Below are 57,671 nucleotides of genomic sequence, written 5' to 3'. Positions count from 1 at the left end.
GTGTCAGGGTCGTAATTTTCATCGTTAGTTAGCACTTCATCATGTTCTTTATATTGGTGCTTTCTCGTGTCACTTCTGTTATCTCCACCTTTTTTATTGGGTGTCTGCGGATTTTGATTCTGATTTTTCATAGCTATAAAATTTTAAATTTTGAATAAAATTATTTAATAAGCTATTACTGTTTTTACAAGATTATCTTTAAAGATTACAGAATTTAAAATACTGATTTTAAATAGTTTCAATAACGCTTTCCTGCGTTCTTCGTGATTTAGGAGTAGTTTCAAGTCGGTTCAAATCATCTTCGGCACCGTAGCCTACAGCCATTGCAAATAGTGGCTTATAAGTAGTCATGTTAAGAATAGTTTGGTATTTATCAGGTTCAATTCCTTCCATTGGTGTTGCGTCCAGACCTAATGCAGCACTAGCGGTTAAACCAACTCCTAATGCAATATATACCTGATTTGACAACCATACTTTTAAATTAGATTCGGGCATACTGGCTTTTATCTGGTTATACCAATCGACTCTAAATTGTGGAAATTCGTTTTCTACTACGGTTTGAAATGCATCTAAATCATCGGCTACACTAAATACAACTATAAGTTGTGCCTGGTTAACTCTTTCCTGATTGTGTTTAGAAGCTGTAGCAAGTTGTGCTTTTATTTCAGTATTTTGAACAAAAGTAAACTTCCAGGGCTGAATATTAATTGAAGAAGGAGTAAGACGTAAAATTTCTTTTAAATCTTCAATTTTTTCCTGTGGTATTATTTTATTCGGGTTGTACTTTTTAGCAGTATATCTTTTTTGTATTAACTCTAAAATATTCATGACTTTTATTTTTAAGTGTTTTTTAGTAACGCAAAGTTATACTATACTTGCTTTATATTTTAATCCCGGAACATTATTGTGAATTTTGCACCTTCATTTATTTTACTTTCTACTTCGATCGTTCCGCCTAAATTAGTAATGTGATTGTAAATCAGGTATAAACCAATGCCATTGCTGTCATTGTGATGATGAAATTTTTGATGTAAGCCAAATATTTTATCGCGTACTTTATCCATGTCAAAACCTAAGCCGTTATCAGAATAGATAAGCTGACTCTTTCCGTTTACTTTTTTAGTAGCAATATTCACAGCCGGAAAAATATCTGCTTTTGAATATTTTATAGAATTAGTAATCAGATTTAAAAAGATACTTTTTAAATATTCCTGATTGAAATTGATTTGTGTTAGTTCCGAAAAATCACAATCTATAGTTATTTTAGAATTTTTTATCAGTGAATTGATAGAAAATAAAACTTCGTCTAAGTTTTGCTTTACATCTAATATTTCGATAGAAGCATTCAGTTCCTCTTTTTGGATTAATTCGTTTACAGAGTTTTTTAAAGTTTCCTTTAAACGTTCGGTGGTTGTTTTTAGAATATCAATGAATTCAAGCGTTTCTTCATCATTAATTTTAGAAGTATCGAGCAAATTAAATACGGAGAGTAAATTATTAACAGGAGACTTTAAATCATGCGAAGTGGTGTAAGACAAATGCTTTAGGTCTTTGTTTATTTTTGTCAAATTAGTAATTAATACATTGCGTTCTTCTTCAATCTTTTTTTTATGGGTAATGTTTTTAGCAATGGCATAGACTAATTTTTCGTCTTCAACTGGCATTGAAGTCCAGGATAACCATACAATTTCACCTGTTTTAGTCAGGTATCTGTTTTCGAAATTTAAAAGCGGTTTGTTTTTATAAACTTCCTCCCGGGTTTCAAGAGTAGCTTTAAGATCTGGTGTATACACTAAAGTATGTATAGGACGAGAATACAATTCCTCATCAGTATACCCTAATAATTTTGAAACAGCGGGATTTATTCGTCTAAAATACCCGTCAAATCCGGCGATACAAATTAAGTCCGCCGAAATGTTAAAAAAATTATCAAAATGGTATTCTTTGTCGGGGGTAGGACATTTTTTGACTTCCATTGTGATTGAAAATTATGGCTAATTTTTGTTTGTAGATCAGTTCTTACTTCATGATTTATTCGGTTTATTTTTTACACAAAATGGGGCTTCTCAAATTTAGCGAATAATTGTTTAGAAATGTAAGAAAACCATAATTTAAATTAAATATAACTTAGGAGTGTAAAAGCTTGACAATAGTAGCTTTATACAAAATAGCTTGTAGTAAATAAGAAGGATATTTTGTAGTAAGTTGTTTAACTACACTGACCTAGTAAAAACCAAATAATGATAAAAACGATAATGGTTCCAAAACAGCCGCCACCTAATTTTTTTGCTCCGTAACCTGCTAAAAGTCCTCTAAATAAGTTGTTCATAGTACTGTGATTTAAGTTGTAATTTAAAAGAATCAATTTAGAAATTCTAATTGGTATATCTTTTACATACCACATTACAAAAAGTTTCAAAATTCGTAGTAGAATTACTTATATTTGTAGTAAAGGTTGCTAAAATGAGTTTTCATTAAGGCATTAAAAGGGAATCAGGTTGAATACCTGAGCTGTTCCCGCAACTGTAAGCTACAAAGCTTGTCTGCCACTACACAGCCACTGTTTAATCGGGAAGGCCGCCGACAAGACGCAAGCCAGGAGACCTGCCTTTTATTATTTTTAAAATCGAATTCTCGGGTAAAGAATCTTGGTTTGTTTATAGAAAATTCTATTACTGCCTTGTTTTTTTATCGTTTAAAAGCTGAATTACTGTATGAAAAATTCTAATAGTGACCTGAACAATATGATGTGTCTTGATCTTTTTCTTTCAGGGAAAAAAGAAGATACCGTAAAAAACACCCAGAAGATAAAACCGACTAAAACAGTATATCCTTTGATGAGTTTTGACTTGTCAGGCAACAGTATGATGAAGCATATTAAAAGTCTGGATAAGGAAAAGTTATTTGAATTCTCCAATGAATTCAATTGGGATATAGATATTGATCAGGTTCTAAAACCGGCTTATGAGGCATTGGTAGTCACAAATGTGGACCAACTTATTGTCTGGGCAAATGAAGGTTTTAAAAAAATGACTGGCTACACAAGCCATTATGCCATAGGCAGGAAACCCAGTTTTTTACAAGGAATCAATACCTCAGAAGAAGTAAAGAAAAACATCAGAGAAAAACTGGCGCAAGGCAAACCATTTACCGAAGTAATTGTTAATTATCGAAAAAACAAGGAAGAATATTTATGCGAAGTAAGTATCATTCCTCTTCGCAATCAACAAAATCAAATAGTGCATTTCCTGGCTTTAGAAAAAGCAGTTTGATATTTCTATTTTACTGTTGGATCAAAATCGATCATCCATTCGATGCCGTATTTGTCACGAAACATCCCAAAATAAGAACCCCAAGGACTATCTTCCATAGGCATTTCAATGGTTCCGCCTGCTGAAAGTCCGTTAAATAGTTGATTGGCTTCTTCACGGCTTGCAGCGCTAATCGAAATTTTAGATCTGTTTTCGTTTTCATTTACGCGGCCTAAAAATTCAGGAACATCATTCCCCAGTAGAGTATTGGTTCCAATAGGTAATGCAATGTGAAGGATTTTATTAGCATCATTTTCTGCTACTGGAAATTCAGGACCTTTTAAATCTTTTAAACGGATGAGTTTAGTAAATTCTCCACCAAATACTGATTTGTAAAAAGTAAATGCTTCTTCGGCATTTCCGTTAAAATTAATGTGAGGATTAATTAGTGCCATAGCGTAGTTTTTTAATGTTTATTATCGTAAGATCTTTTTATGAAATACTGAATCAGCATGGTGATTAACAGGAAAAAAGTAAAAAATAATGATAATGCAACAAATCCTAAAAGTCCCATTCCGCATCTAAATTCTCTTGCTTTAAAAGCGGCTTCCAGATTTTGAGAAGCAATTGCAAAAGCAATAATCGATAATGCCACCTGTAATAGAAGGCTAATAATGGAAACAGTGGTAAACTTTAATTTAATATCGCCACCAATAGCTTTTCTGCCCAAAAGTATCTGGAATAATAAAGGAAAAACAATTAAGATTAAAGGTAAAGTTCCGTACATATATTATAATTGATAATTTATTCGATTTGTAGGCAAATAAAAAAATCTGGGGAGATTCTGGCAACAAATGTACTATTTCAAATTGTTTTTTCCGAAAAATTAAAAGAGCTTATTTGAGAGGTATGTTTAGTAATACTATAAGCTGATTTTTTCACGGATTGATGATCCACAAACTTGTCATGCTGACGGAGGAAGCATCTTCAATAATACTTAAAAACATAAAGAATTTAGTTTTATTTTTTGGCCATTTTTTAAAGATATTATCCTTGTAAAGTTTTCAATATTTTCTTTAAGTATTAAATAATTGTCAATATGATTAGAAGTAGTACAGATCCATATATCACTAATTTTGTCATTATCTATTTTACACCAGATGATATGGTGATGGAATCCAAAACCTCCATGCTTATAGTTTAGAATTAAATATTCCTTATTTTGAAAAATTGAAGTCAATTGTCTGTTTGGTAAACTGTTATTTATTTCATCAGTTGCATTAAATTTTTCATTTGGATTAGCTATCAAGAATGGATCATTTTTCCATTTATAAAAAATCTCAAATAATTGCTTTGGAATTTCAGCTTTGTCAAATGAAATTCTAAAATCATTCTTTTCAATGGATTTTTTGACTAATTCGATATTCTCATCATTTAAAATTCTATTTTTTGAAAAAGAAAAATCGGAAACATTATTTTGTCCCATGCAGAATGATGTTAAAAGCAAAAATGAGAAACAAGTAAAAATATTTATCAACTTCATGTTTTTCTCTTTTATTTAAGTTACAAAAGTGGTTTTTAACTTCTAAAGTATTTCTAGGTCTATTTCACCTCTTTTGCAAATTAAAAACCGTTCCTGCGGGATCAGTAATCCAGTGCATGTCTTCAGGTAATTCTTCCAATTCATCACAAGTGGCTACACCATTTGAATTCAAATATGCTGTTGCTTCTTCTACATTAGGAACTGTCAGTTGTAACCAGGTTTCAGAATGGGTGTAATTGTCAACACAATCCAGCCAAATCACATTGGCTCCAAATTTTACCGAATGCGTTTTGGAAACCGTTGGGTTACTTATTGGGACTTCGGTGACTTCAAACTTTAAGATGTTTTTATAAAAATTTACGGTATCGTTATACTTGCTTTTAGGAATTTTTATTGCAATGTTAATTCCTGCTTCAAATTGATTATCCATAGTGTTTATTTAAGTTGATTAGTTGATTTTTATTTGAAAACTGCTGCTCGATTGCATCGAGTACCTACTTACTGTAGGAAGCCATATAAAGCATTTGCAATGCGGTTCAATACTAAATTACCATAAAATTGATACATTGCAAAACACAGTATTATTTTCTTTAGAATTATTGTTTTAAAGTATCAAGCCGCGTTGCAAACGCTACGAATTATCTTTTAATTATTTTGGTACTCGTCATAGACAAGCACCAGAGTTGTAGACAAACGAGATCTAGTGGAATAAAAAAGAGCAGTCAATTTATCATTGCTGCTCTTTTTTATTTCTAGTGGTTTTGGAAGACAATTTTTAAGACCACAACTCTCCACAAACTTGTCCTGCTGACGAAGGAAGCATCTCTTTTTATTCACTTATTTACTCACTGTTGTGGGCACGGAAAACATTTCCGCGCTGTCTGGGGCTCTTTACGAAAGGATTAGTTTGGTAGCTGAGGTTACTATCTATTCTTTGATAGTTCATAGTTTTTAATATTCTGACTTTTTTGAAATGCATTTTCTATGAAATATTGAGGATTTTTTAGAAAACGGTCTTCCTCTATTAGTGAAATATAAGAACCTGTTAATTGATCAAATGTTTTACAATTTGGACAAGAATATTTATTGTTAGTTATTAAATTAAATCTGTTCTTTACTTTAATATCATGAAGGTATGAATTGTCAATTGATCTTGAAGTGCAACCATCAGAATTTTGATAAGATGATATAAGCCAGTTATAGTTACCGTTAATTTTCATAACAACTCCAACAATACCATTTGTTTTAGAGGTAGTACTCCCTCTTTTATATTCTTTAAGAGAATATTCAATTTCCCAATCTATCCATTTGCTTTTTTTTATGTTTGGTGAAATAATAACAATTGTAACTGATGTACCGAAAATCATATTCTTAAGATTTTCTTTTATATTTTCAATTGAAGAGCCTGTTAAATCAGGAGATTCACCTGTTTCTCCTTTATAATAAGATGCATCTTTACCAAGTTTTTCAATTATTAAGTCCCTTAATTCTTGGGCTTCGCTATACTTATATGATATAAATGTTTCTCTAGCCATCTTTATTTTTTTAGTTGTTTTAAAAGTTTATCAATTTCTATAATAACTGCATCTAGATTAGTTGGTTCTTTCGCAAGAAGATTGATTATTGGCATTAATGATTCTGGTGACTCAAAATATTTTTTTGGGTCATTAGATATCCTCTCATAAATTTGATAAGTTGCATATCCTGTCAAACCTATTGGGATACAAATGTTGCCGTTATTTTTAGATATTTCAAATTCTCTCAAGACTCCATCTGCATCAATTATTTCATTATCATCATTTTTTTTATTACCAAAAATGAATAGAGATATTCCACATTGAGAAATCATTTTTTGACGATATTCTTCCCACATAATTTTTAAAGGTTTGTCTCCGGTTTCAAATTGTGGAAATGGTTTTAGTATTAATTGACTTTCAGAATATTTAATTGGATTTTTATAAATAGCTTCTAAAGCACCATTGATAATAGAGCTTCCAATACCCCATCCGAATCCATTAACTATTCTGTAATCATTCTCTATAATAACTTTAGAAAGATTGTGAACAAAACCTATTGCTTCATTTTTATCGAATGGTTCATAAGTTTCAGCGCTGCCTGAAATAAAAATTGTTTTTTTCTTATATCGATATTCAATTTCTTTAAGTATTTCTGTAATGTCTTCATATTCATCTATGAGTAATGATTTTATACCATATCTCTTTAGGTCATTTATAGTCAAATATTGTTTTCGAGAGTTATAATAAAGTGTTGCTTCATCAGGATTTTGAGAATCGCCTAATTTATGTTTTTTAACGAAACAGTAATGTTGCCTTTGTTGTTTATCATATCTAAAATTCAACCTACTTAAAATATAGTCTAGATTAGGATCAGTAAAGCTAAACCCTATAAATAAAAAAGTTTTTGTTGTAAGTTCTCCAGCCAAAGCATTTATAAAAGGTTCGTGGGTGGAATGATATTGTTCATATTGTTGTTTAGTTATTATTGCTTCATCTGCATGATTAACATCTCCATGCATTTTGAATATAACAATATCTCTTTTAGGCTTTGTTGTTAATAATTGATTATTTCTATATTTTATATCTACAACTTTATTTTCATTTTTAAATGTTGTTTCTAAAAGCTGGTCATAATTGGTTGTCCATATAGATGATAAAGGAAGGCGGGCAATTAGTTTGTGATTTTCTGTCTCTTTTGCATCTTCAGTAAATTCTTCTAATATTTTTCTATTAATCTTTGAACGTGTTTGATTTTCATTTACGTGAAATTGAGCAAGTGAAACAAGATCTTTTTCATTTTCTATGTTGAGTCCTAAATCATGTGCAATTTCACTCATTAACTCAGCCCAGTTCACAAATCCGGCATTAACACTTAACCCTGCACCAGCAAAAATTGAAGCGGTGCCTTCATTAAGATCTTTAACAAAATCTTTAATAAAAATTTCTATTTCTTGATTCATAATTTTAAGATTTTAACCATTCAGATAGGCTTTTGTAGGTTTTGTTTGGATAAATAACTTTTATGTATTCAGAAGTTAATTCACTTTCTTCTATTCGAGGATATATCTGTAAGTACTCGTTTCCATTCCATACTTGAGAGCTATCAGCAAGTGGAATTATTGCAATATGATCAATGTACTTGTGAGCATCACCAAAACCTAATTCCCAATTGCACCATTTTGATTGAATAGCTTTATTTGTTGCTACAAGAATAAATTTTCTGTTTTGTTTTATTTGGTCTTTAATCCTTTGTGCAGTTATAGCGCTAGTAAATGGAGGTAATGAAGAATCAAGTGAATCAATATAAACACTAACTCCAGAATTTCTAAGTAAAACAATTACCTTATTTACTTCAATTTGTTCTAAATCATCATGACAGTGTGATAAAAAGACTGTTACAGTTGCAGTTGATTTGTTTTGGAATTTAGCTTCATTTAAAGTTTGACTAAACATACGCGTACCTAGTTTGTTTTCAGTTAGAGCTGTGAGTCTGGATTTTGTTAGAATTGCCATAAGAATGTTTTTTAATATAAGAATTTTATTCTAAAAATATATCTTTTTTGTAAATTATTACTGTAGTATCCGTAAAAAGCACAATAATTCGATGAAATGCTATTTTAAGGAATAATCTTAGTTAAATTTATGTAAGAAACTTGCTTTTAGGAAAGTATATATTCTCCATAGCCCTGATGGAAGTGAATATCCTTTTTATTTTGTTTTTTGAATCATGGTAAAACTCAGTATAATTAATTATTGAGAAAAGGCTTCGACAAGCTCAGCCTGACAAAATAAAAAGATATTGCGTCCCGATAGCTATCGGGAAGCAGGAGGGAAGTTGTTATGGAAAACTATCGTTGTGCTCCATAAAAAAACACCAGCCGTGATGACTGGTGTTGTATAAGTTCTCGATACATTTTTTGTTTCATTGCATTACACAAAAAACACTCGAACTGACGGGCATTAATTAGTTGTTCGACTCGCTTTGATTTCTAAAAACCAATTGACCATCAAAAGCATCCAAAAGGATAATGCTATCGGTAGTGATTTTGCCAGCCAGAATTTCTTTAGACAACTGGTTCAACACCTCTCGCTGAATTACACGTTTTACGGGACGCGCCCCAAACTGTGGATCAAATCCTTTATCAGACAAATAATCGATAGCTTCCGGCGTGGCGTCCATAGTAATGCCTTGCTGTGCCAGCATTTTAGTTACTGATTTTAATTGGAGGCCTACAATTTGAGCAATATTAGCATTGGTCAACGGTGTAAACATCACGATTTCGTCAATACGGTTGATGAATTCAGGACGTACGGTTTGTTTCAGTAAGCCTAAAACTTCTACTTTGGCAGCTTCGGTTGCGGCTTCGACGCTTCCTTTTAGGTTCTCGAATTTTTCCTGTATAATATGGCTTCCCATATTAGAAGTCATAATGATAATCGTGTTTTTAAAATCGGCAAGACGGCCTTTGTTATCTGTTAAACGTCCTTCGTCCAGCACCTGTAACAAGATGTTGAAGGTATCAGGATGCGCTTTTTCGATCTCGTCCAACAAAATTACTGAATACGGTTTACGACGCACGGCTTCCGTCAATTGTCCGCCTTCGTCATAGCCCACATATCCCGGAGGCGCACCTACCAATCGGCTCACGCTATGGCGTTCCTGGTATTCGCTCATGTCAATTCGGGTCATGGCATTTTCATCGTCAAACAGATATTCGGCTAAGGCTTTTGCCAATTCGGTTTTCCCCACACCGGTTGTTCCAAGGAACAGGAAGGTACCCACAGGTTTTTTCATGTCCTGCAATCCGGCACGGCTACGGCGTACGGCATCACTAATGGCTTCAATAGCTTCTTCCTGACCTACTACTCTGCGGTGCAGTTCTTCTTCCAGATGCAGGAGTTTTTCTCTCTCGCCCTGAAGCATTTTTACCACAGGAATTCCAGTCCATTTAGCAACCACTTCGGCAATATCTTCGCGGGTTACTTCTTCTTTAATTAGCGAACTTCCGCCGGATTGATTTTCGAGTAATTCCTTATGTAAAGCGTCAAGTCGTTCCTGAGCTTCTTTGATTCTTCCGTAACGTATTTCGGCAACTTTTCCGTAATCGCCATCGCGTTCGGCACGTTCGGCTTCGTATTTAAAGTCTTCGATTTCGGTTTTTACGGTCTGAATGTTATCGACCACATCTTTTTCTGATTTCCATTTGGTGAAAATTTTGTTTCGGTCTTCTTTCAGATTGGCTAATTCCATTCCAAGAACTTTCAGCTTGGTTTCGTCTTTTTCGCGTTTAATAGCTTCAATTTCGATTTCCAACTGCATGATTTTTCGATCCAAAACATCCAGTTCTTCAGGTTTCGAATTAATTTCCATTCGGATTTTAGAAGCTGCTTCGTCCATTAAGTCGATGGCTTTGTCCGGTAAAAAACGATTAGTTATGTAACGTTGCGACAATTCTACGGCAGCAATAATAGCCTCGTCTTTAATTTGGACTTTATGATGTGTTTCGTATTTTTCTTTGATACCACGAAGAATCGAAATAGCACTTTCAGTATCCGGTTCTTCAATTTGTACTTTTTGGAAACGACGTTCCAGTGCTTTGTCTTTTTCGAAATATTTTTGGTATTCGTCTAAAGTCGTTGCACCAATAGCACGCAGTTCACCACGAGCCAAAGCCGGTTTAAGGATATTCGCTGCATCCATCGCACCTTCGCCACCGCCGGCACCTACCAGCGTGTGGATTTCATCAATGAACAACACAATATCACCATCGGCAGCAGTTACTTCTTTCACTACCGATTTTAAACGCTCTTCAAATTCTCCTTTGTATTTGGCACCCGCAATTAAGGCTCCCATATCCAGTGAAAACACGATTTTATCTTTTAGATTTTCAGGAACGTCGCCATCTACAATTCTATGCGCTAAACCTTCGGCAATGGCGGTTTTACCCACACCAGGTTCTCCCACAAGCATTGGGTTATTTTTAGTACGACGGGTCAGGATTTGTAACACACGTCGGATTTCTTCGTCACGACCAATTACCGGATCGAGTTTTCCTGATCGGGCTAATTCGTTGAGGTTTTTAGCGTATTTGTTTAGCGAATTATACGTTTCCTCGGCTGATGCTGAGGTTACTCTTTCGCCTTTTCGTAATTCTTCGATAGTGGCTTTTAATCCTTTTCCGGTTACGCCCTGATCTTTTAAAATTTGCGCCACCTTTGATTTTGAATCGAAAATAGCTAAGATCAAATGTTCGATAGAAACATATTCATCGTTCATTTTTTTAGCAATAATTTCGGCTTCGTTTAGTGCTTTGTTAGCCTCTCTGGAAAGCATTACATCACCACCTGAAACTTTTGGAAAACTCTGAATCGTGCTGTCTAATATTTGTAAAAACAAAGGCACATTTACGTTAAGTTTTTTCAAAATAAAAGGTGCTACATTTTCGTCCACCTCAAAAATGGCTTTAAAAATGTGTTCGTTTTCTATTTGCTGCTGGCCATAACTTTGAGCCAGCTGCTGTGAAAGCTGAATGGCTTCCTGCGATTTAATTGTAAATTTATTGATGTTCATATTGTTTTATAGATTTGGTTTAAACTAATTAATTAACTTTGCAGGAGTTGGGACAAATTATATTCCATAGTAAATTTAAGGACAAAAAGGCATTTTTAAAACGATTTTCAGTAGTTTTTAATGTCAAAAAGTCATAAAACAAGTTAAAATATGAGTTTTTTTAAAAATATTTTTGGTGGGGATGAAGAAACACCAAAGCAGCAAGAAAGTAAAATGAATTGGGAATTGCTAACCGATGTTGATCAGTTGGGCGAAATTATTTTTAATTCGAATGAAAAACCAGCGGTGATTTTTAAGCATAGTACGCGTTGTAGTGTGAGCAGAATGGCTTTAAGACAATTTGAAAATGAATTTAATCTGGAAGAAGAAGTAACACCTTATTTTCTGGATTTGCTTAATTACCGCGAAATTTCGAATGAAATAGCCAATCGTTTTAATGTACATCACGAATCACCACAGATTGTTGTAATAAAAGACGGAAAAGCTGTTTATGATGCTTCACATTCAGATATTGATGCTGTAGGTTTGAAAGATAAATTATAAGATTTTATAAATATTAAAAAGAGCTTGTTCGAAAATAGTATTCCAACAAGCTCTTTTTGTTTAAGCTCAACAAAGCTTATTTCTTCTTTATAAGACTTTGTGGATTATTCACCAGATTACTTATTCTTTCTGATGCCTTAAAACGATAACCTACATAGAATTCAAAAAAACGCTGCTGATCCTTAATATGAACTCTGGGATCATTATCATAATAAAAAGTATTCCATCTAGCTGTTACTCCTGTGTAGAATTTTTCAGAATTGTATCCTAAATTCAGATTCAACTGTGTTTGATAAGAAAGTCCATCGATTATTTCTTCCGGAGTGCCATCCGAATAAGTTGTTTTAGTAGTGTTATAGCCTACACCGCCATAAGCTCCTGCCGAAATCAGCAAGTTTTTATTAATAACCCAATTGTAATAATATCCAGGACCTACTGCAATATCAATACTGTTGTCTTTGCTGGGGTTATCGTTTTTCATTTGGGTAAAATAATAACTTATGCTTGGAACAAAACTTCCTGCGCTTTTCTTTTGCCATTCACTTTGTCCAAAGATGGTTCTAAATGAAAAGTTGGGATTAAAGATGTAAGAGGTGCTTCCGCCAAATCTTCGCATCTGAAAATTAGAGAACAATAGGTTTTCAGGTATTCCAATATCGTCTTTATTAACATAAAATCCTTTTATTTTAGTGTATTCAATACTTTGCATCCATTTGCCTAAATACAATCGGGTTCCAAAATTAGAAAACGATGTTTTACCGTATTTTTCATCGTCCTTGTTGAATCGAATAAAATCAGGTGTGTAGCCTAAGTCCAATTCGATAAATTTATACATAAATGTAAAAGTAGAGCGTAACCTTTGATTAGGCGATAAGGTAAAATCAAGATTATCTTTTTGGTCTTTAATATGAAATGAATTAAAACTATTGGTAAATCCCACTCTGGTTTTAATGAAATCATCATAATGTATGATGTACTCATTTGCAGGAGTTGAATTGGATATGCTGTCTGTATTTTTTTGCTGCGCCCAACTTGTCGCAACGATTAATAAAAATATAAAACGGATTCTCATTAGTTTTTTACTTTTGATCCAAATGGACAACGCTTGATAAGGTAATTAATAGTAGCATGGTAAGCATCAAAGCCAGTACCGAAAGAGTTTCGGGATTCTGAATACAAATTAGTTCCCTGATCATTATAAAAATTCAAACCAATTTTTGTTTCATAATTGATGGTAGTAGTGGCATTATTAGAATTGTAAATAGTACCAGATGCTTTTTTATTATCTTTTTTATCCGTTTCTTTTCCGTTATAAGTGGAGATACCGCTTCCGTAAGAAGAAGTTCCTTTGTTAGTGACATTTGCCATTCCATAAACTACATTTTCAACTCCTAATAAAATTGCAATTTCTTTTGGGGTTTTTGATTTAATATTGCTGTGCGAAAGACCGTTTTTGGCTAAAATACTATTGGTTGTAATAGGATCCTGCAGCTGTAAGCCATGTGTGTTTTCTTTGATAGAAAGGTAGCTGTCGTTTTGTAATTGTTCAGCCATTGCACTGGTACTTAGAGCCGGATCATTAGTTATGAATTCGAAAGGTAAAACAGCAATAAGGCCTTTTCTTTCAGTTGAAGTTGATGTCGATGTCGATGTCGATGTCGCATCAGAAGTAGTAGCATTATTGATTATTTCTGTTCGTCCGCTGGCAAATTCAATTTTATTTATTTCTGATTTTTTAAATTCATATTCTAAAGATTCACCTTTGTAGATAAATTTAACAGCATCTTCTTTGACAGCTATAATTTTTCCAGTTCTTTTTTCACCGTTAGACATAATCACGGTATCCAGTTTGTCTTGAGCAGTTACAGCAATTATATTCAAAAATAAAAACAGCAGTAATAATGATTTTTTTAGAGTAAATGATTTCATGATTTGTATGTTTAAATTGGTTTTCTAAAAATAAGTTTTTTTATGTTTAAAATCCTACAAAATTAGAATAAAAAAAGTAAGAATTAACACAATGGTAACTATGTTGAGAAAAGAGTATTTAAAAATAGAAAACTGAAAATTAAAAGGTGATATTTTTTAGATTTGTTTTTTTTAATTATTATTTTAAAAACTTCCGCTGGAACCATCGCCACTAAAATCACCTCCGCCAAATTCGTAAATAATACTATTTTAAATGCTATAAAATTCTCGAATTCTTTAGAAGGAAACCAAAAGCGTTGCATTTTTGGTGGTTAGATAAGTCGAAACAATGATTAATTACTATGGGTTTAAGCAACGCAAGAGCTACGAATTTAATTTTTGTAGCTTTTTGTTTTTAGCTTGATTTTATTTCGAAATACTTGAGGATGATTTTGTAATTATCCTGAGCTGTAAGACAAGTATCTAACAAATATTCTTTTATAAGAGGCCATTCCTGTAAGCCTCTGTAATAAAACAGTTTTAAGTCTTCATCAATAATAAAAGGTATAAAATTGTTCGCTAAGCACTCTTTAAACATAATTAACCGACCAACACGTCCGTTACCGTCTTGAAATGGATGGATGATTTCAAATTGATAATGAAAATCAATAATATCTTCAAAAGTTTTCTTTTCAATGTTATGGTAGCTCGAAAGTAATTCTTTCATTTTTGTAGCAACGACTGAAGGAGGACAAGTTTCATTACCTCCAACTTCATTAGGTAGTTTTTTGTATTGACCAACATTAAACCACTTTTTTTGACTATCAGATGTTCCTAATTTTAGGATAAAATGTAATTCTTTAATAAAAGATTCGGTTAGTTTTGATTTTGCTTTATCAATAATTAAATCGATACAACGAAAGTGGTTTGTGGTTTCTATAATATCATCTACATTAATACTCTCTTTGGATACTCCGATAGTATTAGTTTCAAAAATATATCTGGTTTGATCATGAGTTAGCTTACTTCCTTCAATACGATTTGAATTATAAGTCAGGTCAATTTGTGTGCGATGATAAATTCCACCTTTGAGCTTCATTTCTTTTTGCTCTTTAAGATGATTGAGTAATGTATTATCACTAAATTTCTTCTCCTTTACTTTATTGGTTAAAGTCGTATCTTCTGGAATATTCCAAGTTTTACCAGTTAAGAAAGCACCTTTTATTTTTCCTGTGGCACAATAATTTCGAACTGTTCTTTCTGGAACATTCCATTTTTTTGAAAATTCACTGACTGAAATATAGTTCATATTTTTCGATTACATATGCCGTTATCGGCAAATATACAACAAATAAGATTTGTTGAGTACGTTTTTTTTTGCCGATAAAGATAAAGAAAGATTTTAATTTAAAAACCTCCGCTCGAACCTCCGCCACTAAAATCACCTCCGCCAAATTCCATCGGTGATTCGACTGTAGTTTCGGGTTTTAAACCAAATTGGGAAGTTAGAATTAGCGCTTCGGTATTGATAAAATCGCTTGAATTGATAAAACGATCAGGCTGAAAAGTGATTCCAGTTGTCCTGTCTTTAAGCTTTTTGATGGAAAAATAAGCGATAGCAAAAAGTAAAAGTCCGCCTAAGATTAAAGCAATTTCAATGGGTAAAATCTGGTGATAATATCGAATAGTATAAAATGTAAATCCTAAGCTTATAAAACCTATCCAAAGCATTATTCTTTCCTGCATTTTTAAAGCATAAAAGATATAGAACAAAGGGACAATTACTGTAAAAGTATAAAAGAACCAGGCAAAAGGAATATCTAAATTTGCAGGAATTTCAGTTTCCAGTAATACTTCTGAAAGTTTTCTAACTACCAGATAATTTCCTGAACAATAAAATAATAGTAAACAAAAGTTTTTTAAGAACAGAATTCCTTTGTGGTAAAAAAGAAATTGGACTTTTTGAGTTCCCTTTTTAGTTAAGAAATAGATTCCTAAAGCGTAAATCATCAATACAAAGGGTAAAATTGTTTTTCCAATACTTCCCAGTTCAAATAAACCAAAAGCTACCGTTGCCGTACTAGCGATGCAGAATATTAAGACAGAAACTAGTTTTACATAACGAAGGTAACTAAAGAAAGAAATAAGAGTAGCTGTGATAGCAATTGAAAGTTCATTGGCTTCTGTTGCAACTCCTATGGCTACAGCAAAAAGCAATTGTCCTCCAATTAAAAAAACATCATCGAGTCCTTTTTCGGTATTGTTTTGATGAATTAAAAATTCGGTGCCTGCAAAACCCATTGCTGCATAGATGAAAATAAAAGCTTCGAAATTATGATCAATAATATTCATACTAAGCAAAGAAATAAATCCACAAATTGAAGCATATAAAAAGATACCAAGTACAGCAAATCCAAAGCGTAAAAAAATATTGGTATTTGCTTTAGTGTAATTGAGTCGGGTTTCTATTTCCTTTAGTTGTTCTTTCGAAATGAATTTAGCATCATGCAAAGAATGCGCTTCTTCAATTAAAAACTGATTTTCTAATTTAGTTTTATCTTGTGCTATCATTTTTTTATTTCGGCATTAAATTTTTTAATCATTTGTACAAATAGATAAATAAATCCTATAGAATAGAAAGGACTAAGGATTATTAAAAACTCAAAAAAGTCATTGAGATTGATACTATCAATAATTTTAAAAAAGCTAATATTTAAGCCTATAAAACCATACAAAACGGCAAAAGCAAATATAGAGACCGATTTTATCTCGTAACTGCGACGATAAAAATAATAGGTTGATAGTATTAAAAGAATTGTAAAAAGAAAATAGTAATCATTATCAACTAGATTATTAAGGCAGGAAATTCCAATAAGATGTAAAGCAAAAGTTAAAAATATAAACGAAAAATGCGTTTTTAGATTGATTTTAGAACTGTAATAATTCCAGGCAATAAGAACACTTCCTAATCCAATGGCAGCATAACTCAACGAATTAGTATTGTAGAGATCATTTTGTAAAAGCGATTGTGGCGTTACGGTTAAACCAATGTAGGCTGCTAAACCAGTGATAGCTAAAGAAAGTACATTTTTGTTATCAAAATAATAAGCCGAAAATAATCCAATAGTTGTTGGGATAATTGTAGCCAAACCGTAATTAGTCCCAAAAGTATTGTATTGGAGCTGTAAATAACTAATAAAAATACAAGTCAGTAAATTGGCAGTAAGAACGATATATTCCATTACAGGACTTTCAAAATGAGTTTGCTCTTTTTGAAATTTGGGTGCCTTTTTAAAGGATAAATAATAGCAAATTATTGTAAGAATAAAAACGATACTAATAAGAATGGTATGTCCAATGGTATCAATATTATCATAAATTAAAATACCAATTCCCGAAGTAAATAGTACTACTGAAAGATAAAGAAACAGTTTTAGTTCAGCATTTAATGAAAAGATGTTCCAGCTACGATAATTTATAATTTGATCGTATTGTTCTTTACTAATTAATTGTTGATCATAGAGTGCTTGAGTGGCTCGTTCATTCATTTTTCTCATGTAAGATGGATTAGTTTCTCAAATGTAAGTAAATTATATAAAAAAACGCATCGATAATTTCGATGCGTTGTAGTTTAAAATGCAGCTTATTTTTTAAAAAGCCTGATCCATTTTTTCTTTAATCTCTTTCAGACAAAGGTTGTTGATACTTCCTTCGTGTGTGTGTTTAGTTGCTTTTGGTGATTTGTAATTTCCGGCTTCAATTTGCAGTGCCACTTCTTTATAGGCATCTCTAAACGGAATTCCTGCAGAAACCATTTCGTTCAAAGTATCTACGGTAAACAAATAATCGTATTTTTTATCCTCTAAAATATTCTCTTTTACCTTGATGTCCGGAATGGAGAAAATAGCAATATCCAAACAAGCTTTTAGGTTTTGAATAGCAGGAAAAACACCTTCTTTTAAAAGTTGTAAATCTCTGTGATACCCACTAGGTAAGTTATTGGTAATTAATGTTAATTCGTATGGTAAAGCCTGAATTTTGTTGCATTTTCCACGGATTAATTCAAATACATCAGGATTTTTTTTATGAGGCATAATGCTTGATCCTGTAGTCAGATTTGCCGGTAAACCAATAAAATCAAAATTCTGACTCATATACAAACAAACGTCATACGCCAATTTTGAAAGCGTACCCGCTACACTTGCCATAGCAAAAGCAACTGTTTTCTCCGATTTTCCACGACTCATTTGTGCTGCAACCGAATTGTATTTTAAGGTGCTAAATCCCATTTCCTGAGTAGTAAAAGTTCTGTCAATAGGGAAGGAACTACCATACCCTGCAGCAGAACCCAACGGATTTTGGTCAACCACTTTTAAAGCAGCATTCAACATACTGATATCGTCTATAAAACTTTCAGCATAAGCAGAAAACCACATTCCAAATGAACTTGGCATTGCAATTTGTAAATGCGTATATCCTGGTAATAAAACGTTTTGGTATTTTTCAGCTGAATTCATTAACAGCTCAAAAAGTGATTTCACCTGTTGTTTTAGTTGAAGTACTTCTTCTTTTAAGTACAAATTCATATCGACCAAAACCTGGTCATTTCGGGAACGGGCAGTGTGTATTTTTTTACCGGCTTCTCCAACTTTTTGAGTCAGTAAGTATTCTACTTTTGAATGTACGTCTTCAAATGAATCTTCGATAGTAAAGTTTCCGGCTGCAATATCTGCTTGAATTTCTGCCAATGCACCCAATAAATCCTCACATTCCTGATTGGTAATCAATCCGATTTTAGCAAGCATTTTAGCCTGTGCAATGTTTCCTGTAACATCGTGTTTTGCTAAAATTAAATCTAATTCACGGTCGTTTCCAACAGTAAAAAAGTCGATTTGTTTATCAGTAGGTATTCCTTTTTCCCAAAGTTTCATAATTCTGTTTTTTATTTCGCAGAGATGCACTGAGATTACTCAGAGATTCGCAAAGTTTTTTATTTTTTAGCCCCGATAGCAGCGAAAATCCTTTTTTTTTTCTTTAAAAACAAAAAGATTACTTCACTTTATGTCTATTTTCATAGGAATTCAGTGAACTTCGTTTGCAGCGGATAGCGGGATTAGCTTCTAAAAATATTATAATTTAAAAAAATCAGTTAGTATTTTAATATACAATTCGATTCCTTCTTCAATTTCGTTTACAAATATAAATTCGTTAGCCGAATGTGAGCGTAAGCTTTCTCCTGGTCCTAATTTTAATGATTTACAATATAAAACTGATTGATCCGAAAGAGTAGGTGAGCCATAAGTGGTTCTGCCTAATGCAATTCCTGCTTGAACTAATCCGTGTGAAACAGGAATTGAAGAAGCATTTAAGTGCATAGAACGCGGATTGACTTCGGCATTTACATTCGCTCGTACCATTTCTAAAATTTCGGTATTATTATAACAATCATTCACACGAATATCAACAACGAGATGACATTCCGCCGGAACTACATTGTGTTGTTTTCCTGCATTAATCTGGGTTACGGTCATTTTTACAGGTCCTAAAACCTTAGATATTTTCTCGAATTGGAAGTTTTTGAACCATTCAATTACAGGCATTGCATTGTAGATAGGATTGTCGGGATTGTTGTGTGCGGCGTGACTTGCTGTTCCTTTTACCACTACATCCAAAACTAATAATCCTTTTTCGGCTACGGCCAATTGCATTAATGTAGGTTCACCCACAATAGCGCATTCTAATTCCGGTAAATGTTTTAAAATGCTGTTTAAACCATTTTTTCCGCTGCTTTCTTCTTCTGCGGTAGCTGCAATTACAATATTGTAAGGCAGGTTCTCAACGGCATAGAAATGGGTAAATGTGGCGATTAATGATACCAAACAACCACCTGCATCATTACTTCCTAAACCAAATAATTTACCATCTTCTACTTTTGCTTCAAACGGATCGTTAGTATAACCCTGATTTGGTTTTACCGTATCGTGGTGCGAATTAAGTAAAAGCGTGGGTTTTGATTTGTCAAAATGCTTATTGTAAGCCCAAACATTATTGTTTTCTCTTTCGAAAGGGATATTGTTTTTGGTAAACCAATTTTCGATTAAAAGGGCCGTTTGATCTTCTTCACTCGAAAATGAAGGCGTCTGAATCAGCGATTTTAATAACGCAATGGCTTCTTGTATAAGTGTTTCTATGTTTTTCATATTAGATTTAGTTGGTGGTTGATAGTTTTAGTTGATGGCGAAATGATAATTTCTAAGACTATCAACAAACAGCTATCAACTTTTATAACTCAATGCTCGTGCAAATCGCCTCCGAATTTTTCAACATTCTGTGATGGCCAATTTTTATTTTCTGAACACCTTTAGACAAACTGTTGAAACAGTTATCCAATTTAGGAATCATTCCCGAATGAATGGCACCTTCTTGTTTTAATTGTGTATAGAGTTCTGAATTGATTTGTTTGATTACTGAATTTTCGTCTTCAACATCCGTCAAAACTCCTGCTTTTTCGAAGCAATAATTCAAAGTTACCTCAAAAACCTCTGATGCTGCTATCGCTAATTCACTCGCAATTGTATCTGCATTGGTGTTTAATAATTGCCCGTTTTTATCGTGTGTAATGGCACAGAAAACAGGGACAATTCCACTATTGATTAAGGTTTCTAATAAAGGAGTATTCACTTTTTGAACATCGCCCACAAAGCCGTAATCGATAGTTGGGTGGTTTCTTTTAGTAGATTGGATTAAGTTACCATCAGCACCCGAAAACCCCATGGCATTAGTATTATTTGCCTGTAATTGAGCAACAACATTTTTGTTGATTTCCCCGGCATAAATCATCACTACTACATCCAGCATCGGTTTATCTGTAATGCGTCGTCCATCAATCATTTGAGGAACTAAACCAATACTTTGTGCCATTTTAGTAGCCGATTTTCCACCACCGTGAACCAGAATTTTGTTCCCTTCAATCTTAGAAAAATCAGCTAAGAATTGTGTTAATTCTACTGGATTATCGATGATGTTTCCACCAATTTTGATGATGGATAAGCTTTGTTTATTTTTTCCCATTTTTCAATATTTTTTGCAATACTAATTGGGCAGAATAAGTTCTGTTATTTGCTTGTTCGATAACAACTGAATTTTCGCTGTCAATTACCTCGTCAGCTACAATTACATTTCTTCTCACTGGCAAACAGTGCATAAATTTGGCATTGTTAGTCAAAGCCATTTTCTCGGCAGTAACCGTCCAGTTTGGATCAGTATTAGTGATTTTACCGTAATCGTTATAATTACTCCAGTTTTTAGCATAGATAAAATCAGCATTTTCAAAAGCTTTATTTTGATCGTATTCAATCACTGAATCTTTAGTAATTTCAGGATTCAATTCGTAACCTTCCGGATGTGTAATTACAAAGTCCATATCTTCCTGCTTTTGCATCATTTCTACAAAAGAGTTAGGTACTGCTTGTGGTAAAGCTCTCGGATGTGGTGCCCAGGTCAAAACTACTTTTGCTCTGTGTTTGGTTTTGTGCTCTGCCATTGTAATCGCATCGGCAAGGGATTGCATTGGATGTCCTGTAGCACTTTCCATGTTTACAACTGGTACAGAAGCATATTTTAAGAAACCTGAAATTACAGTTTCGGCATTGTCTTTTTCTTTATCGACTAATCCGGCAAAAGCTCTGATAGCTATAATATCGCAATATTGAGAAACAACAGCAGCAGCTTCTTTAATATGCTCTGATGAACCCTGATTCATAACCGCTCCATCCTGAAACTCTAAAGTCCATCCTTCGCTGTTAAAATTCATTACAATTACATCCATTCCTAAGTTCATAGCCGCTTTTTGAGTACTCAAACGTGTTCTCAAACTAGAATTAAAGAATAACATTCCCAGGGTTTTGTTTTTTCCCAGTTTTTTATTCTTAAGTGGATTTTTCTTAATTTTTAATGCTTGTTTCACCCATTTATCAAGTGAATCTATGTTTTGAATGGATATAAAGTTCATTTTCTTTATTGTTTAATCGGTTATGTGTTTAATCGATTAACCGAATCAACGATTAACCGAATCAACATTATATGATTTTAGTAAATGCAATTTCGTTTTTTATAGCTTTCAGGATAAAATTATCGTTCAGACCGTTTACAATCCAGGTTTCAATTTTGGCTTCTTTGGCAATAGCAACAGCTTCAATTTTAGACTGCATTCCGCCAGTTCCGTGTGATGATTTAGAATCCCCAATTTCTTTTTCCAAATCTTTCAAATTTGTTACAGAAGTTATAGTTTCAGGAATTCCTTTTTCCATCGATTCTTTGGTGTAAAAACCGTTAGTATTAGTTCCTATAATCAAAAGATCCACTTTCAATAAAACAGCTGCAAGAGCGGCTAATTTATCGTTGTCGCCAAATTTAATTTCATCAGTAGCAACAGTATCATTTTCGTTGATAATTGGGATGTAACTGTTTTTAACTAAGACGTTGATGGTATTTACAATATTCTTCTTGGTTTGTTCTTTTTCGAAATCAGAATAAGAAAGCAAACACTGCGAAGTATTTAGTCCTAAATCCTTAAAGTTTTCATTGTAAATCCGCATCAAATGGGGCTGACCAATAGAAGCCAAAGCTTGTTTTACAAAAACATCTTTGTCGTTATTGTCTAATTTTACAAATTGTTTAGCCGCAGCAATTGCGCCTGAACTGACAATGATAAATTCATATTTATCGCTCAAAGCGGCTATCTGCATACCAATATCTTCAATCTTTCCTCTCGAAATGTGATTGGTTTCTTTGGTTAGGGTATTACTTCCTAATTTTAATAAAATTCTTTTTTTTGCCATTTTTTTAAAGTCTCTAAGACTGTTAGTTGCTAAGACTCTAAGTTTTTCTCTTAAATCTGAAATTTAGATTCTGCAATCTAAAATCTGCCTTCTGCTATCTGATTTGTCCTTCTCCGTAAATATACCATTTATTGGTTACCAAATGCTGTAAGCCAATTGGTCCTCTTTGGTGCAATTTATCAGTACTGATGGCTAATTCTCCACCAAGACCAAATTGACCACCGTCGGTAAATCGGGTAGAGGCATTTTGATATACTGCTGCCGAATCAATATTATCCATGAATTCCTGAGCAACGGCGTCATTTTGTGTAATGATAGAAGCCGAGTGGCCACCGCAATATTTGTTAATTTTTGCGATCGCTTCTTCATTAGAATTTACGATTCCAATAACAATTTTGTAATTCAAAAACTCTTCGTACCAAATTTCTTCGTTTTCAATTACAGGTATCTGAGTAGCATTTGCGAAAGCGTCATCACCTAAAATTTCTACGTTATATTTTTTTAATTCGTCAACTAATTGTTTTCCAAAATCTTCCCAATTTGGCAATGAAGAATCAATCAAAACTTTGTCCAAAGCATTACAAACTCCGATGTTAGTTGTTTTTCCGTTGATGATAATGTCAAGGGCTTTTTTCAAATCCGCCTCTTTGTTGATGTAAAGAAAATTATTTCCACGACCACTTACAATTACCGGACAGCTGGCGTGTTTTTTAGTGAATTCAATCAGTTTTTCTCCTCCACGAGGTACAATTAAATCGACTCTTTGCGATGGTTTTTCCAAGAAAGCCTGAGTTTGAACTCTATCGTAATTTAAATATTCAACCCAATCCGTACTTACTCCATTTTCCTGTAATGCCTGATGCCAAAGACTTACGATTTTTTGATTCGAAAGCAAAGATTCTTTACCGCCTTTTAGAAGGATTTTGTTTCCTGATTTAAAGGCAATTCCACCGGCTTCCACAGTTACATCAGGACGGGATTCATAAATGATTAGAATCGTTCCGAAAGCAGCCGTTTTATTGCTGATTCTCATTCCGTTGTCATGAGTAAACTCATAGCGAATCTGACCCACAGGATCCTCCTGACTGGCTAATTGTTTTGCCGAAAGAATCATTCCGTCTACCTTAGCATCATCTACAAGCAAACGTTTTTCCATAGCTAAATCTTCACCATTGTAATTGGCTAAATCCTGCTGGTTGATGGCTTTCAAAGCTTCTCTTTCTTGTTCTAAAAGAGCCGCCATGGTAGTCAATACAGCGTTTCTTTTTTCTATGGATAATAATGTACTCATCGTTAATTGTATTTTTTATGCGGTCAGAGACCGTTTATCACTTCCGCAAAGCCAGAAACTTTGCGGAGCGTGAAATTTAATTTTTTAATTCAGCTAATGATTCTTGTAAAGCTTTGATAAATGTATCGATAGCCTCAGTAGTAATCGTTAGCGGAGGAAGGATTCTCAATAAGTTTTTATTGTTAGCTCCACCTGTAAAAATGTATTTTTCAATAATCATTTTCTTTCTCAAAGCACTCACATCAAAGTCAAATTCAACTCCTAACATCAATCCTCTTCCTTTTACTTGTTTAATTTCAGGAATCACTTTGATGGCTTCAAAAAAGTATTCTGATACTTTATTCGTATTTTCGATTAGGTTTTTAGCTTCCATAACGTCCAGAACCGCAATTCCGGCAGCACAAGCTAAGTGGCTTCCACCAAAAGTAGTTCCTAACAATCCGTAGCTTGCCTGGAATTTAGGAGAAATCAAAACACCGCCAATAGGGAAACCGTTCCCCATACCTTTAGCAGTAGTTACAATATCCGGATTGATTCCGTGGTGTTGAAAAGCAAAAAACTTTCCGCTTCTTCCATAACCTGATTGTACTTCGTCTAAAATCAAAACAACTTCATTGGCATTACAAACTTTTTCCAAAGCCTGAAAGAATTCAGTTGTTCCCTGATCTAAACCACCAACTCCCTGAATAGGCTCAATGATTACGGCACAAACGTCTCCTTTTTTTAATTCAGCTTCTACCAAATCAATTTGATTTAAAGGAAGGAAAGTAACGGCTTGTTGAGCATTCAATGGAGCAACAATTTTTTTGTTATCAGTCACAGCAACAGCAGCTGAAGTTCTTCCGTGAAACGAATTGTCAAAAGCGATTACTCTTGATTTTCCATTGTGGAAAGAAGCCAGTTTTAAAGCATTTTCGTTAGCTTCAGCACCAGAACTGCAAAGGAATAAGCTAAAATCAGTTAAACCTGAAGCTTTTCCTAATTTGACTGCCAATTCTACTTGCAATGGGTTTTGGATAGCATTCGAGTAAAAACTCAAATTATCCAATTGCTCTTTTACTTTGGCAACATAATCCGGTTGGGTGTGACCAATTGAAATCACTCCGTGACCAGAGTATAAATCTAAATATTCAGTTCCTTTTTCGTCGTAAATAGTGCAATCTACAGCTTTTACCGGCGTGATAGGATATAATGGGTAAACGTCAAATAAGTTCATTTTGTTTAAAGTTAAATGTTAAGGGTTAGGAGTTAAAAGTTTCGAACGATTAATAACGCTTCACTTATAACTCATAACTTTTAATTAGAATCCACAAGGTTTTAGGTGTAATCCTGTAGTCTCTTCCAATCCAAACATCAAATTCATATTTTGAACGGCCTGACCAGAGGCACCTTTTAATAAGTTATCAATAGTTGAAGTTATTAAAACCCGGTTTCCTTTTTTCAATAAACTAATAATACATTTGTTTGTTTGTACTACCTGTTTCATGTTGATGTTAGTGGTAGTAACGGTTACAAATGGTTGGTCGGCATAAAAAGCTTCGTATTTAGCAACCAAATCTTCTAAACTTTCTTCTGATTTTGTATATAAAGTGGCAAAAATTCCTCTTGGGAAATCTCCTCTGTTAGGTACAAAAATCAATTCATCTGAATAATCTGCTTGTAATTGTTTCAAGCTTTGGTTGATTTCGCCCAAATGTTGGTGTTCGAAAGCTTTATAATGCGAAAAATTGTTGTTTCTCCAGCTAAAATGCGAAGTAGCAGCTAAACCAACTCCGGCACCAGTACTTCCTGTTGTTGCGTTGATGTGTACATCTTCACTCAACAAACCATCAGCAGCCAATGGTAATAATGCCAATTGGATAGCAGTTGCAAAACAACCCGGATTTGCAATATAATTTGCTTTTTTAATGTCGGTTTTGTTTAGTTCAGGTAATCCGTAAACAAATGATTTTCCGTCGAAATCCTTATCTTTTGTTAAACGGAAATCATTTCCTAAATCGATGATTTTTGTGCTATCTGAGAATTTATTGTTTTCTAAGAACGAAATTGATTTTCCGTGTCCTAAACACAGAAAAAGTACATCAACATTCGGATTTACAGTATCAGTGAAATTCATTTCGATATCACCCATCAAATCCTGATGCGCTATTGAAAGCGGTTTTCCTGCATTTGTAGTACTGTAAACAAAATCTAATTTGGCGTTAGGGTGAAACATCAGGATTCTAATTAATTCTCCTGCTGTATATCCTGAACCGCCTATTATTCCAACATTAATCATAGTTATTTATTTTTTTAACTGAACAAGTCAGTTCGAATTAAATGAACCATTAAGAAGTTAAGTCTCAAGGTTTTTTTGACTAAATATTTCTTAATTTCTTAATGGTTTTATTACTATTTTTAATTACTAAGTGTTCAAAGCTTTATATTCTTTGTGCCTTCTTAGCAAACTTTGCGGTAAAACCCCTTATTCGTAAGTCTCTTTATTTACTGAAGAGAAAATGTTTTGAGCATTACCTAAGATTTTGATAAATCCTTTAGCATCGTCTGATGTCCAGGCATTGTTCATTTCTCCGTATTGACCAAAACCAGTGTTCATTAAATCATTTTCTGATTCGATTCCGTCTAATGAAAAATGATACGGTTTCAATGAAACAAAAACTTTTCCGTTTACTGTTTTTTGAGTATCTTCAAGGAAAGCTTCTATGTTACGCATTACAGGATCTAAAAACTGACCTTCGTGAAATAACATTCCGTACCAGTTTCCTAGTTGTTCTTTCCAGTATTGTTGCCATTTTCCTAGAGTGTGTTTCTCTAATAAATGATGTGCTTTGATGATAATTAATGGAGCAGCAGCCTCAAAACCAACTCTTCCTTTAATTCCGATAATCGTATCACCTACGTGAGTATCTCTACCAATTGCATAAGCACTGGCTAATTTTTCAAGTGCAACAATATTGTTTGAAGGTTTGTCAGCTACACCGTTTACAGCTACTAATTCTCCTTTTTTGAATTCCAATGTTACTTTTTCTTCACCCTCTTTTTGTAATTGAGAAGGATATGCTTCGCTAGGCAAACTTTGGTGAGAAGTTAAAGTTTCTTTTCCTCCAACAGAAGTTCCCCAAAGTCCTTTATTGATAGAATATTGTGCTTTTTCCCAAGAATAGTGTACTCCGTTTTTAATTAAATAATCAACTTCTTCCTGTCTTGATAATTTTAAATCACGGATAGGAGTGATGATTTCAATTTCTGGAGCAATAGTTTGGAAAATTAAATCAAAACGAATCTGGTCATTTCCGGCACCAGTACTTCCGTGAGCAATAGCAGTAGCGCCAACAGATTTAGCATATTTAATAGCTTCGATTGCCTGAAAAACACGTTCAGCACTTACTGATAACGGATAAGTATTGTTTTTTAAAACATTACCGTAAATAAGGTATTTGATCGCTTTATCATAATATTTATCTAAGATAGTAAGGTTAGCGTGCTTTGCACTTCCTAACTCATAAGCTCTGTCTTCGATAGCTTTTAATTCGGCATCATCAAAACCTCCTGTATTAATTAATACGGTGTGAACTTCATATCCTTTTTCATTTTTTAAATATTTAAGGCAATATGAGGTATCTAGACCTCCACTATAAGCTAATACAACTTTTTTCATTTTTCTTGATCTATGGGCTATTTACTAATCTATTTTATAGGCTTCGTATTTAGCTGATTATATATAAATTTATTTTATTCGTTTTACTTATTCTAAAAACAATGCTTGTTTAATCTTTTTTAATCTGTTCCAGATTCTGACATTAAAAGGATGTTTTGGCGGATCTTTTGGCTTTTCTGCCGGATCGTATAACATTCCTGTGCAAAGACACATTTTATAATCTTTACTTTTTAATATTTCAAAATTAGTACAGGTTTTACAGCCTGACCAAAATGTAGGATCACTCGTTAATTCAGAAAAAGGAACCGGTTTGTATCCTAACTCCGAATTAATTTTCATAACCGCTAAACCTGTTGTGATTCCGAATACTTTAGCACCCGGATATTTCTTTAAGGAATAATCAAATACAAAACTCTTGATTTTTTTTGCCAATCCCAGATTTCTAAAATCAGGATGTACAATTAATCCGGAGTGAGCAACAAACTGACCGTGTTGCCAACTTTCGATATAGCAGAAACCAGCAAATTCACCTTTTTTATCCAAAGCAATAACAGCATCTCTGTTTGCCATTTTTTTCTGGACATATTCAGGAGTTCTTTTTGCTATTCCGGTTCCTCTCAATTTGGCAGACGTTTCTATAGTATCACAAATAATTTGCGCATACTTAAAATGTTCTTCCTGAGCTATAACAATAGAGATATTCATTTCAAAAGATGAATTTTGGGTTAAAAAATGTTAAATGATTATATTTTACTATTGAACCTTTTTTGAAATTGACTGCAAAATTAACATAATAAACCCAACAAGAAAGAATGTAGGAATATAAAATGAATAAAATTTTGTTTTCAGGATGGGTTAACCCAACGGATAACGGCTGTAATTTCAATGTGATGCTAATAAAAAATAATGAATGTGATAAGACCAAAGGCATTTTTAGATACTATACAAGTATCCGTACTTCGGGCGAAGTAACTGGCTCGTCTATCCGTGACATTGAGGTAATATGTACACTTTTATAATTCATTGGTGCAAAAGTACATATATTTTTCAAACTGGACATCGTTTTATAATTTATTTTAACATTTTTAAATTTTTGACAATTTATTGTAATTCAGTCAATTGTGTTGTATTTGGTCGAAAAAAACTATCCGATTTAGAATTTATTTCGGCTTACAATTGCTTTAAACTGATTTTTTAAATCTTCACCAGTATTGTAAATCATTTGTTCGTTGTTAGGAAACGGAACTAATTTTCGATTAAAATAAGAATAATAAGCATCTTCAGTCGCTCTTTTGTTTCCTTTATAAGTAGCGTAATCGTTTTTAAAAACAGATTCTGTACTCAACGGAAAGGAATGTAATAATTGTTTGGTTTTTAAATCTGTATAATCAACTGTAGCATTGATTTGGCATGCTTTAAACTGATTAAATTCGTTAATTCGAATAGTAATCGTTTTTAGATTATCGACTTTAATTACTTTTCCAAGGCTGTCTTTTACCGGTTTGCCGTTTTTGTCTAAAAGGTCTTTTAATCCGTCTTTGATTATTTTTTCTTTTACAAATTCCTTCTCTTTTATTTGCTCAGGCGTAATGTTGATTTCTCTAAAATTAACCGTGATTTGGTAATCGTATTTAATTCCTTTTTGAGAATTACTATGATAAGCAGTCCATTTATCATTCATTCCTAAAGTATTAAAATCCAGTAAATCATTTTGTAAAATCACCGGAATCACCATATTAGTCTGATTGCGCAACAATACACTAATATAATTTTTGCCTTTTAATAAAGCTTCTTCCTGAAGTTGTAAAGTATTTAGGTAATTAGGGTTAATTTGGTTTAAATACTCTAAATCGTCGTATGCTTTTCTAAAATCCACTTTGTTGGATGATTTTAATAAAGCTTTACTATTGTCATATAAATATTTAGACAAAGCATTTTTGCTCTCCACAATTTGTTTGTTGTAATTATCGAAAGTGAATTTGGCATTTTTGCCTTCTTTGAGCAATTTTAAAGGCAACAAAGGTTTTATTTTTTCCTGACGATTGTCTAATAAAACATAGGTATTGAATATTTTCTCTAAGTTCGCCGGATTTTATCCTGTTCCAGTAAATTCAAACTGTTTAAATCTCTTTCTTTGGCTTTAAAAAAAGCTTCTTCAAGTAAATAAACATAATCCTGATTTCCTTTTTTATCTTTATTCGAACGCAAATTAGAAACAGCGTTTTCAATGGCTTCATTATAGTTTCCTGAAGTCAGCAAATTCCTTGTTTGCTTAACACCACAAGATGTAATAAATAAAAGTATAGAGAGTAAGGGTAATAGTTTTTTCATTGTCAAAATTTTGAGCAAATATATTTTTTAAAAATTAATTTTTTTAGAATAATTATATTTTAAATCAGGGCTAATTTTGAGAATAAAAAAAGCCATCAAAAAATGATGGCCGGGTAGTTTAAATAATTCTGGTTTTAATGAGCTCCACCTTCGGATTCGATATGAAAAATGCCTTGCTTTTTTAAGATTTTTGGACAGTAAAAACCATAAAAAGCCAAATAAGCGAAACCTAAAAGTGGTATAATGTACGAGAAGTGAGTCCATGAGATTCCCATGATTCCTTCGGGATTACTTAAATCAAAATCACAAATTCCTCCTTGAATCAACGGAATTACTCCGCCACCCAGGATCATCATAATCAGAAACGAAGAAGCTTTTCCTGTGTTTTTTCCTAATCCGGCAATCGCCAAATCGAATATTGACGGCCACATAATAGATAAAAATAAACCTCCGGAGATAAAAAAGAATTTTGCAATTTCTCTGTCAGGATAAACTAAACCTATTAACATCATTGCTAATCCTGAAACGCCAAAAAGCATCAATGTTTTTCCGGCATTTTTTCCTCCAATGAAACTAATGAGAATAAAGAATAGTATCCAAATAGGGTAAATATAAAAAGCATCAACATCGTGTTCTGCGAAAATATTTGTAGCGATAATTACTCCAAAACCAACAGCAGGAACTATGAATTTAAGCAGTAAATTAGTCGCTTTTGAAGTATTAAATACGTTTACGCCTCCATTCCAGCGGCCTATCATTAAACTTCCCCAATACAAAGCAATAAATGGCGGAATGGCTTCTTCAAGAATATTTCCAAATTCTGCAGTTTTTAATAAGGCAGGAAGATTACTTATTATTGTAACTTCGGTTCCAACATAGATGAAAATCGCAATCATTCCGAGATACAATTGTGGATAATCTTTGATAGCGAATTTTTTATTTCCTGCTTCGATTTTTATCTCTTCTTCTTTTGCAGGATCTTCGATTTTTGAAAACAACATAAAAAGTGCTACGACAATAAAGGCGGTTCCTAAAATGATAAAAGGAAACTTAATGTCTTCAAGCGAAAGCGCTGTTTTTTTATTATTTCCCATTCCGAATAATGCGATTCCGAGCAAAATAGCACCAATAGTAGTTCCGAATGAATTAACACCACCCGCCAGAGTCAGTCGATGTGCTCCGGTTGCCGGACTTCCCATTTTAATTGCTAGCGGATTGGCTACAATTTGCTGAATCGAAAATCCCAACCCTACCGTAAATAATGCAGTTAGAAAGAAAGGAAAACTTTCCATTGTAGCGGCTGGAACAAATAAAAACGATCCAAGAGCAGAAAGAGTTAAACCGGCAGCTAATGTTTTCTTGTAACCAAATTTTTGTAAAACATCAGATTTTAATGACACAAGAAAAAAGATCATCGAACCCACAAAATAAGCCGCATAAAATGCCCAGGCTACTAATTGTGATTGTACCTGCGATAGTGTAAATACTTTTTTGAATACAGGAATCAGGATATCATTGGCTGACCCAACAAAACCCCAAAAAAAGAATACAGTTACCAGAGAAATAAATTGTCCCCATTTGGTTTGTAGGTTTTCGGAATTCATAATTATTTAGTTGTAATGTTTGGTTATCTGTTTTTAATAGCAGCTATGTAAAAGTATTTCTTAATTTTTTTTACACAAAACAACACAATTTAGAATTCATGGTTTTTAGCCATTAATAGGCTTTTATTGATATAAATGTATTTATATTGATTAATTTGTCCATATATTTTTTTAAAAACATTTAAGTTTTTTCTTTCCTTTTTAATTTGAAGTATAAAAAAGATAAAATTTACAATAGTTGATAGTATTCTAATTCCGACTGATGAGGAGTTTCATTAAGTAAATAGACAAAGTTGCTTATTGTTGTGGGCACGGAAAGAATTTCCGTGCTATCTGGGGAAGCAATCTCTCAAGTAACTCGGTAAAGTTGCTGATTGTTGCGAAAACAAAAAGTATTTTCGCACTATTGATTTTGAAAGTTGTTAAGTATATTAATATTTGAATGAATACCATATAATTGGTATTGCAATAAAAAAAAGAATATTGAAAATTATATCAATTGGTCTTTGTTTCATGTTTTTTTTAGTGGTTTTTTCTCCAGTTTTTATTTCACTCAAAAGATCAGGGAGTCTAGAGATCATAATTAATGCGGCTGCAATTACTAATAGAATATTGTAGAAATGATTAATTGCATAAAAATATCCTACTGCAAGAATAATTGAAAATATGAAAAACACGGTTTCTAGATAAAGTGATTGTTTTATCATTTTGTTTACACCAGAACTTTTGGATGCTGGTAAACTCATAATGATATTTAGTGAGCGGAAAATAAAACTTAATAAATTAATTCCAACAAATGTTAGAGTTATTAGAGCAATAACTGTTTTTAAAATAATTATCATAACAATAGTTTTTTAGTTTTTCAAGAATTGTTTTTAATCTTATGTTAATTTATGAAACTTACTTGATTACCTTATGTAAGATGTAAAATGTCTGTTGTAGTGGTGCTTATGATAAATCTTTTTTTACAATATCAAGAAATTGTTTTTGAATATTGTCGATTGCTTCGTGATAATTAATCCATTTAGTACGATACCTTACCAATCTTTTTTTAGAATCAGATTTCAGTTCTCCCGCTAAATCTGCATTTAGAATGTCAGCTTTGTGTTTAATCATAACTAAGTTATTTTGTGCATCTTCTGTTTTTCCTTTATAATTTTTGATAACTTCATAAAGTTTTGCTATGTAACTTTCTATGTGATAGTACGATGGATATTTTAATTTATAGTTTTCTATCCATTCTTTTCTGAAATTAACTTCTTTTTCAATATCTTCAAAAGTTTTCATTGTGATTTATGTTTAATAGTTTTAATTATTAAGTCTGTACAAGTAAATTTATTATACATAATTTCAGCTATTTTGTATCAAACTAAAATGTTATGTATAATTTTAAATGTTTTTTATATTTTTCAAAAATAATAAAATATTCCTACAAAATAAGATAAATGCTAACTTTAGAAAGCATTCTGATAAATAGGTATTTTTTTGTACTTTTGCAGCAAATTTTATAAAAAATATTCATGTTAACAGTAAATAATTTATCAGTTCAGTTTGGCAAGCGAATTTTATTCGACGAAGTAAATACCACTTTTACTCACGGTAACATCTACGGAGTTATTGGGGCTAACGGTGCTGGAAAATCTACTTTTCTTAAGATAATTTCGGGTGAAATGGATCCTACTTCAGGGCATGTCCATCTTGAAGTTGGAAAACGTATGTCGGTTTTAAACCAAAACCACAATATGTTTGATGAGCATACGGTGTTAGAAACCGTAATTATGGGAAACAAAGTCCTGTATGCTGTTAAGAAAGAAATGGACGAACTCTATTTAGATTATAACGATAAAAATGCCGACAGAATTGGAGAATTGCAGGTGCAATTTGAAGAAATGAACGGTTGGAACGCTGATTCTGATGCAGCTTCTATGTTATCCAACTTAGGTATTGGCGAAGAACACCATTATACTTTGATGGCTGATATGGAAGGGAAGATGAAAGTACGTGTGCTTTTGGCACAGGCGCTTTTTGGAAATCCTGATGTATTGATTATGGATGAGCCTACCAATGATCTGGATTTTGAAACTATTTCATGGTTAGAGAATTTCTTAGCAAATTATGAAAATACGGTAATTGTGGTTTCTCACGACCGTCACTTCCTGGATGCGGTTTGTACGCATATCTCGGATATTGATTTTGGAAAAATCAACCATTATTCAGGAAACTATACGTTCTGGTACGAATCAAGCCAATTAGCAGCAAAACAAAGAGCGCAGCAAAATAAAAAGGCAGAGGAGAAAAAAGCGGAATTGGAAGAGTTTATTCGTCGTTTTTCTGCGAATGTGGCGAAGTCTAAACAAGCGACTTCCCGTAAAAAAATGATTTCGAAATTGAATATTTCTGAAATTAAACCATCAAGCCGTCGTTACCCTGCTATTATTTTTGATCAGGAGCGTGAAGCCGGAGATCAGATTTTGAATGTTCAGAATTTAAGTGCTTCTATTGACGGAGAGCTTTTGTTTAAAGATGTCGATTTGAACATGGCTAAAGGCGATAAAATTGTACTTTTTTCTAAAGATTCCCGTGCTACAACTGCTTTTTATGAAATTTTAAATGGTAATCAAAAAGCAGATTCAGGAGAATTTGACTGGGGAGTAACTACAAATCAGGCTTATTTACCGGCAGAAAACCACGATTTCTTTAAAAATGAATTGTCTTTGGTAGATTGGTTACGCCAGTATGCTAAAACTGAAGAGGAGCGTGATGAAGTTTTTATTAGAGGATTCTTAGGGAAAATGATTTTCTCTGGAGAAGAAGCTTTAAAAACAAGTAATGTATTGTCAGGAGGAGAAAAAGTACGTTGTATGATTTCGAGAATGATGATGGAGCGTGCTAATATTTTGATGCTTGACGAACCTACAAATCACCTGGATTTGGAATCTATTACAGCTTTCAATAACTCATTGAAAAACTTTAAAGGTTCTGTAATTTTTACTACGCATGACCACGAGTTTGCGCAAACTGTTGGTAACAGGGTAGTAGAGATAACACCAAACGGAGTTATCGACCGTTACATGACGTTTGATGAATATCTGGATGATGAGAAAATTCAGGAGCAAAGAAAGAAAATGTATAATTTGTAATCGAATTACAATTATCAATAAATACGAAAGGTTCAGCTTACTAAGTTGAACCTTTTTTTGTGTGCAAAAATGAAAATTTTCGTAGCGTTAAATAACTGTTTTTAAATGTTAAGTTGTTCCGGTATGCCAAAGTTTTTTTGTAATATTACTATTCAATTATTTTTGCATGAGGAAAATAAAATATAAAAAAGCCAGAAAAGTACAGCCTAATCCGTTAGAGTATATAGGCAAGCATAAAAAATTGGGTTCAGAAATGCAGCTGTTTGTTTATGACAGCACTTTTTTATCTGAGAATCCCAATATTAACCTTTCTGATTTAGACGAAAGTATAGATTTGACTAAGAATAACTGGCTCAATCTTCATGGTTTAAACGATATTGAAATAGTTGAGGGAATTGGAGCTTACTTTGGTATTGATGCTTTTTTGCTTTCGGATATTTTAAATACTACGAGAAGAACCAAACTTGAAGAAACACCTGCAAGTTTATTTTTTAATATAAAATCCATTCTGCCTGCCGAAAATTCAGATAATATCAGTGTTGAGCAAATTTCGTTTTTGCTAAAAGACGGTGTTTTGATTTCTTTTCAGGAAAAAAGAAGTGACTTTTTTACCCATATCAGGGAGCGCATTCGAACCAAATCAGGCATTGTTCGTAATAAGAATACAGATTATCTTTTGTATCTGCTTTTAGAGGCTGTAATCGAAAATTTCTACATTACAATCGAAAACGAAGAAGACAAAGTAGAAGAACTGCAAACGCTTTCTAAAGCAAGTGCCGATCCTAAAATTTTAGTCCGAATAGAAAAACACCGTGATAATTTTAATTTTTTAAAGCGCTCCATTGTTCCGTTGCGCGATTCGTTAATGGGAATTAAAATTTTAAAAGACGATTCCTTAAGCAATGTTATCGCTGCTGATTCGTATATCTATTTTTCCCGCTTGCATCAAAAAAGTCTGGAACTTTTAGAGCAAATCGAATCTGATTTACAAATACTGGAAAGTGCATCAAATTTCTTTTTTTCGTCTCAGGCACATAAGATGAATGAGATTATGAAAACCCTGACCATTGTTTCGGCAATATTTATTCCGCTGACATTTATTGTGGGAGTTTATGGGATGAATTTCGAACACATGCCCGAATTAAAATATGAAAATGGTTATTTTACGGTAATTGGAATCATGGTTTTAATAGGGATTGTAATGGTGGTGTATTTTAAGAAAAGAAAATGGTTTTAAGCTTTTTGCAGTGTTTAATTAAAGTATAAGTTGAAGTAATAAAATAAGAATTTAAAATATAGAATATGAATAAAGCTATTTATATAGCCACTTCAGAAAGTAATAGTGGGAAATCAATTATTACGCTTGGACTCATGAGTATGCTTATTGGGAAAACAGCTAAGGTGGGCTATTTTAGACCTATTGTTGAAGATTTTGAAGACGGAAAACTAGACAATCATATCGAAACGGTTATATCACATTTTGGTTTAGATATTCAATTTCAGGACGCTTTTGCGATTACCAAAAGTCAACTCATCAAGAAAAAGAATAAAGGTAAAATAGGCGAAGTTCTGGACTTAATCATTGAAAAGTATAAACATTTAGAAGAGCGTTTTGATTTTGTTTTAGTCGAAGGAACCAGTTTTACTGGTGAGGGAACGGCGATCGAAATGGATATGAATGTCCTTATTGCTAAAAATTTAGGAATTCCGGTAATCATTGTTGGTTCGGGAGTTGGGAAAACCTTAGAAGAATTTTTAGATGCAGAATATCTAGCGTATGATTCTTTTAAAAATAAAGAGGTCGAAGTGTTAGGTTTTATTGCTAATAAAATTCAGCCTGAAAACCTGCAATTAGCCACTGATGGCTTGAGAAGCGTTTTGCCAAAAGAAGTTTTGGTTGGAGCTATTCCGGCTATTCCCAGTTTGAATAATCCGACGATTAAGGAAATTATAGAGGAATTAGACGCTAAAATTATTTTTGGTAAAGATTTTATAAATAATGAAGTAGGGAATTTTAGTGTGGGGGCAATGCAGTTGCGAAATTATTTACTGCATCTTAAAGATAATGCCTTAGTGATTACTCCTGGAGACCGGGCTGATATTATTTTAGGAGCTTTGCAGGCAAATGAATCGGCTAATTATCCTTCTGTTTCAGGGATTATTTTGACAGGAAATATATTGCCTGAAGATAGTATTTTAAAATTAATCGAAGGATTAAATAGTGTTGTGCCAATTATTGCAGTAGATGGTGGTACTTATCGTATTACCAATAAAATAGGTTCTATAAAATCTAAGATTTATGCAGAAAATCTTCATAAGATTGAAACATCGATTAGTACCTTTGAAAAGTATATTGATGTTGATGATTTATCGGATAAATTAAGTGCCTTTGAAGCGGATGGTATGACGCCAAAAATGTTCCAGTACAATTTGGTAAAAAGAGCAAAACAGCATCGAAAACACATTGTTCTACCTGAAGGAAATGACGATCGTATCATTATTGCTGCTTCGCGATTATTAGGAATGGATGCGGTGGATATTTCGATAATTGGAAACAAAAAACAAATAGAAAGCAAAGTAAACGAATTAGGGATTGCTTTTGACTTTTCGAAAGTAAATATCATTAATCCTATTGAGTCACCGTTTTATGATAACTATGTAGAAACTTATTATGAATTAAGGAAAAATAAGAATGTGACGATGGCTATGGCCAAAGATTTAATGGAAGATGTTTCTTATTTCGGAACTATGATGGTCTATAAAGATCATGCGGACGGAATGGTTTCGGGTGCGGCACATACTACGCAGCATACGATTTTGCCTGCTTTGCAATTCATTAAAACCAAACCAAATTCGAGTGTGGTGTCGTCAATTTTCTTTATGTGTTTAGAAGATCGCGTGTCTATTTTTGGAGACTGTGCCATTAATCCGAATCCTACTGCGGAACAATTGGCGGAAATTGCTATTTCGTCGGCTGATTCCAGTCTTGCTTTTGGTATAGAACCCAAAGTAGCAATGTTGTCTTATTCTTCGGGTTCGTCCGGAAAAGGAGACGAAGTGGAAAAAGTACGTGCAGCAACTGAAATTGTAAAAATAAAACGTCCTGATTTAAAGATTGAAGGACCAATTCAATACGATGCAGCAGTTGATATTGAAGTTGGAAGAAGTAAAATGCCAAATTCTGAAGTGGCAGGTCAGGCGAGTGTGCTTATTTTTCCTGATTTGAATACAGGAAATAATACATACAAGGCAGTTCAGAGAGAAACGGGAGCCTTGGCAATCGGACCGATGTTGCAGGGTTTAAATAAGCCGGTAAATGATTTAAGCCGTGGTTGTACTGTAGATGATATTATTAATACGGTTGTAATTACAGCGATTCAAGCTCAAGGACTTTAGTGATTATGAGTTTAAGAAAAATATATAATCGTTTCTTTTATCTTAATACAGGTGCTACAAATCCTTTGCGAGCAACAACTATTATTTCTAGTTATCAAGCTTTTTTAATAATAGTAATAATTGCAATTTTTAAGAAAATATTCTTTCAGAATTTAAAAATTAGTTTGCTTTTTGTTTTTGCAATTTTTTTTATAGTTTTTGTGATGTTATTATTTTAATCAAAAAGTTTTTAAAAAACAAAATGGAAATTTTACTAAAGATTGGATGCAGGAATCAAGTAAAAATAAAATTATATTTAAAGCTTGTAATGCTGTATTTATAATTGTTGTTTTTTGCTTATCAATTTATGTTTTAAGTTATTTTGATTAAGCACAAGAAAATGTTATCCAATTCAAAAAAAAAAAAAACAAAAAAAATGAAAATAGTTATTATAAATTCAGGAAGTTCTTCAATAAAATATCAATTAATTGATATGCCGTCAAGCGAAGTTATTTGTAGTGGTATGATTGATAGAATTGGTTTAGAGACTTCAAATCTAACATACAAAACAGCTAAGGATTCAATAGAGGAAATTCTGCCTATTCCGAATCATAAAATAGGATTAGAGAAGATTTCTCAATTATTGCTAAATGAAAGTTTTGGTGTAATTAAAAGTACCCAAGAAATTGAAGCTGTTGGACATAGAGTAGTTCATGGAGGTGCTGATTTTTCGAATACAGTGTTGATAACTGAAGAAGTTAAAGAAAAAATAAAACAGCTTTTCGAACTAGCACCTTTACATAATCCAGCTAATTTAGAAGGAATTATTGTTGCAGAAGAAGTGTTTTCTGCGGCAAAACAAATCGCAGTTTTTGATACGGCTTTTCATCAAACTATGCCGGATGTAGCTTATCGTTACGCAATTCCGAATTATTTGCTGACTGAAAATAAGATTAGATCGTATGGATTTCATGGAACTTCGCATAAATATGTTTCTGAAAAAGCCATTGGGTTTTTAGAGAAAAGCAGTAAAATAATTACGGTTCATTTGGGTAATGGTTGTAGTATTACCGCAGTCAAAGATGGAAAAAGTATCGATCACAGTATGGGTTTTGGTCCTATGAACGGATTGATAATGGGAACGAGAAGTGGTGATATTGACCAATCGGTGATTTTTTATATGGTAAATACTTTAGGTTATCAGTTAAGCGAAGTAAATACAGTTTTGCAAAAACAAAGCGGAATGCTTGGACTAACAGGTTACAGCGATTTAAGAGATATTCAGGCAAATGCAGAAAAAGGCGATGTGAATTGTCAGTTGGCCTTAGATATGAATGTGTATCGCATTAAAAAATATATTGGCTCGTATGCGGCAGTTTTAAACGGAATTGATGCTGTTGTTTTTACAGCAGGAATAGGTGAAAATTCAGCTTACATCAGGAAATCAGTTTGTACTGGTATGGAGTTTTTAGGTTTAGAATTAAATCATGCTAAGAATGAAATTCGCTCTCCGCAAATTAGGGAAATCAATACCGAAAGTTCAAAAACTAAAATTTTAGTAGTTCCAACAAATGAAGAACTGGAAATTGCTAATCAGGTTTATGATTTGATTGCTAAATAGTCTTTGTAATAGCTTCACAAATTTTATATGAATTTAATTTGTGAAGCTAATCTGTTTAATCATTAAAAGTGATTGTAAAGCTAGCTCCTTCATTAATTTTACTGTCTAATGTAATTTGTCCGCCAAGACTTGCTAGCTGATTGTGTACTAAATACAATCCGATGCCGTTGCTGTCAATATGATTATTAAAGGTTTGATGTAATCCAAAAACCTTATCTTTTACCTTGTCAAGGTCAAATCCTATTCCGTTATCAGTAATTATTAATTGCGTTTTATTATCCTTTATTTCTGAACGAATTGTGATTCTTGCTAAGGTATCGTTTTTAGCATATTTTATAGCATTTGTAATCAAATTTAGAAAAATACTCTTGAGATACGCTTTATTAAAACGAACTGTTTTTACTACAGAAAAATCAGCAATTATAGTAGTATTCGAATTTTCGATCAGTGAATTAATAGAAATTAAAACTTCACTTAAAACACTGTTGAAATCAATTTCTTCGATTTCAGTATCGAGTTGATTTTTAGAATTTAAAACACTAATGTATTTGTTTAAGCTTTCTTTTAAGCTATTTGTTGTGTTTTTTAAAAGATTGATGAATTCTAATGTTTCATCATTATCAATACTATCGGTTTCGATAAGATCAAAAATGGAGAGCATATTGTTTACAGGTGATCTTAAATCATGCACTGTCGAATAACTTAGCTGTTTGTAGTCATTATTGATTTCGGAGAGTTTCTTAAGCAATAAATTTCGTTCTTGTTCTAATTCCTTTTTGTCTGTAATATTTTTTGCTACAGCAAATATTAATTTGTCATCTTCAACAGGAATAGAAGTCCATAAAAGCCAGACAATTTTCCCACTTTTAGTCAAATATCTGTTTTCGAAATTAAATAAAGGAATTCTGTTTCGGAGTTCGTTTCTAACCGAATTGGTTATTTCTTTATCACTCTTATAGACAAAATCATTTATAGGTCTTGAGAATAATTCCTCTTCAGAATATTCTAAAAGCCTGGACACAGCAGGATTGATTCTTCTAAAATAACCATCGTAACCTGCTACACAAAATAAATCATCTGAAAGGTCAAAAAACTTTTCAAAATCGTTAAATACATCAAACTCACGAGCGACGTTATTTTCTCTATTCTTGGTCATATAATTATTTATAAATGATAAAATAATATTTAGACATTAAATAGGTTAAAAAAAAAGACTTGGGGTAAAGAATTTTTAACAAAATTAAAGCATTTTTAATCACCAAAAATATAAAACACTGTTTATTTTTTGCGATAATTAACTTTGTTGTTGCAAAAAAAATGAGGCTTGTTGTATAACAAACCTCATTGTGGGAAAATTAAATATGATTTTTTTTAGATTCTAAAAATTCCTCCAACTGCTATAATTCTTTGGAAAAAGAAGAAATCCTGTGATGCTTTATCATCAGAACTTTGTGTTGTTCGAATATCCTGCATGTTGATATAACCACCTTTCAGTTCGCCCTGAATGTAAAAATGTTTAAAGAAAGTAATGTTCAATCCAGCTTTTGCTGAAGTTCCGTAACCAGAAACATGAAAATCATCGTGACGTTGTTTTCCTAACAACATAGTATTCGTTTTAGGATATAAAAGCCCGAAACCAATACCTTCAGTAAGGTTAATTTGAACCTTATCAATATTAGGAAGTCCAAACCAAGACGAAATATCATCAAAACGAGCTACTTGGGCGTGAACGTAATTTAGACCATCAGTATGTTCGTAAGTTAGAAAAGTTCCATCAGTAAAATCAACCGGAGTGTTGTTGTAAATTCCGTTATGAATAGCACCAGCATCAGTTAATGGTAAATTAATATTTCCGGTAACATTTGCGGTTTGGTTTTGTGTCATTACATATTTCATGTGATCGACACCCACAGAAACACTGTAATGATCATTAATAAAATAACCTACACGCAAATTAGTTTGCGGAATAGTCATTTTTGCAGGGTTGATATAATCTACGTGCCAGCCTTTAGGTTTGTCGTGAGCTGTCATATTGTTGACAGTAAAATTATAATCCTTCCCGGTAAAAGTTACATCCGATTTAGAGTAACTTTCTCTGTTTCCTCCCCAAAGAATAAAAAACTTCCCTTTGTTATGAGCGGTATATTTATCTTGTATTTTAATTTCTTCTTGCGCGCTAAGGCTATTTGTAAACAGGAATGCTGCCAATGCGGCAGCAGTGAATAAATTTTTCAAGGAACGTTTATTGTATAAAATTAAAAATTGTTGATTGTCTTTCTAATAGCAACAAGCTTAGTCATTAAATTTTCAAAATGATCTAAATGCAGCATATTGGCACCGTCACTTTTAGCATTGGCCGGATCAAAGTGAGTTTCGATAAAAATTCCATCAACACCTACAGCGATTCCGGCTTTGGCAACGGTTTCAATCATATCAGGGCGACCTCCGGTTACTCCGGCAGTTTGATTAGGTTGTTGTAACGAATGAGTAACATCCAGCACTGTAGATGCATATTGCTGCATAGTAGGAATTCCTCTAAAATCGACAATCATATCCTGATAACCAAACATCGTTCCGCGATCAGTAACCATTACGTTTTGATTGTTGCAATCCAATACTTTTTGTACCGCATGTTTCATGCTTTCAGGACTCATAAATTGTCCTTTTTTAAGGTTAACTGTTTTTCCTGTATTGGCTGCAGCCACAACTAAATCAGTTTGACGTACTAAGAATGCCGGAATTTGTAACACATCTACATATTGTGCTGCCATGTCTGCATCCTCATTAGTATGAATATCAGTTACTGTAGGAACATGAAAAGTTTCTGATACTTTTCTAATAATTTTTAATGCTTTTTCGTCTCCAATTCCTGAAAAACTATCAATTCGAGAGCGGTTTGCTTTTTTGAACGAACCTTTAAAAATGTAAGGAATTTGTAATTTATCTGTAATACCAACAATTTTTTCGGCAATGCGTAATGCCATTTCTTCTCCTTCGATGGCGCATGGACCGGAAAGTAAAAAGAAATTGCCACTTTCGGTATGCTTAATTTGAGGAATATCTTGTATGTTCATAGCTAATTTTTAGAAATGCAAATGTAGTTATGATTTACGATTTAGGGATTTTATTTTCTGTTTTTTTTATCTTTTAAAAGAAAATTAACTACTATATCGATATTGTAAAATGAGACTCGTTTACAGTTTTCTTTATTTTTTTATCGAAAGCCCCATTGGACACTTTAAATATCCTTTTTCGTAGATATTTACATATAAAATCACCGGCTTTTTTTGACCTTCCCAATTAATTTCATAAACATTCAAAAATCCAGCTCCCATTGCAGTTCTTTTAGAAGGAAAAGGACAACAGGTTTCTACTTTTTTATAAGTGATTTTTTCTCCTTTAGGGCCAGCCAAAGCATTCAAAAAACGTTCTTCGTTTAATTGTTCGTTATTGGTATTGTAGAAAAAAATATTTACCGGATAATCTTTATTATAACCGTATCTTTTGTCTTTACTGTATTCAGTAATAATGAAAGTATTGTTTGCAGAAAGTTTAGGAATAGGAGCGTTATCATCTACATTTTTTAATGTTGATCTTGTGCTAATACACGAACTGAAGAACATTAAAATTAATGCAACAACTATTTTTTTAGAAATAAAAAAGAGTACTAATTTTTTATTTTCCTGAATATACGTGCGTAAAATGCTAATTAATTTTGATTTCATAAATTGGCTTAATTTCGAAATAGAGGTTTGTTAATTGTCTTACAAAGATATTGAGAACTTCAAATTTTAAACTACTAATTTGCTTTTTTTTGAAGTAAAGAGTACTAAATTTATTGAATCACAAATTCTTATATTTGATTAAGAATTTACGATTTAATTTCACCTAAAAATAATGACGTATGGAATGGATTTATCATACCTGGCCCTGGTATATTTCAGGTTTTTTAATTGGTTTAGTAATGCTTAGTCTGATTTATTTTGGAAAATCATTCGGGATGTCTTCTAATTTAAGAACGTTTTGCAGTATTGCAGGAGCGGGTAAAAAAGTAGCTTTTTTTGATTTTGACTGGCGTTCGCAGCGCTGGAATCTTGCTGTTGTTGCGGGAGCAATGTTAGGTGGTTTTGTAGCTGTGCATTATTTGGGTGATGCGTCGAATGTGTCAATAAATTCAAAAACGATTGAACAACTTCAAGAAATGAATATTGATGCGCCCGAAGGAAAATTAATGCCTAACGCTTTGTTTTCGAATGCTGTTTTTGAATCTCCTAAAGGAATTTTGATTTTGATTATTGGCGGAGTTTTAATAGGTTTTGGTTCACGTTATGCTGGCGGATGTACTTCAGGACATGCCATTTCAGGATTGAGTAATTTACAACTTCCGTCTTTAAAAGCTGTAATCGGGTTTTTTATTGGCGGATTGATTATGGCTCATTTTATTTTACCTTTAATTCTATAAAATATGAAATTAGTAAAATTTATTTTCGTTGGATTTGTGTTCGGAATTGTATTAACTAAATCCGAAGCGGTTTCCTGGTATCGTATTTATGAGATGTTCCAATTTCAATCTTTCCACATGTACGGAATTATTATGACAGCTGTAATTACAGGAATTATTGGAATTCAAATTATAAAAAGAAATAATGTTAAAGATTATTCAGGAGCACAAATCGAGATTGCTGACAAAGAAAAAGGAACAGTTCGCTATCTTTTGGGCGGATTGATTTTTGGATTAGGCTGGGGATTAGTAGGATCTTGTCCCGGTCCGATATTCATATTAATTGGTGCTGGTTTTGCCAGTGTAATTCTGGTATTTCTGGGAGCTATGCTGGGTACTTTTTTATACGGAGTGTTGAAAAATAAGTTGCCTCATTAAAATAAAAAAAGCATTCACTGTGGAGCGAATGCTTTAAAAATTTGGGTAAATTTTGTAGTTTATTAGATTATCTCGGCACTTAAACCCGCTTCTAAAAGCAGCGTACATTGTGGTTTCAATTTATTAATAGGTCCTGTTTTTACAGTACATTTTCCGTTGTAATGAACAATTAGTGAGCACTGTTCAGCTTGTTCAACTGTGTGTTCACAAACGCGCATCAGGGTTTCAATTACATGATCAAAAGTATTGACATCGTCATTATAAAGAATAATTTCGTTGTTTTTAGTAGTTGTTTCCTGGACACTAACTCTTTCTCTAACTTTTTCTTTAACACTCATTGTACTCTTTTTTATACTTTAAAGATTTGGTAATTAATAAAGTACTAATTTACATATTTTAATGAAACCCAATTGTTTCTTTCGAATTTTTTAACATACGTCAAGCCTTTTTCAGTACAAGATGCATCGATGAACGGAATGTCTTCTGTATAAAAACCACTTAAAAGTAAAGTCCCTTTTGGATTTAAACAATCAACATAGGTTTGCATGTCATTCAATAAAATGTTTCTGTTGATATTAGCAATAATAAGATCGTATTTTTTATCTTTTAATAACGAAGCATCACCTTCATAAACGCTAATGTGTTTGCAGTTGTTACGTTCGGCATTTTCGATAGAATTCAAATAACACCAGTTGTCAATATCAATCGCGTCAATAGGCTGAGCACCTTTCATTTCGGCAAGAATAGCAAGAATAGCTGTTCCGCAACCCATATCTAAGGTTTTTAATCCGTTAACATCAATTTCAAGTAAATGCTGAATCATCATGTGAGTGGTTTCATGATGTCCTGTTCCAAAACTCATTTTTGGTTCAATTAAAATATCAAATTCGGCATCTGTTTTTTCGTGAAAAGGTGCTCTTACATGACATCTTCCATCTACATCAATAGGTTCAAAATTCTTTTCCCATTCTTCGTTCCAATTTACCTGATCAATTTCTTCGTAGCTGTAATCAATTTCAAATTCTTCTGAATGCAGAATATTTACATTTTCAAGAATCATTTCGTCCCATAAATCTTTTTGAACAAAAGCTGAAATTCCTTTTTCTGTCTCCGTAAAACTTTCGAATGCAAGTTCGCCTAATTCGGCAATTAAAATTTCAGAACCCAATTCTTTTGGTTCAATGCTAAAATGGTAGGCGATATAAATATTTGACATAATTGATTTAATTTTTTGCAAAGGTAGTATTTCTCTTTTATGAAACTTGTAAAAATAAAAAAAGCGATAAAATGAATTATCGCTTTCTTAAAATATGTAAAAGTGGTTTTTTAGATTGCGGTTACAATAGCAACAAAATCATCAGCTTTTAAAGCTGCTCCACCAATAAGACCTCCGTCTACGTCTGGTTTTCCAAAGATTTCTTTAGCATTATCCGGTTTTACAGAACCTCCGTAAAGAATAGTTACATTTTCAGCAATTTCTTTTCCGTAAGCTTTAAGAACAGTTTCTCTGATAAATTCGTGCATTTCCTGTGCTTGTTCAGGTGAAGCAGTTTCACCTGTTCCAATAGCCCAAACTGGTTCGTAAGCTAAAACAACTTTATCCCATGATTTAGCATCGATTTGGAACAAACCATCTTTTAATTGGTTTTCAACAATGTTGAAATGTTGGTTAGACTGACGGTCTTTTAATTCTTCACCAAAACAGAAAATTACTGTCATATCATGTTTTAAAGCTGTATCTACTTTATCAGCAATTAAAGCGTCAGTTTCATGGAAAATAGCTCTACGCTCAGAGTGTCCAAGGATTACCGTATTTACACCAACTCCAGTTAACATATCAGCAGAGATTTCTCCTGTAAAAGCACCACTTTCAGTTTGGTGAACGTTTTGAGCAGCAACATTAATGTTAGATCCTTTTAATTGGTTTACTGCTGCAGCCAGGTTTACAAATGTAGGCGCAACAATTACTTGTGCTGTAGTATTTGCAGGTACTTTTGCAATTAATTCACTTAATAATTCGCTAGTTTGTACTGCATTTTTATGCATTTTCCAGTTTCCTGCTACAATCTTTTTTCTCATTTTTGATAGTGTTATATTTGAATTTTGTTTTTTGTTATTGTTTTTCTAATTGATTTAGAACAGTGTTAATTTGTTCGAAATCAGTTTCTATAGCGCGGTACAGAGCAATTTTTCCGGTCTTATCGATAATGATATATCTCGGAATCCAATCTACATCAATTGCTTTTGCAAAAACACCCTTCATTTGATCATTTGCCATATAATGCGAACCTTTTAATTGGTGTTTTTCTATTCCAGCTTTCCATTTATCAGCGGTTTTATCCATTGAAATGAAAACATAATTGGTATTAGGATGCGTCGCCTGTAATTCTTTCAATTTTGGCATCGCTTTTACACAATCGCCACACCAGGAAGCCCAAACTTCGATTACCATGTTTTTACCTTTGTTTTCATCTAAAATAGTTTTGAAAGCTACTTGTTTATCGTTAAGATCTAATAAAGTTTCCGATAAAGCTTCCTTCGAAAATGCTGTTTTTTGAGCATTCGATTTCGAACAAGAAATACTCGTTAAAATCACTAATAGTGCGAATATATTTTTCATTTTTTTCATTGTAACAAAGTTAAAATAAACAATTTGATTGCGGTTTTCCGTTTTTGTTTTTTTGAGAAAACTCAATTTAAATAACAAATACGTTTTTTTGAGTTATAAAAATACAAATGAAAACGTAATAGTAAGCTGAATTTTTTTTCGATTCGAAAGAAAAAACATTTTGAAAAAGCTATTTTGAGTATTTTTTAGTGTTTTTAAAGCATAAAAAAAGCTCATAAATGCTAAATTTAGTCTTTATGAGCTCTTGCTTTTATAATTTTAAATCGTCAATATCGTTGTAATGTACTTTTTGTATAACAGTTCCTTTTTCGAGAATTACAATACTAGGATTCGCTCTTTCTATTGTTTTTAAAGCAATGGCATCGCAGGTATAGAAATCAAATTTTAGATTGTATTTTTTCTGAGCTTTTTCAATTTCTTCCTGTGATGAATTAGTCATACCAACTACTTTATAACCTTTAGTCTGAGCGTTTTGGTTTAATTGCTGTAACTTTTTCATTCCATCTTCATCTGATTTTGTGAGATCATAAGTTACTATCATTAGTAATTTTGGCTCTAATAATAATTCATCTTTATAATCTGATCCGTCTTTCACCATTGTAAAATCATGAATAGGAGGAATGTAACCCTGACTAATTACTTTGTCTTTTCGATCAACAAATTCAGCTCCTTCGGGAAGATTCATTAAATCGTTTTCAGTGAATTCCTTGTTTACACCATTTACTTTATAAATAAAGACCATTTCGACTACTGATTTTGGTGCGCCTTCAGGAATTTCCATTCCTTTTTGGATATTGGTTCCTACTTTGTAAGGTCTAAAATCGATTATTGGTAAATGATTTAAAACGTGAACAGCCATAAAAATTGCAGCCGCAACTCCTAAAGCGGTAATTAAATTTTGTAAACCCTTGTTGAATAATGGTTTTACTAATTTTCGGTTTACAAATAAAATAAGGATAAAGAATAATAAAACTACATCTTTAGTGAATGATTCCCATGGCGTAAGATGTAATGCATCACCAAAACAGCCACAATCTTTTACCACATCAAAATAAGCAGAATAAAAAGTCAGGAATGTAAAAAATACAATCATTAGCAAAAGGCTCCAAATCGTAAATTTTGATTTGTAACCAATGAGTAGCATAATTCCTAAAAGTACTTCTAAAACCACTAAAAATAGCGCTAATGCTAAGCTAAACGGAACTAAAAAGGGTAAGTTAAAAACAGGTTCTCCAAAATATTCTGCTAATTTGTATGAGAAACCTACGGGGTCATTTAGCTTAATTAATCCTGAAATTATGAATAAAAATCCAACAAATAATCTTGAAAACTGAGTGAGTGTTTTTTTCATAAAGGCATTAATTTTTAGCAAATCCCATTAATATCAACGCAAAAACTGAGTAATTAATCATGTCCTGATAATTAGCATCAATACCTTCAGAAACGATTGTTTTGCCTTTATTGTCTTCAATTTGTTTTACACGAAGGAGTTTTTGCAAAATCAAATCGGTTAGCGAACTTACACGCATTTCGCGCCAAGCTTCACCATAATCATGATTTTTGGCTTCCATTAAATCTTTAGTCAGTTTTACTTTGGCATCATACAAAGCAGTTGCTTTTGCAGTATCTAAATCAGGTTGTTCCACCACACCTAATTCCAACTGAATCAAAGCCATAATCGAATAATTGATTATTCCTATAAATTCTCCAGATTCGTCTTCGTCTACTTTTCTAACATCATGTTCTTGTAAACTGCGGATTCTTTGTGCTTTGATAAAAATTTGATCGGTTAAAGAAGGTAATCGTAAAATGCGCCATGCGCTACCATAATCCTGCATTTTATTTACAAATAAGGTACGGCAAATTGCAATTACCTTATCGTATTCTTGAGAAGTATTCTTCATTATTGATGTATATTTGTCTAAAATTTTCTCAAAAATAGGGAAAAGGTTTCAACTTTAAAACAAAGATTAAAAAATGACTATTAACTGCAAAGGACAGCTGATTGATTTATCTCAACCGAAAGTTATGGGGATTTTGAATATAACTCCCAATTCTTTTTTTGACGGCGGAAGGTATTCGAGCGAAACTGACATTTTAGCTAAGGTTGAAAAAATGTTAGCCGAAGGAGCTACTTTTATTGATATTGGCGCTTATTCGAGTAAACCAAGCGCCGAATTTGTATCGGAAGAAGAGGAGTTAAATAGAATTGTTCCCATTGTGCAATTATTAGTCAAACATTTTCCTGAAATTTTAATTTCAATTGATACTTTTAGAAGCGAAGTTGCAAAAGCCTGTGTCGAAAACGGAGCCGCTATTATTAATGATATTTCAGCAGGAAATCTAGATGACAAAATGCTGGAAGTTATTGCGCAATACAATGTTCCTTATATTATGATGCACATGCGCGGAACGCCCGAAACAATGCAATCTATGACGGAATATGACGATTTGGTAAAAGAAGTTTTATTCTATTTTTCAGAAAAAATACGTCAGGCAAGAAGTTTAGGAATTAATGATTTAATTATTGATCCCGGTTTTGGTTTTGCTAAAACTATGGAACAAAATTATGAAGTAATGCAAAAACTGGAATTATTTCATAATTTAGAATTGCCTTTGCTGATTGGCATTTCGAGAAAATCGATGATTCATAAAACCTTAGCAATTACAGCCGATGAAGCTTTAAACGGAACTACTGTTTTAAATACCATTGCTTTGACAAAAGGAGCTCAAATTTTGAGAGTACACGATGTAAAAGAAGCGGTAGAATGTGTAAAATTGTATCAAAAAATGAATTTTTAAGGATGAAATATTTAAGTTTAATTGCAGTTTTGTTTTTAATTTCCTGTGGAAATAAAGAAGATATTTTATTGCCAAAATCAGATACCACGATTATTAGTGATGTTAAAGATCATTCACCGATTTATATTTTTTTCAGGACGGAAGGCAAAGATACTTTGGCAGAAGTAAACAGAAATAATAGTATCATTACAACCAATTGGATTTTAAATATAGACAAGCGTTTACCTTTAAAATTAGTTATTCCTGAGGTAATGAAATTGCAGGATAAAAAACGTAAGGAAAAAGCACATCAAAACGAAAATGCCGAAAATTATTATTCCTATGCCGATTCGGTGAAGGAAAATATGGCTTTTATTCCTTTTACAAAAGTGCATTACAGCATTGGAAAACCTAAAAGTAATGACTTTGTTATATCTTTTAAAAAAGCAAACAATTTGGTTTGGCTTAACGGAAGAGCGGTAAAGAAAGCCGATTTATTACAAGAATTTTTTAGCACTACATTTATAAATAAACCAAGAATTGTAATGCAGTTTGATAAAAATATGTCTTATGACGAATATATTCAGAACAAGGTTTTACTTCGAAAATTTGATTTGTATAGCGTAAATCCTATTTTACCTTTTGAATTTATTTACTAAAATTTACTGATGATGATACGGTTCGTTTCTTAAAATCGTAAATCCGCGATACAATTGTTCGATAAAAAATAAACGTACCATTTGGTGTGAAAAAGTCATTAACGAAAGCGAAATTTTCCCTTGCGCTTTGGCATAAACGGTATCCGAAAATCCGTAAGGTCCACCAATAACAAAAACCAAAGTTTTAATTCCGGAATTCATTTTCTTTTGTAATTCTTCCGAAAATCCTACACTGGAAAAGTTTTTCCCATTTTCGTCCAATAGAATTAATTGATCAGTCGAACTGATTTTAGACAGAATCAATTCGCCCTCTTTTTCTTTTTGCTGACTTTCGGATAAATTTTTTACATTCTTGATATCGGGAATAATTTCCAAATCAAATTTGATATAAAAAGACAAACGTTTAGTGTAATCGTCAATTAAAGTTTGAAGCGCTTTATTATCGGTTTTGCCTATAGCAAGGAGTTTAATGTTCATTTAAAAATGGTGATTTTCGAAGAGACAAAGATATTAAACTCACTTTAGATTTTTATACTTACTTCAATTTAGCTGTATAAGTGTACTTTTGTAAAAAGTATTTTTCATGGATTCATTTACTCAGGTTCTTTTAGGAATTGCTACCGCCGAATTATGTGCAGGCAAAAAGCTGCAGCGTAAAACCTTTTTGTACGGTGCGATTTTGGGAACATTACCAGATTTAGATGTTGTGGTTGCTCAGTTTATGAATCCGGTTGACGGAATAGCGATTCATCGGGGAATAAGTCATTCGGTGTTATTGTTTTTAGTACTGTCTCCATTTTTGGGCTGGTTAATTACTAAAATTGAGCGGGGTAAAATTAATTTTTCTTTGGCGACTAAGATGGTGTTTTGGTGTTTATTCACACATGTGCTTTTGGATATTTTAACCTCCTGGGGAACCCAAATTTTCTGGCCGCTACCAGACCGAGTTGCCTTAAAAACTATTTTTTTAATTGATCCTTTATACACCATTCCGTTGCTAATTTTTTTGATTTTAGCATGGAGAAAAAAAGATGATTTTCTCTCCCGAAAAAAATGGGTGCTTACTGGTATTTATTTGAGTTCGTTGTATTTGCTAATTACTTGTGGCTTAAAATTATATGCCTTACAGCAATTTGACAATGCACTTAAAACGCAAAATATTGCTTATGATGATTTAATTGTAAAACCAACAGCTTTCAATTGTATTTTATGGAATGCAAATGTTGCTGCTAAAGAAGCTTATTTTTTAGCTGATTATTCTTTCTTTGACACGGAATCAATCACATTTAAGAAGTATCCAAAAAATATTGAATTAGAACATCTGCTTCAGGGAAATACTGATTTTGAAAAATTAAAAGAGATAAGCGAAGGCTGGTTTATTGTTACTAAAAGTGAAAATCAGTTGTATTTTAATGATTTACGTTTTGGATTATTAACTTCGAATTCACAAAAAACGCAATTTGCTTTTAGTTATGTTTTTAAAGAAGAAAACGGAGTTTTAAAAGCGTATGAAGTTCCTAAACAAAAAAGAGACGGAATGGCGTTAGTGAAAAATATTTTTGAACGCCTGAAAGGAAATTAACGAATAAAACTCAGCTACTTCTGAGTTTTATTCGTTTTTAGATATTAAAATTTTAAGATTTTTTGCCTTCAATATTAGGTAAAAAGCCGGTTATGATTCCGATTAAAGGTAGAAAAGCACAAATAGAAAACACATAAGAAATGCTTGTTTCGTCTGCTAATTTTCCTAAAATTGCCGAACCCAAACCTGCGATTCCAAAGGCAAATCCAAAGAAAAGTCCGGCAACTAAACCTACTTTTCCAGGTAATAATTCAGTTGCGTAAACAAGAATTGCTGAAAAAGCAGATGAGATTACTAATCCGATAATTACTGATAAAATACCAACCCAGAATAAAGAAACATACGGCAATAAAAGGGTGAATGGAGCAACTCCTAAAATAGAAACCCAGATTACATATTTTCTTCCAAATCGGTCTCCAATAGGACCGCCTATTAAAGTTCCGGTTGCCACAGCTCCTAAGAATGTAAATAAATACAATTGAGATTGTTGAATAGTCACATGGAATTTATCAATAAGGAAAAAAGTATAATAACTCGTAATACTGGTCATGTAGAAATATTTCGAAAAAATTAGAATCAATAAAATTCCTAATGAAACTGTGACTCTTCTTTTAGATAAATTATGAACTATTGGATCTTTCGCCACTTTATTAGCATTCTTTAAAGCCAAATGATCTGTGTACCACAAAGCGATTTTGTACAAAACAAAAATCCCGATTAAAGCAATTAAACAAAACCAAACTACTGAACTTTGTCCTCGCGGAATTACAATTAACGCTACTAATAATGGACCAATCGCACTTCCGGCATTTCCGCCTAATTGAAAAATAGATTGTGCTAAACCTTTTTTTCCACCTGATGCTAAATGCGCTACTCTGGACGATTCCGGGTGAAAAATAGAGGAACCAATCCCAATTAAACTTACTGATAATAATAAATAAGTAAAGCTCGAAGCTATAGAAACCAAGAATAATCCAATTAAGGTAAAACTCATCCCAATCATTAAAGAATACGGTTTTGATTTTTTATCAGTGTACATCCCCACAAATGGTTGTAAAATTGAAGCTGTGATTTGGTAAGTAAATGTGATAATTCCAATTTGAGAAAAACTTAAACTAAAATTGTCTTTTAATAATGGATAAATTGATGGAATAACAGCTTGTAGAAGATCATTAATCAGGTGCGAAAAACTAATAATAAAAAGGATAGAGTAGGTCGTTCTTTGAATGATTTCCGGATGTGCTTTTGCGTTTTCCATGATTTCTTTTTTTAAATTTAATGTTCTTTAAAATTATTTTTACAAAGGTGCTAATAAATCATGTTGTCATAATTGCTATATTTGGACAATGAATAACGATAATCAGACATATCAAGTACACGATTATGGATTTCAAATCAATCCTGATTTACCTGTTGTGGGTTATGCCGATAAAGTGACTAATGCGGTTTGCTTGTCGCATGCACATCCCAGAGCACAATTAATTTATGCTACAAGCGGCGTGATGAATGTGGTGGTTAATAATCAAATTTGGGTTGTTAATCCGTTACAGGGATTGTGGATTCCCGGCGGAATGGAGCATCAGGTTTCGTTTCAAAAGGATGTGAATTTGTATAGCGTTTTTATTGATCCATCGTTTGCAGACGAATTGCCTAAGGATACTTTTTCTTTTGATATTTCGGTGTTTTTAAAACAATTACTTTTTAAGATTATTTCTTTCGAAAAGGATAATGCCATTTCTATTTCGCAAAGAAGAATTATGGATGTATTTTTAGACGAATTGGCTTTAATTGTGCCAAGTGCTACTTTTTTGCCTACTACAAATCATTTGCAATTAAAAAATGTTGTTAATCTTTTATTGAATGATGTTGCCAGTAAATATACCATCGATTATTATGCTGAAATTTCGTTTATGAGCAGCCGCACTTTATCTCGGTTATTTATTAAGGAATTAGGAATGAATTTTAGCGATTGGCGTATTCGATTAAAATTATTAGAAGCCATAAAAAGATTAGGCGAAAAACAGTCAATAAAAGAAATCGCTTTTGATTTAGGTTATGAAAACACCAGTGCTTTTATTTTTATGTTTAAAAAACATTTGGGAAAAACACCTTCAAATTATATTTTGGAAACTAATGATTAGTTATTTCGGATTATTGGTTGTGATGACAAAAACAATTAAAACTTCGTCAGTAGTATTAATTAGCGAATGAAAACCTTCGCCACTCATAGCGGTAATACTTCCTTTTTTGAGTGTCTTTTTTCGAATAATTCCGTCTTTTTTAGTCATTTCGCTATATTCGCCTTCACCGTGCATTACGATATAAAGTTCCTCTTCGTTTCGGGTTCCGTGCGTATGAAATCCGGCTTCGTCGCCTTTATTAAAGAAAACCATGTAAGCACCAATGCGGTTATTGGTCAATTCTCCTTGGGCAAACATTTGCAATAAGTAAACAATTCCGTTTCCGCCGTACATAGGATTGCGTTTGTCAACCTGAACAACGGTTCTTTCGGGTTTGTTAAACGGTGTAACACTCAAATCGATGTATTGCGATACTAATTCGATTATTCGGGCATTTTCAGCTGTTGTTTCAGACATTGTAATTGAATTTAGAAGCAAATTTGGGTCATTTTTTTCAAATGTAAAGCATAATTTTCTCAGAATTAGCTTCAGAATAATTTTAAGTGAAACAGAAACAAATTTTCTATTCCCCAAAATATGTCCTACTTTAGCAAGATATAAATTTCGATTAAAAAATGATTAGCGAAGCACAATTTCAAAACGAGTTACAATTATTAATTGCTAATGCCATCAGGGAAGATGTAGGAGATGGCGATCACAGTTCATTAGCCTGTATTCCGGCAACAGCACAAGGAAAAGCAAAACTTTTAGTAAAAGATGACGGAATTATTGCAGGTGTCGAATTTGCAAAAATGATTTTCAATTATGTTGATGCTGATTTAAAAGTAGAAACTTTTATAGAAGACGGAACTCCGGTAAAATTTGGAGATGTTGTTTTTCATGTTTCGGGAAGTTCGCAGTCTATTTTAAAAGCAGAACGTATGGTTTTGAATTCGATGCAGCGTATGTCGGCGATTGCGACTAAAACGAATAGTTATGTACAATTGCTCGAAGGAACCAATACTAAAATTTTAGATACCCGTAAAACGACTCCGGGTTTTCGTGTTGCCGAAAAATGGGCAGTGAAAATAGGAGGAGGAGAAAATCATCGTTTTGCCTTGTACGATATGGTAATGCTTAAGGATAATCATATTGATTTTGCCGGCGGAATCGGTTTGGCTATTGCCAAAACAAAAGAATATCTGCAAGAAACGAATCGTGATTTAAAGATTATTGTAGAAGCCAGAGATCTTGATGAAGTAAAAGAAATTGTAGCAGCAGGTGGTGTTTTTAGAATTTTGCTGGACAATTTTGATTACGAAATGACGAAAGAAGCAGTAGCTTTTATTGGTAATTCGAGCACAACAGAATCTTCAGGAAATATCAACGAAGATACTATTCGTCATTATGCTGAATGTGGTGTAAATTATATTTCATCGGGTGCTTTGACGCATTCTATTTATAATATGGATTTGAGTTTAAAGGCGATTGAATAAATTGCTTTCTAAAGAAAAAATGAATGTCAGCAGAAGTAGAAAAAAAGCTTAAAAAAATACCAGTATTACGGAATTTTGTTAGTTGGTCCAAAAGCATAAAATTAAAATGGCTTAGTGGATTGCCTCTGTATGATTTGTTCGAATTGTATATTATAGGAATTGCCGAAGGCGCTTTGTCTAACCGAGCGGGAGCTATTGCTTTTAGTTTTTTTATGGCTTTGTTTCCATTTGCACTGTTTATTTTAAACCTTATTCCGTACATTCCAATTGAAGGTTTTCAGGAAGATTTTATGACTTTTGTGGCTGATGGTGTTCCACCTAATACTTTTGATGCCATTAAAAATATCATCAATGATATTCTTCATAATAGTCATTCGAGTTTACTGTCTTCGGGATTTTTATTGTCTATATTTTTAATGGCAAACGGACTGAATGCTATTTTAGGTGGTTTTGAAAATTCGAAACATGTTCTGGTCAAAAGAGGTTTTTTTCATCAGTATCTGGTAGCGATTGGATTGTCATTATTTATGGCTTTTTTACTGATTTTTACTGTAGCAATTATCGTTGTCTTTGAGGTTTTTATTCAAAAACTGAATGCACGCGACTTTTTTAATGATCAGATTCCGTTTATGGTTTTAGCACGTTATGGCTTTTTAATTTTGATGATCTTAATCACAACATCGGTGCTGTTTAAATTTGGTACAAAAAATCAGGAAACCCGTTCGTTTATTTCGATAGGTTCAGTATTTACTACTATTTTAACCATTGTTAGTTCCTATTTTTTTGGAGTTTGGGTTATCCAATTTTCAAAATACAATGAATTGTACGGTTCTATAGGAACTTTGCTAATTGTAATGTTTTATATCTGGCTTAACTGTATGATTTTATTAATGGGATTTGAGCTTAATGAAGTAATTAATAAGGCAAGAAAACGAGAAATTATCAGCGAATAAATAGGTTATAAATCAATTTAGTATTAAAGAATAAGTAGTATACATGTATTTTGTTGAAGTAATTTTACCATTGGCTCTTGCCAAAACCTTTACTTATAGTGTTTCAGAAGCTGAATACCACTATATTCAAAAAGGAATGCGACTTGCGGTTCTTTTTGGTAAAAGTAAAATTTACACTGCGCTGGCAATTGATTTGCACCAAAACAAACCTACATTATATGAAGCAAAGGAAATTCATCAAATTTTAGATGAAAAACCTATAGTTACCGAAAATCAAATTAAACACTGGCAATGGATTGCATCTTATTATATGTGTGCTATTGGCGATGTGTATCGTGGCGCTTTGCCAAGTGCTTTGTTGTTAGAAAACGAAACATTGATTACACAAAAAGTGGATGTTTTTGTAGATGAAAGTGAGCTTACTGATGATGAGTTTTTGATTTATCAGGCTTTACAACAACAGTCTTCTTTAAAAGTGCAGGATATTATCAAGATTTTGAATAAAAAAAGCGTTTTCCCTGTTATTCAAAAATTAATTGATAAAAATATATTGGTCTTGCAGGAAGAAATGCAGGAAACCTATAAGCCTAAATTAGTACGATACATTCGGCTGCATTCTAAATATGAATCGGCAGAAGGTTTGAATGAGTTGCTGGCTATTTTAAAAAATGCAGCTAAACAAAAAGAAATCGTTTTAACTTATTTTCAGTTAAGTGCCAGCGAAAAAAAGAAACCAATTTCGGTAAAGAAATTAGTCGAAGTTTCGAATGTTACTTCGGCGGTGGTAAAAACTTTAGTGGATAAAGAAATTTTCGAAGAGTATTTGTTGCAGGAAGATCGGGTGAATTTTTCGGGCGAAACTAATAAGCATCAGTTAGA

Annotated in this window: 59 protein-coding genes and 1 riboswitch (2 of these 60 cut by a window edge); of the genes, 15 read left to right on the top strand and 44 right to left on the bottom strand. The window is 32.7% G+C overall.

The window, feature by feature from the left end; all coding sequences use genetic code 11:
• The 3 genes from FEM21_RS02470 to FEM21_RS02460 form a co-directional block, all read right to left on the bottom strand.
• On the bottom strand, positions 1 to 131 hold the 5' portion of the coding sequence (locus tag FEM21_RS02470; RefSeq protein WP_035657367.1) for a hypothetical protein. The gene continues 64 nt to the left of window position 1, outside the view; only the first 131 of its 195 coding nucleotides appear in the window; the start codon lies at positions 129 to 131; the stop codon falls past the left edge of the window.
• Between the two features lie 97 nt (positions 132 to 228).
• Positions 229 to 828 (bottom strand): nitroreductase family protein, encoded by a 600-nt coding sequence (locus FEM21_RS02465; RefSeq protein ID WP_035657364.1) that lies wholly within the window; start codon positions 826 to 828, stop codon positions 229 to 231.
• Positions 829 to 887: 59 nt separating this feature from the next.
• Complete coding sequence (locus FEM21_RS02460; protein ID WP_035657362.1) at positions 888 to 1,976, bottom strand: PAS domain-containing sensor histidine kinase; 1,089 nt, start codon at positions 1,974 to 1,976, stop codon at positions 888 to 890.
• A gap of 460 nt (positions 1,977 to 2,436) precedes the next feature.
• Positions 2,437 to 2,626, top strand: a riboswitch (cobalamin riboswitch).
• Between the two features lie 88 nt (positions 2,627 to 2,714).
• On the opposite strand from FEM21_RS02460, the gene FEM21_RS02450 reads away from it, so the two are divergent.
• On the top strand, positions 2,715 to 3,272 hold the full coding sequence (locus FEM21_RS02450; protein ID WP_051627456.1) for a PAS domain-containing protein: 558 nt from the start codon (positions 2,715 to 2,717) through the stop codon (positions 3,270 to 3,272).
• Positions 3,273 to 3,277: 5 nt separating this feature from the next.
• Here the strand turns inward: FEM21_RS02450 and FEM21_RS02445 are convergent, their stop codons facing one another.
• The 8 genes from FEM21_RS02445 to clpB form a co-directional block, all read right to left on the bottom strand.
• A complete protein-coding gene (locus tag FEM21_RS02445; RefSeq protein WP_035657360.1) occupies positions 3,278 to 3,706 on the bottom strand; it encodes a VOC family protein in 429 nt (142 codons plus the stop codon).
• 11 nt (positions 3,707 to 3,717) lie between these two features.
• Positions 3,718 to 4,038, bottom strand: coding sequence for a hypothetical protein (locus FEM21_RS02440; RefSeq protein ID WP_035657358.1), 321 nt, complete (start codon positions 4,036 to 4,038; stop codon positions 3,718 to 3,720).
• A 210-nt stretch (positions 4,039 to 4,248) separates the two neighbouring features.
• Complete coding sequence (locus FEM21_RS02435; protein ID WP_035657355.1) at positions 4,249 to 4,737, bottom strand: hypothetical protein; 489 nt, start codon at positions 4,735 to 4,737, stop codon at positions 4,249 to 4,251.
• 121 nt (positions 4,738 to 4,858) lie between these two features.
• On the bottom strand, positions 4,859 to 5,224 hold the full coding sequence (locus tag FEM21_RS02430) for a VOC family protein (RefSeq protein WP_035657352.1): 366 nt from the start codon (positions 5,222 to 5,224) through the stop codon (positions 4,859 to 4,861).
• A 493-nt stretch (positions 5,225 to 5,717) separates the two neighbouring features.
• The gene (locus tag FEM21_RS02425) at positions 5,718 to 6,329 is read right to left on the bottom strand and encodes a TIR domain-containing protein (RefSeq protein WP_035657349.1); all 612 of its coding nucleotides are present in this window, start codon (positions 6,327 to 6,329) and stop codon (positions 5,718 to 5,720) included.
• Between the two features lie 2 nt (positions 6,330 to 6,331).
• Complete coding sequence (locus FEM21_RS02420; RefSeq protein ID WP_035657348.1) at positions 6,332 to 7,771, bottom strand: SIR2 family protein; 1,440 nt, start codon at positions 7,769 to 7,771, stop codon at positions 6,332 to 6,334.
• 4 nt (positions 7,772 to 7,775) lie between these two features.
• Positions 7,776 to 8,324 (bottom strand): toll/interleukin-1 receptor domain-containing protein, encoded by a 549-nt coding sequence (locus FEM21_RS02415; protein ID WP_035657346.1) that lies wholly within the window; start codon positions 8,322 to 8,324, stop codon positions 7,776 to 7,778.
• 451 nt (positions 8,325 to 8,775) lie between these two features.
• Positions 8,776 to 11,382 carry an ATP-dependent chaperone ClpB gene (gene clpB / locus FEM21_RS02410; protein ID WP_035657343.1) on the bottom strand — a complete coding sequence of 869 codons (2,607 nt, stop codon included), beginning with the start codon at positions 11,380 to 11,382 and terminating at the stop codon, positions 8,776 to 8,778.
• A 150-nt stretch (positions 11,383 to 11,532) separates the two neighbouring features.
• Between clpB and ytxJ the strand changes: the two genes are divergently transcribed.
• The gene (gene ytxJ / locus FEM21_RS02405) at positions 11,533 to 11,925 is read left to right on the top strand and encodes a bacillithiol system redox-active protein YtxJ (RefSeq protein WP_035657342.1); all 393 of its coding nucleotides are present in this window, start codon (positions 11,533 to 11,535) and stop codon (positions 11,923 to 11,925) included.
• Positions 11,926 to 12,001: 76 nt separating this feature from the next.
• Here the strand turns inward: ytxJ and FEM21_RS02400 are convergent, their stop codons facing one another.
• The 20 genes from FEM21_RS02400 to FEM21_RS02310 all read right to left on the bottom strand — a co-directional run bounded on the left by FEM21_RS02400 (position 12,002) and on the right by FEM21_RS02310 (position 32,844).
• Positions 12,002 to 12,997, bottom strand: coding sequence for a DUF4421 family protein (locus FEM21_RS02400; protein ID WP_035657340.1), 996 nt, complete (start codon positions 12,995 to 12,997; stop codon positions 12,002 to 12,004).
• Positions 12,997 to 13,854 carry a hypothetical protein gene (locus tag FEM21_RS02395; protein WP_035657338.1) on the bottom strand — a complete coding sequence of 286 codons (858 nt, stop codon included), beginning with the start codon at positions 13,852 to 13,854 and terminating at the stop codon, positions 12,997 to 12,999. Before FEM21_RS02395 ends, FEM21_RS02400 begins: the two co-directional genes overlap by 1 nt.
• Positions 13,855 to 14,248: 394 nt before the next feature.
• Positions 14,249 to 15,142 (bottom strand): Fic family protein, encoded by an 894-nt coding sequence (locus tag FEM21_RS02390; RefSeq protein ID WP_035657336.1) that lies wholly within the window; start codon positions 15,140 to 15,142, stop codon positions 14,249 to 14,251.
• Between the two features lie 98 nt (positions 15,143 to 15,240).
• Positions 15,241 to 16,404: a hypothetical protein gene (locus FEM21_RS02385; protein ID WP_035657334.1), complete on the bottom strand. Its 1,164-nt coding sequence runs from the start codon at positions 16,402 to 16,404 to the stop codon at positions 15,241 to 15,243.
• Positions 16,401 to 17,390, bottom strand: coding sequence for a DUF2157 domain-containing protein (locus FEM21_RS02380; protein WP_035657332.1), 990 nt, complete (start codon positions 17,388 to 17,390; stop codon positions 16,401 to 16,403). Before FEM21_RS02380 ends, FEM21_RS02385 begins: the two co-directional genes overlap by 4 nt.
• Positions 17,391 to 17,483: 93 nt before the next feature.
• Complete coding sequence (argH, locus tag FEM21_RS02375) at positions 17,484 to 18,764, bottom strand: argininosuccinate lyase (protein WP_035657329.1); 1,281 nt, start codon at positions 18,762 to 18,764, stop codon at positions 17,484 to 17,486.
• A gap of 198 nt (positions 18,765 to 18,962) precedes the next feature.
• A complete protein-coding gene (locus FEM21_RS02370; protein ID WP_035657326.1) occupies positions 18,963 to 20,033 on the bottom strand; it encodes a M20 family metallo-hydrolase in 1,071 nt (356 codons plus the stop codon).
• Positions 20,034 to 20,115: 82 nt separating this feature from the next.
• Positions 20,116 to 20,904: an acetylglutamate kinase gene (gene argB, locus FEM21_RS02365; protein ID WP_035657324.1), complete on the bottom strand. Its 789-nt coding sequence runs from the start codon at positions 20,902 to 20,904 to the stop codon at positions 20,116 to 20,118.
• The gene (locus FEM21_RS02360) at positions 20,891 to 21,844 is read right to left on the bottom strand and encodes an N-acetylornithine carbamoyltransferase (RefSeq protein ID WP_035657321.1); all 954 of its coding nucleotides are present in this window, start codon (positions 21,842 to 21,844) and stop codon (positions 20,891 to 20,893) included. The genes argB and FEM21_RS02360 overlap by 14 nt, the downstream gene beginning before the upstream one ends.
• 67 nt (positions 21,845 to 21,911) lie before the next feature.
• On the bottom strand, positions 21,912 to 22,673 hold the full coding sequence (proB, locus tag FEM21_RS02355; RefSeq protein WP_035657318.1) for a glutamate 5-kinase: 762 nt from the start codon (positions 22,671 to 22,673) through the stop codon (positions 21,912 to 21,914).
• 94 nt (positions 22,674 to 22,767) lie between these two features.
• Positions 22,768 to 23,964, bottom strand: a complete 1,197-nt coding sequence (locus tag FEM21_RS02350; RefSeq protein ID WP_035657317.1) for a glutamate-5-semialdehyde dehydrogenase — start codon at positions 23,962 to 23,964, stop codon at positions 22,768 to 22,770.
• 76 nt (positions 23,965 to 24,040) lie between these two features.
• Positions 24,041 to 25,180: an aspartate aminotransferase family protein gene (locus tag FEM21_RS02345; protein ID WP_035657315.1), complete on the bottom strand. Its 1,140-nt coding sequence runs from the start codon at positions 25,178 to 25,180 to the stop codon at positions 24,041 to 24,043.
• An 84-nt stretch (positions 25,181 to 25,264) separates the two neighbouring features.
• The gene (gene argC, locus FEM21_RS02340; protein WP_035657313.1) at positions 25,265 to 26,242 is read right to left on the bottom strand and encodes an N-acetyl-gamma-glutamyl-phosphate reductase; all 978 of its coding nucleotides are present in this window, start codon (positions 26,240 to 26,242) and stop codon (positions 25,265 to 25,267) included.
• A gap of 186 nt (positions 26,243 to 26,428) precedes the next feature.
• Positions 26,429 to 27,622 carry an argininosuccinate synthase gene (locus FEM21_RS02335; protein ID WP_035657312.1) on the bottom strand — a complete coding sequence of 398 codons (1,194 nt, stop codon included), beginning with the start codon at positions 27,620 to 27,622 and terminating at the stop codon, positions 26,429 to 26,431.
• 87 nt (positions 27,623 to 27,709) lie between these two features.
• Entirely contained in the window at positions 27,710 to 28,327 is a 618-nt protein-coding gene (locus FEM21_RS02330; RefSeq protein WP_035657309.1) for a GNAT family N-acetyltransferase, read from the bottom strand.
• A gap of 448 nt (positions 28,328 to 28,775) precedes the next feature.
• Positions 28,776 to 29,627 carry a hypothetical protein gene (locus tag FEM21_RS02325; protein WP_316930332.1) on the bottom strand — a complete coding sequence of 284 codons (852 nt, stop codon included), beginning with the start codon at positions 29,625 to 29,627 and terminating at the stop codon, positions 28,776 to 28,778.
• Between the two features lie 71 nt (positions 29,628 to 29,698).
• A complete protein-coding gene (locus FEM21_RS16760) occupies positions 29,699 to 29,953 on the bottom strand; it encodes a hypothetical protein (RefSeq protein ID WP_316930331.1) in 255 nt (84 codons plus the stop codon).
• Between the two features lie 134 nt (positions 29,954 to 30,087).
• The gene (locus tag FEM21_RS02320) at positions 30,088 to 31,557 is read right to left on the bottom strand and encodes an MFS transporter (RefSeq protein WP_035657306.1); all 1,470 of its coding nucleotides are present in this window, start codon (positions 31,555 to 31,557) and stop codon (positions 30,088 to 30,090) included.
• 431 nt (positions 31,558 to 31,988) lie between these two features.
• Positions 31,989 to 32,399 (bottom strand): hypothetical protein, encoded by a 411-nt coding sequence (locus tag FEM21_RS02315; RefSeq protein WP_152547357.1) that lies wholly within the window; start codon positions 32,397 to 32,399, stop codon positions 31,989 to 31,991.
• A gap of 106 nt (positions 32,400 to 32,505) precedes the next feature.
• Positions 32,506 to 32,844, bottom strand: coding sequence for a hypothetical protein (locus FEM21_RS02310; protein WP_035657303.1), 339 nt, complete (start codon positions 32,842 to 32,844; stop codon positions 32,506 to 32,508).
• A gap of 233 nt (positions 32,845 to 33,077) precedes the next feature.
• On the opposite strand from FEM21_RS02310, the gene FEM21_RS02305 reads away from it, so the two are divergent.
• The 4 genes from FEM21_RS02305 to FEM21_RS02285 all read left to right on the top strand — a co-directional run bounded on the left by FEM21_RS02305 (position 33,078) and on the right by FEM21_RS02285 (position 39,693).
• A complete protein-coding gene (locus FEM21_RS02305; protein WP_035657300.1) occupies positions 33,078 to 34,697 on the top strand; it encodes an ABC-F family ATP-binding cassette domain-containing protein in 1,620 nt (539 codons plus the stop codon).
• Positions 34,698 to 34,863: 166 nt separating this feature from the next.
• A complete protein-coding gene (gene corA, locus FEM21_RS02300; protein ID WP_035657298.1) occupies positions 34,864 to 35,934 on the top strand; it encodes a magnesium/cobalt transporter CorA in 1,071 nt (356 codons plus the stop codon).
• A 65-nt stretch (positions 35,935 to 35,999) separates the two neighbouring features.
• A complete protein-coding gene (gene pta / locus FEM21_RS02295) occupies positions 36,000 to 38,093 on the top strand; it encodes a phosphate acetyltransferase (RefSeq protein WP_035657295.1) in 2,094 nt (697 codons plus the stop codon).
• 415 nt (positions 38,094 to 38,508) lie between these two features.
• On the top strand, positions 38,509 to 39,693 hold the full coding sequence (locus tag FEM21_RS02285) for an acetate/propionate family kinase (protein ID WP_035657425.1): 1,185 nt from the start codon (positions 38,509 to 38,511) through the stop codon (positions 39,691 to 39,693).
• 55 nt (positions 39,694 to 39,748) lie between these two features.
• Here FEM21_RS02285 and FEM21_RS02280 read toward each other — a convergent pair whose 3' ends face one another.
• From FEM21_RS02280 to FEM21_RS02265, 4 genes are all read right to left on the bottom strand, one after another.
• Entirely contained in the window at positions 39,749 to 40,849 is a 1,101-nt protein-coding gene (locus tag FEM21_RS02280; protein ID WP_035657291.1) for a PAS domain-containing sensor histidine kinase, read from the bottom strand.
• Between the two features lie 215 nt (positions 40,850 to 41,064).
• A complete protein-coding gene (locus tag FEM21_RS02275; RefSeq protein ID WP_051627455.1) occupies positions 41,065 to 41,928 on the bottom strand; it encodes a hypothetical protein in 864 nt (287 codons plus the stop codon).
• A gap of 20 nt (positions 41,929 to 41,948) precedes the next feature.
• Positions 41,949 to 42,767 (bottom strand): 3-deoxy-8-phosphooctulonate synthase, encoded by an 819-nt coding sequence (gene kdsA / locus FEM21_RS02270; RefSeq protein WP_035657289.1) that lies wholly within the window; start codon positions 42,765 to 42,767, stop codon positions 41,949 to 41,951.
• A 132-nt stretch (positions 42,768 to 42,899) separates the two neighbouring features.
• Complete coding sequence (locus tag FEM21_RS02265) at positions 42,900 to 43,316, bottom strand: hypothetical protein (RefSeq protein WP_035657421.1); 417 nt, start codon at positions 43,314 to 43,316, stop codon at positions 42,900 to 42,902.
• A gap of 281 nt (positions 43,317 to 43,597) precedes the next feature.
• Here FEM21_RS02265 and FEM21_RS02260 point away from each other — a divergent pair, with 281 nt between their 5' ends.
• Together FEM21_RS02260 and FEM21_RS02255 are read left to right on the top strand one after the other, a co-directional pair.
• Positions 43,598 to 44,155, top strand: coding sequence for a YeeE/YedE family protein (locus tag FEM21_RS02260; RefSeq protein ID WP_035657286.1), 558 nt, complete (start codon positions 43,598 to 43,600; stop codon positions 44,153 to 44,155).
• A gap of 3 nt (positions 44,156 to 44,158) precedes the next feature.
• Complete coding sequence (locus FEM21_RS02255; protein WP_035657285.1) at positions 44,159 to 44,572, top strand: DUF6691 family protein; 414 nt, start codon at positions 44,159 to 44,161, stop codon at positions 44,570 to 44,572.
• Positions 44,573 to 44,634: 62 nt separating this feature from the next.
• Here FEM21_RS02255 and FEM21_RS02250 read toward each other — a convergent pair whose 3' ends face one another.
• From FEM21_RS02250 to FEM21_RS02225, 6 genes are all read right to left on the bottom strand, one after another.
• A complete protein-coding gene (locus FEM21_RS02250; RefSeq protein WP_035657282.1) occupies positions 44,635 to 44,910 on the bottom strand; it encodes an ATP-dependent Clp protease adaptor ClpS in 276 nt (91 codons plus the stop codon).
• 44 nt (positions 44,911 to 44,954) lie between these two features.
• Positions 44,955 to 45,788 carry a 50S ribosomal protein L11 methyltransferase gene (prmA, locus tag FEM21_RS02245; protein ID WP_035657279.1) on the bottom strand — a complete coding sequence of 278 codons (834 nt, stop codon included), beginning with the start codon at positions 45,786 to 45,788 and terminating at the stop codon, positions 44,955 to 44,957.
• Positions 45,789 to 45,898: 110 nt separating this feature from the next.
• Positions 45,899 to 46,651, bottom strand: coding sequence for a triose-phosphate isomerase (gene tpiA, locus FEM21_RS02240; protein ID WP_035657277.1), 753 nt, complete (start codon positions 46,649 to 46,651; stop codon positions 45,899 to 45,901).
• A 34-nt stretch (positions 46,652 to 46,685) separates the two neighbouring features.
• Positions 46,686 to 47,192, bottom strand: coding sequence for a TlpA family protein disulfide reductase (locus tag FEM21_RS02235; protein WP_035657419.1), 507 nt, complete (start codon positions 47,190 to 47,192; stop codon positions 46,686 to 46,688).
• Positions 47,193 to 47,451: 259 nt separating this feature from the next.
• Positions 47,452 to 48,552: a BT_3928 family protein gene (locus FEM21_RS02230; protein WP_035657418.1), complete on the bottom strand. Its 1,101-nt coding sequence runs from the start codon at positions 48,550 to 48,552 to the stop codon at positions 47,452 to 47,454.
• A 7-nt stretch (positions 48,553 to 48,559) separates the two neighbouring features.
• A complete protein-coding gene (locus FEM21_RS02225; RefSeq protein ID WP_035657274.1) occupies positions 48,560 to 49,105 on the bottom strand; it encodes a DUF1599 domain-containing protein in 546 nt (181 codons plus the stop codon).
• Between the two features lie 73 nt (positions 49,106 to 49,178).
• Between FEM21_RS02225 and folP the strand changes: the two genes are divergently transcribed.
• Together folP and FEM21_RS02215 are read left to right on the top strand one after the other, a co-directional pair.
• Complete coding sequence (gene folP, locus FEM21_RS02220) at positions 49,179 to 50,003, top strand: dihydropteroate synthase (protein WP_035657271.1); 825 nt, start codon at positions 49,179 to 49,181, stop codon at positions 50,001 to 50,003.
• Positions 50,004 to 50,005: 2 nt separating this feature from the next.
• Entirely contained in the window at positions 50,006 to 50,641 is a 636-nt protein-coding gene (locus FEM21_RS02215; RefSeq protein ID WP_035657415.1) for a hypothetical protein, read from the top strand.
• A 3-nt stretch (positions 50,642 to 50,644) separates the two neighbouring features.
• On the opposite strand, the gene rlmH is transcribed toward FEM21_RS02215, so the two are convergent.
• Positions 50,645 to 51,118: a 23S rRNA (pseudouridine(1915)-N(3))-methyltransferase RlmH gene (gene rlmH / locus FEM21_RS02210; RefSeq protein WP_035657268.1), complete on the bottom strand. Its 474-nt coding sequence runs from the start codon at positions 51,116 to 51,118 to the stop codon at positions 50,645 to 50,647.
• A 106-nt stretch (positions 51,119 to 51,224) separates the two neighbouring features.
• On the opposite strand from rlmH, the gene FEM21_RS02205 reads away from it, so the two are divergent.
• Positions 51,225 to 52,223 carry a metal-dependent hydrolase gene (locus FEM21_RS02205; protein ID WP_035657266.1) on the top strand — a complete coding sequence of 333 codons (999 nt, stop codon included), beginning with the start codon at positions 51,225 to 51,227 and terminating at the stop codon, positions 52,221 to 52,223.
• 52 nt (positions 52,224 to 52,275) lie between these two features.
• On the opposite strand, the gene FEM21_RS02200 is transcribed toward FEM21_RS02205, so the two are convergent.
• On the bottom strand, positions 52,276 to 53,481 hold the full coding sequence (locus FEM21_RS02200) for an MFS transporter (RefSeq protein ID WP_035657264.1): 1,206 nt from the start codon (positions 53,479 to 53,481) through the stop codon (positions 52,276 to 52,278).
• 88 nt (positions 53,482 to 53,569) lie between these two features.
• Between FEM21_RS02200 and FEM21_RS02195 the strand changes: the two genes are divergently transcribed.
• Positions 53,570 to 54,364, top strand: coding sequence for an AraC family transcriptional regulator (locus FEM21_RS02195; RefSeq protein ID WP_035657261.1), 795 nt, complete (start codon positions 53,570 to 53,572; stop codon positions 54,362 to 54,364).
• Here the strand turns inward: FEM21_RS02195 and FEM21_RS02190 are convergent, their stop codons facing one another.
• The gene (locus FEM21_RS02190; protein ID WP_035657260.1) at positions 54,365 to 54,820 is read right to left on the bottom strand and encodes a cupin domain-containing protein; all 456 of its coding nucleotides are present in this window, start codon (positions 54,818 to 54,820) and stop codon (positions 54,365 to 54,367) included.
• A 158-nt stretch (positions 54,821 to 54,978) separates the two neighbouring features.
• On the opposite strand from FEM21_RS02190, the gene nadC reads away from it, so the two are divergent.
• The 3 genes in view from nadC to priA are tightly spaced (at most 43 nt apart) and all read left to right on the top strand, a layout consistent with a single transcriptional unit that may run on beyond the window.
• Positions 54,979 to 55,839, top strand: a complete 861-nt coding sequence (nadC, locus tag FEM21_RS02185) for a carboxylating nicotinate-nucleotide diphosphorylase (protein ID WP_035657257.1) — start codon at positions 54,979 to 54,981, stop codon at positions 55,837 to 55,839.
• A 23-nt stretch (positions 55,840 to 55,862) separates the two neighbouring features.
• Positions 55,863 to 56,792 carry a YihY/virulence factor BrkB family protein gene (locus tag FEM21_RS02180; protein WP_035657255.1) on the top strand — a complete coding sequence of 310 codons (930 nt, stop codon included), beginning with the start codon at positions 55,863 to 55,865 and terminating at the stop codon, positions 56,790 to 56,792.
• Positions 56,793 to 56,835: 43 nt separating this feature from the next.
• Positions 56,836 to 57,671, top strand: partial view of a replication restart helicase PriA gene (gene priA / locus FEM21_RS02175; protein ID WP_035657253.1) — the start only. 1,618 nt of this gene lie beyond the right edge of the window; 836 of the gene's 2,454 nt are visible here — the first part of the coding sequence; its start codon is at positions 56,836 to 56,838; the stop codon falls past the right edge of the window.

Origin of the sequence: Flavobacterium seoulense (genome assembly GCF_000695795.1) — a bacterium.
GTDB classification, from domain to species: Bacteria; Bacteroidota; Bacteroidia; order Flavobacteriales; family Flavobacteriaceae; genus Flavobacterium; species Flavobacterium seoulense.
Note: the sequence above shows the minus strand (reverse complement) of the source record. Positions and strands in the feature narration are given on the sequence as shown.

Coding starts and splice junctions, on each gene's coding strand:
- FEM21_RS02395 (WP_035657338.1), bottom strand. CDS start 13,854: ATGAAATCATTTACTCTAAAAAAATCATTATTACTGCTGTTTTTATTT.
- FEM21_RS02235 (WP_035657419.1), bottom strand. CDS start 47,192: ATGAAAAATATATTCGCACTATTAGTGATTTTAACGAGTATTTCTTGT.
- rlmH (WP_035657268.1), bottom strand. CDS start 51,118: ATGAACATTAAACTCCTTGCTATAGGCAAAACCGATAATAAAGCGCTT.
- FEM21_RS02310 (WP_035657303.1), bottom strand. CDS start 32,844: ATGAAAACTTTTGAAGATATTGAAAAAGAAGTTAATTTCAGAAAAGAA.
- FEM21_RS02430 (WP_035657352.1), bottom strand. CDS start 5,224: ATGGATAATCAATTTGAAGCAGGAATTAACATTGCAATAAAAATTCCT.
- FEM21_RS02320 (WP_035657306.1), bottom strand. CDS start 31,557: ATGAATTCCGAAAACCTACAAACCAAATGGGGACAATTTATTTCTCTG.
- argC (WP_035657313.1), bottom strand. CDS start 26,242: ATGATTAATGTTGGAATAATAGGCGGTTCAGGATATACAGCAGGAGAA.
- FEM21_RS02385 (WP_035657334.1), bottom strand. CDS start 16,404: ATGATAGCACAAGATAAAACTAAATTAGAAAATCAGTTTTTAATTGAA.
- FEM21_RS02420 (WP_035657348.1), bottom strand. CDS start 7,771: ATGAATCAAGAAATAGAAATTTTTATTAAAGATTTTGTTAAAGATCTT.
- FEM21_RS02225 (WP_035657274.1), bottom strand. CDS start 49,105: ATGAAGAATACTTCTCAAGAATACGATAAGGTAATTGCAATTTGCCGT.
- clpB (WP_035657343.1), bottom strand. CDS start 11,382: ATGAACATCAATAAATTTACAATTAAATCGCAGGAAGCCATTCAGCTT.
- FEM21_RS02255 (WP_035657285.1), top strand. CDS start 44,159: ATGAAATTAGTAAAATTTATTTTCGTTGGATTTGTGTTCGGAATTGTA.
- FEM21_RS02425 (WP_035657349.1), bottom strand. CDS start 6,329: ATGGCTAGAGAAACATTTATATCATATAAGTATAGCGAAGCCCAAGAA.
- FEM21_RS02380 (WP_035657332.1), bottom strand. CDS start 17,390: ATGAGAAAAATGAATGAACGAGCCACTCAAGCACTCTATGATCAACAA.
- proB (WP_035657318.1), bottom strand. CDS start 22,673: ATGGCAAAAAAAAGAATTTTATTAAAATTAGGAAGTAATACCCTAACC.
- FEM21_RS02345 (WP_035657315.1), bottom strand. CDS start 25,180: ATGAACTTATTTGACGTTTACCCATTATATCCTATCACGCCGGTAAAA.
- FEM21_RS02200 (WP_035657264.1), bottom strand. CDS start 53,481: ATGGAAAACGCAAAAGCACATCCGGAAATCATTCAAAGAACGACCTAC.
- nadC (WP_035657257.1), top strand. CDS start 54,979: ATGATTAGCGAAGCACAATTTCAAAACGAGTTACAATTATTAATTGCT.
- FEM21_RS02415 (WP_035657346.1), bottom strand. CDS start 8,324: ATGGCAATTCTAACAAAATCCAGACTCACAGCTCTAACTGAAAACAAA.
- tpiA (WP_035657277.1), bottom strand. CDS start 46,651: ATGAGAAAAAAGATTGTAGCAGGAAACTGGAAAATGCATAAAAATGCA.
- FEM21_RS16760 (WP_316930331.1), bottom strand. CDS start 29,953: ATGAAAAAACTATTACCCTTACTCTCTATACTTTTATTTATTACATCT.
- FEM21_RS02435 (WP_035657355.1), bottom strand. CDS start 4,737: ATGGGACAAAATAATGTTTCCGATTTTTCTTTTTCAAAAAATAGAATT.
- folP (WP_035657271.1), top strand. CDS start 49,179: ATGACTATTAACTGCAAAGGACAGCTGATTGATTTATCTCAACCGAAA.
- FEM21_RS02180 (WP_035657255.1), top strand. CDS start 55,863: ATGTCAGCAGAAGTAGAAAAAAAGCTTAAAAAAATACCAGTATTACGG.
- FEM21_RS02260 (WP_035657286.1), top strand. CDS start 43,598: ATGGAATGGATTTATCATACCTGGCCCTGGTATATTTCAGGTTTTTTA.
- FEM21_RS02450 (WP_051627456.1), top strand. CDS start 2,715: ATGAAAAATTCTAATAGTGACCTGAACAATATGATGTGTCTTGATCTT.
- FEM21_RS02205 (WP_035657266.1), top strand. CDS start 51,225: ATGGATTCATTTACTCAGGTTCTTTTAGGAATTGCTACCGCCGAATTA.
- FEM21_RS02190 (WP_035657260.1), bottom strand. CDS start 54,820: ATGTCTGAAACAACAGCTGAAAATGCCCGAATAATCGAATTAGTATCG.
- argB (WP_035657324.1), bottom strand. CDS start 20,904: ATGGGAAAAAATAAACAAAGCTTATCCATCATCAAAATTGGTGGAAAC.
- FEM21_RS02315 (WP_152547357.1), bottom strand. CDS start 32,399: ATGATAATTATTTTAAAAACAGTTATTGCTCTAATAACTCTAACATTT.
- FEM21_RS02390 (WP_035657336.1), bottom strand. CDS start 15,142: ATGAACTATATTTCAGTCAGTGAATTTTCAAAAAAATGGAATGTTCCA.
- FEM21_RS02350 (WP_035657317.1), bottom strand. CDS start 23,964: ATGAGTACATTATTATCCATAGAAAAAAGAAACGCTGTATTGACTACC.
- FEM21_RS02440 (WP_035657358.1), bottom strand. CDS start 4,038: ATGTACGGAACTTTACCTTTAATCTTAATTGTTTTTCCTTTATTATTC.
- FEM21_RS02460 (WP_035657362.1), bottom strand. CDS start 1,976: ATGGAAGTCAAAAAATGTCCTACCCCCGACAAAGAATACCATTTTGAT.
- FEM21_RS02445 (WP_035657360.1), bottom strand. CDS start 3,706: ATGGCACTAATTAATCCTCACATTAATTTTAACGGAAATGCCGAAGAA.
- FEM21_RS02265 (WP_035657421.1), bottom strand. CDS start 43,316: ATGTTCTTCAGTTCGTGTATTAGCACAAGATCAACATTAAAAAATGTA.
- FEM21_RS02370 (WP_035657326.1), bottom strand. CDS start 20,033: ATGAAAAACATAGAAACACTTATACAAGAAGCCATTGCGTTATTAAAA.
- pta (WP_035657295.1), top strand. CDS start 36,000: ATGAATAAAGCTATTTATATAGCCACTTCAGAAAGTAATAGTGGGAAA.
- prmA (WP_035657279.1), bottom strand. CDS start 45,788: ATGTCAAATATTTATATCGCCTACCATTTTAGCATTGAACCAAAAGAA.
- FEM21_RS02330 (WP_035657309.1), bottom strand. CDS start 28,327: ATGAATATCTCTATTGTTATAGCTCAGGAAGAACATTTTAAGTATGCG.
- FEM21_RS02250 (WP_035657282.1), bottom strand. CDS start 44,910: ATGAGTGTTAAAGAAAAAGTTAGAGAAAGAGTTAGTGTCCAGGAAACA.
- FEM21_RS02215 (WP_035657415.1), top strand. CDS start 50,006: ATGAAATATTTAAGTTTAATTGCAGTTTTGTTTTTAATTTCCTGTGGA.
- argH (WP_035657329.1), bottom strand. CDS start 18,764: ATGAAACTTTGGGAAAAAGGAATACCTACTGATAAACAAATCGACTTT.
- kdsA (WP_035657289.1), bottom strand. CDS start 42,767: ATGAACATACAAGATATTCCTCAAATTAAGCATACCGAAAGTGGCAAT.
- FEM21_RS02280 (WP_035657291.1), bottom strand. CDS start 40,849: ATGACCAAGAATAGAGAAAATAACGTCGCTCGTGAGTTTGATGTATTT.
- FEM21_RS02195 (WP_035657261.1), top strand. CDS start 53,570: ATGAATAACGATAATCAGACATATCAAGTACACGATTATGGATTTCAA.
- FEM21_RS02360 (WP_035657321.1), bottom strand. CDS start 21,844: ATGAACTTTATATCCATTCAAAACATAGATTCACTTGATAAATGGGTG.
- corA (WP_035657298.1), top strand. CDS start 34,864: ATGAGGAAAATAAAATATAAAAAAGCCAGAAAAGTACAGCCTAATCCG.
- FEM21_RS02285 (WP_035657425.1), top strand. CDS start 38,509: ATGAAAATAGTTATTATAAATTCAGGAAGTTCTTCAATAAAATATCAA.
- ytxJ (WP_035657342.1), top strand. CDS start 11,533: ATGAGTTTTTTTAAAAATATTTTTGGTGGGGATGAAGAAACACCAAAG.
- FEM21_RS02400 (WP_035657340.1), bottom strand. CDS start 12,997: ATGAGAATCCGTTTTATATTTTTATTAATCGTTGCGACAAGTTGGGCG.
- FEM21_RS02465 (WP_035657364.1), bottom strand. CDS start 828: ATGAATATTTTAGAGTTAATACAAAAAAGATATACTGCTAAAAAGTAC.
- FEM21_RS02305 (WP_035657300.1), top strand. CDS start 33,078: ATGTTAACAGTAAATAATTTATCAGTTCAGTTTGGCAAGCGAATTTTA.
- FEM21_RS02230 (WP_035657418.1), bottom strand. CDS start 48,552: ATGAAAAAAACACTCACTCAGTTTTCAAGATTATTTGTTGGATTTTTA.
- FEM21_RS02335 (WP_035657312.1), bottom strand. CDS start 27,622: ATGAAAAAAGTTGTATTAGCTTATAGTGGAGGTCTAGATACCTCATAT.